The organism is Anaeroglomus insulsum, assembly GCF_050689095.1.
GTDB classification, from domain to species: domain Bacteria; phylum Planctomycetota; class Phycisphaerae; order Sedimentisphaerales; family Anaerohalosphaeraceae; genus Anaeroglomus; species Anaeroglomus insulsum.
Genome location: NZ_JBOGCL010000001.1, coordinates 288,358 through 346,028, shown reverse-complemented (window position 1 = coordinate 346,028; position 57,671 = coordinate 288,358). Strand labels below are relative to the sequence as shown.

46 protein-coding genes and 1 rRNA gene (2 of these 47 only partly in view) are annotated in these 57,671 nt (G+C 54.4%); 21 read left to right on the top strand and 26 right to left on the bottom strand.

The genetic code is table 11. The annotated features are described in order from the left end of the window. Positions 1 to 36: the 5' end (the start) of a 2-C-methyl-D-erythritol 4-phosphate cytidylyltransferase gene (gene ispD, locus ACQ9LF_RS01415; protein WP_462487574.1), read on the bottom strand. Its footprint begins 705 nt before the window's first position; only the first 36 of its 741 coding nucleotides appear in the window; it begins with the start codon at positions 34 to 36; its stop codon lies off the left edge, out of view. Positions 37 to 371: 335 nt separating this feature from the next. Between ispD and ACQ9LF_RS01410 the strand changes: the two genes are divergently transcribed. Together ACQ9LF_RS01410 and ACQ9LF_RS01405 are read left to right on the top strand one after the other, a co-directional pair. Next, positions 372 to 1,712: a response regulator gene (locus ACQ9LF_RS01410; RefSeq protein ID WP_462487573.1), complete on the top strand. Its 1,341-nt coding sequence runs from the start codon at positions 372 to 374 to the stop codon at positions 1,710 to 1,712. 30 nt (positions 1,713 to 1,742) lie between these two features. Further along, positions 1,743 to 3,521, top strand: a complete 1,779-nt coding sequence (locus ACQ9LF_RS01405) for a GspE/PulE family protein (RefSeq protein ID WP_462487572.1) — start codon at positions 1,743 to 1,745, stop codon at positions 3,519 to 3,521. Positions 3,522 to 3,543: 22 nt separating this feature from the next. On the opposite strand, the gene ACQ9LF_RS01400 is transcribed toward ACQ9LF_RS01405, so the two are convergent. From ACQ9LF_RS01400 to ACQ9LF_RS01375, 6 genes are all read right to left on the bottom strand, one after another. Continuing rightward, positions 3,544 to 5,370, bottom strand: coding sequence for a hypothetical protein (locus ACQ9LF_RS01400; RefSeq protein WP_462487571.1), 1,827 nt, complete (start codon positions 5,368 to 5,370; stop codon positions 3,544 to 3,546). A 103-nt stretch (positions 5,371 to 5,473) separates the two neighbouring features. Beyond that, positions 5,474 to 6,253, bottom strand: a complete 780-nt coding sequence (locus ACQ9LF_RS01395; protein WP_462487570.1) for a class I SAM-dependent methyltransferase — start codon at positions 6,251 to 6,253, stop codon at positions 5,474 to 5,476. 1 nt (position 6,254) lies between these two features. Next, positions 6,255 to 7,664, bottom strand: coding sequence for a glycosyltransferase (locus tag ACQ9LF_RS01390; RefSeq protein ID WP_462487569.1), 1,410 nt, complete (start codon positions 7,662 to 7,664; stop codon positions 6,255 to 6,257). Between the two features lies 1 nt (position 7,665). Continuing rightward, positions 7,666 to 8,745: an S-methyl-5-thioribose-1-phosphate isomerase gene (gene mtnA / locus ACQ9LF_RS01385; RefSeq protein ID WP_462487568.1), complete on the bottom strand. Its 1,080-nt coding sequence runs from the start codon at positions 8,743 to 8,745 to the stop codon at positions 7,666 to 7,668. Between the two features lie 202 nt (positions 8,746 to 8,947). Continuing rightward, on the bottom strand, positions 8,948 to 10,204 hold the full coding sequence (locus ACQ9LF_RS01380; protein WP_462487567.1) for a Y-family DNA polymerase: 1,257 nt from the start codon (positions 10,202 to 10,204) through the stop codon (positions 8,948 to 8,950). Further along, positions 10,201 to 10,632, bottom strand: coding sequence for a LexA family protein (locus ACQ9LF_RS01375; RefSeq protein WP_462487566.1), 432 nt, complete (start codon positions 10,630 to 10,632; stop codon positions 10,201 to 10,203). Before ACQ9LF_RS01375 ends, ACQ9LF_RS01380 begins: the two co-directional genes overlap by 4 nt. Before the next feature lie 193 nt (positions 10,633 to 10,825). On the opposite strand from ACQ9LF_RS01375, the gene ACQ9LF_RS01370 reads away from it, so the two are divergent. Next, complete coding sequence (locus ACQ9LF_RS01370; RefSeq protein ID WP_462487565.1) at positions 10,826 to 11,767, top strand: SdiA-regulated domain-containing protein; 942 nt, start codon at positions 10,826 to 10,828, stop codon at positions 11,765 to 11,767. Positions 11,768 to 12,882: 1,115 nt separating this feature from the next. On the opposite strand, the gene ACQ9LF_RS01365 is transcribed toward ACQ9LF_RS01370, so the two are convergent. Beyond that, positions 12,883 to 13,431 carry a DUF2617 family protein gene (locus ACQ9LF_RS01365; RefSeq protein ID WP_462487564.1) on the bottom strand — a complete coding sequence of 183 codons (549 nt, stop codon included), beginning with the start codon at positions 13,429 to 13,431 and terminating at the stop codon, positions 12,883 to 12,885. 251 nt (positions 13,432 to 13,682) lie between these two features. Here ACQ9LF_RS01365 and ACQ9LF_RS01360 point away from each other — a divergent pair, with 251 nt between their 5' ends. From ACQ9LF_RS01360 to ACQ9LF_RS01350, 3 genes are all read left to right on the top strand, one after another. Beyond that, on the top strand, positions 13,683 to 15,887 hold the full coding sequence (locus ACQ9LF_RS01360; RefSeq protein ID WP_462487563.1) for a S46 family peptidase: 2,205 nt from the start codon (positions 13,683 to 13,685) through the stop codon (positions 15,885 to 15,887). A 164-nt stretch (positions 15,888 to 16,051) separates the two neighbouring features. Next, on the top strand, positions 16,052 to 17,320 hold the full coding sequence (locus ACQ9LF_RS01355) for a Gfo/Idh/MocA family oxidoreductase (protein WP_462487562.1): 1,269 nt from the start codon (positions 16,052 to 16,054) through the stop codon (positions 17,318 to 17,320). A 40-nt stretch (positions 17,321 to 17,360) separates the two neighbouring features. After that, the gene (locus ACQ9LF_RS01350; RefSeq protein ID WP_462487561.1) at positions 17,361 to 20,690 is read left to right on the top strand and encodes a 3-keto-alpha-glucoside-1,2-lyase-like domain-containing protein; all 3,330 of its coding nucleotides are present in this window, start codon (positions 17,361 to 17,363) and stop codon (positions 20,688 to 20,690) included. Positions 20,691 to 20,723: 33 nt separating this feature from the next. Here the strand turns inward: ACQ9LF_RS01350 and ACQ9LF_RS01345 are convergent, their stop codons facing one another. Then, positions 20,724 to 21,938, bottom strand: a complete 1,215-nt coding sequence (locus ACQ9LF_RS01345; RefSeq protein WP_462487560.1) for a glycosyl hydrolase family 18 protein — start codon at positions 21,936 to 21,938, stop codon at positions 20,724 to 20,726. Positions 21,939 to 22,148: 210 nt separating this feature from the next. Here ACQ9LF_RS01345 and ACQ9LF_RS01340 point away from each other — a divergent pair, with 210 nt between their 5' ends. The 5 genes from ACQ9LF_RS01340 (at position 22,149) to ACQ9LF_RS01320 (ending at position 28,517) form a co-directional block, all read left to right on the top strand. Beyond that, positions 22,149 to 23,069, top strand: coding sequence for a sugar phosphate nucleotidyltransferase (locus ACQ9LF_RS01340; RefSeq protein ID WP_462487559.1), 921 nt, complete (start codon positions 22,149 to 22,151; stop codon positions 23,067 to 23,069). Positions 23,070 to 23,120: 51 nt separating this feature from the next. After that, positions 23,121 to 24,203, top strand: coding sequence for a phosphotransferase enzyme family protein (locus tag ACQ9LF_RS01335; RefSeq protein ID WP_462487558.1), 1,083 nt, complete (start codon positions 23,121 to 23,123; stop codon positions 24,201 to 24,203). 75 nt (positions 24,204 to 24,278) lie between these two features. Then, positions 24,279 to 26,657 (top strand): glucosamine-6-phosphate deaminase, encoded by a 2,379-nt coding sequence (locus ACQ9LF_RS01330; RefSeq protein WP_462487557.1) that lies wholly within the window; start codon positions 24,279 to 24,281, stop codon positions 26,655 to 26,657. 60 nt (positions 26,658 to 26,717) lie between these two features. After that, positions 26,718 to 27,992 carry a valine--pyruvate transaminase gene (locus ACQ9LF_RS01325; protein WP_462487556.1) on the top strand — a complete coding sequence of 425 codons (1,275 nt, stop codon included), beginning with the start codon at positions 26,718 to 26,720 and terminating at the stop codon, positions 27,990 to 27,992. Beyond that, on the top strand, positions 27,993 to 28,517 hold the full coding sequence (locus ACQ9LF_RS01320) for a class IV adenylate cyclase (protein WP_462487555.1): 525 nt from the start codon (positions 27,993 to 27,995) through the stop codon (positions 28,515 to 28,517). On the opposite strand, the gene ACQ9LF_RS01315 is transcribed toward ACQ9LF_RS01320, so the two are convergent. Continuing rightward, entirely contained in the window at positions 28,507 to 29,028 is a 522-nt protein-coding gene (locus ACQ9LF_RS01315) for an aminoacyl-tRNA deacylase (protein WP_462487554.1), read from the bottom strand. The two genes, ACQ9LF_RS01320 and ACQ9LF_RS01315, sit on opposite strands and share 11 nt — an antisense overlap. 408 nt (positions 29,029 to 29,436) lie before the next feature. Here ACQ9LF_RS01315 and ACQ9LF_RS01310 point away from each other — a divergent pair, with 408 nt between their 5' ends. Then, the gene (locus ACQ9LF_RS01310; protein WP_462487553.1) at positions 29,437 to 30,282 is read left to right on the top strand and encodes an RluA family pseudouridine synthase; all 846 of its coding nucleotides are present in this window, start codon (positions 29,437 to 29,439) and stop codon (positions 30,280 to 30,282) included. A 12-nt stretch (positions 30,283 to 30,294) separates the two neighbouring features. Here ACQ9LF_RS01310 and ACQ9LF_RS01305 read toward each other — a convergent pair whose 3' ends face one another. The 12 genes from ACQ9LF_RS01305 to cmk form a co-directional block, all read right to left on the bottom strand. Further along, entirely contained in the window at positions 30,295 to 31,281 is a 987-nt protein-coding gene (locus tag ACQ9LF_RS01305; protein ID WP_462487552.1) for a M48 family metallopeptidase, read from the bottom strand. 358 nt (positions 31,282 to 31,639) lie between these two features. Then, entirely contained in the window at positions 31,640 to 32,152 is a 513-nt protein-coding gene (locus tag ACQ9LF_RS01300; protein ID WP_462487551.1) for a PilW family protein, read from the bottom strand. Positions 32,153 to 32,167: 15 nt separating this feature from the next. Further along, positions 32,168 to 32,662, bottom strand: coding sequence for a type IV pilus modification PilV family protein (locus tag ACQ9LF_RS01295; protein WP_462487550.1), 495 nt, complete (start codon positions 32,660 to 32,662; stop codon positions 32,168 to 32,170). A gap of 34 nt (positions 32,663 to 32,696) precedes the next feature. After that, a complete protein-coding gene (locus tag ACQ9LF_RS01290) occupies positions 32,697 to 33,839 on the bottom strand; it encodes a type II secretion system F family protein (protein WP_462487549.1) in 1,143 nt (380 codons plus the stop codon). A gap of 48 nt (positions 33,840 to 33,887) precedes the next feature. Continuing rightward, positions 33,888 to 34,994, bottom strand: coding sequence for a type IV pilus twitching motility protein PilT (locus ACQ9LF_RS01285; RefSeq protein ID WP_462487548.1), 1,107 nt, complete (start codon positions 34,992 to 34,994; stop codon positions 33,888 to 33,890). 38 nt (positions 34,995 to 35,032) lie between these two features. Beyond that, positions 35,033 to 36,880: a GspE/PulE family protein gene (locus tag ACQ9LF_RS01280; protein ID WP_462487547.1), complete on the bottom strand. Its 1,848-nt coding sequence runs from the start codon at positions 36,878 to 36,880 to the stop codon at positions 35,033 to 35,035. After that, positions 36,880 to 37,524: a hypothetical protein gene (locus tag ACQ9LF_RS01275; protein ID WP_462487546.1), complete on the bottom strand. Its 645-nt coding sequence runs from the start codon at positions 37,522 to 37,524 to the stop codon at positions 36,880 to 36,882. Before ACQ9LF_RS01275 ends, ACQ9LF_RS01280 begins: the two co-directional genes overlap by 1 nt. 60 nt (positions 37,525 to 37,584) lie before the next feature. Beyond that, the gene (locus tag ACQ9LF_RS01270; RefSeq protein WP_462487545.1) at positions 37,585 to 38,121 is read right to left on the bottom strand and encodes a type IV pilus inner membrane component PilO; all 537 of its coding nucleotides are present in this window, start codon (positions 38,119 to 38,121) and stop codon (positions 37,585 to 37,587) included. Positions 38,122 to 38,163: 42 nt separating this feature from the next. Further along, on the bottom strand, positions 38,164 to 38,910 hold the full coding sequence (locus tag ACQ9LF_RS01265; RefSeq protein ID WP_462487544.1) for a PilN domain-containing protein: 747 nt from the start codon (positions 38,908 to 38,910) through the stop codon (positions 38,164 to 38,166). An 86-nt stretch (positions 38,911 to 38,996) separates the two neighbouring features. Beyond that, on the bottom strand, positions 38,997 to 39,974 hold the full coding sequence (gene pilM / locus ACQ9LF_RS01260) for a pilus assembly protein PilM (protein ID WP_462487543.1): 978 nt from the start codon (positions 39,972 to 39,974) through the stop codon (positions 38,997 to 38,999). Between the two features lie 601 nt (positions 39,975 to 40,575). Next, the gene (locus tag ACQ9LF_RS01255) at positions 40,576 to 41,286 is read right to left on the bottom strand and encodes a lysophospholipid acyltransferase family protein (protein WP_462487542.1); all 711 of its coding nucleotides are present in this window, start codon (positions 41,284 to 41,286) and stop codon (positions 40,576 to 40,578) included. Continuing rightward, positions 41,276 to 41,947, bottom strand: coding sequence for a (d)CMP kinase (cmk, locus tag ACQ9LF_RS01250; RefSeq protein ID WP_462487541.1), 672 nt, complete (start codon positions 41,945 to 41,947; stop codon positions 41,276 to 41,278). Before cmk ends, ACQ9LF_RS01255 begins: the two co-directional genes overlap by 11 nt. 170 nt (positions 41,948 to 42,117) lie before the next feature. Between cmk and ACQ9LF_RS01245 the strand changes: the two genes are divergently transcribed. Together ACQ9LF_RS01245 and ACQ9LF_RS01240 are read left to right on the top strand one after the other, a co-directional pair. Next, complete coding sequence (locus tag ACQ9LF_RS01245; RefSeq protein WP_462487540.1) at positions 42,118 to 42,489, top strand: pyridoxamine 5'-phosphate oxidase family protein; 372 nt, start codon at positions 42,118 to 42,120, stop codon at positions 42,487 to 42,489. Continuing rightward, positions 42,482 to 42,967: a TspO/MBR family protein gene (locus ACQ9LF_RS01240; RefSeq protein WP_462487539.1), complete on the top strand. Its 486-nt coding sequence runs from the start codon at positions 42,482 to 42,484 to the stop codon at positions 42,965 to 42,967. The genes ACQ9LF_RS01245 and ACQ9LF_RS01240 overlap by 8 nt, the downstream gene beginning before the upstream one ends. Here the strand turns inward: ACQ9LF_RS01240 and ACQ9LF_RS01235 are convergent. Continuing rightward, positions 42,961 to 43,917, bottom strand: coding sequence for a sugar phosphate isomerase/epimerase family protein (locus ACQ9LF_RS01235; protein WP_462487538.1), 957 nt, complete (start codon positions 43,915 to 43,917; stop codon positions 42,961 to 42,963). The genes ACQ9LF_RS01240 and ACQ9LF_RS01235 overlap by 7 nt on opposite strands. A gap of 328 nt (positions 43,918 to 44,245) precedes the next feature. On the opposite strand from ACQ9LF_RS01235, the gene ACQ9LF_RS01230 reads away from it, so the two are divergent. The 3 genes from ACQ9LF_RS01230 to ACQ9LF_RS01220 all read left to right on the top strand — a co-directional run bounded on the left by ACQ9LF_RS01230 (position 44,246) and on the right by ACQ9LF_RS01220 (position 46,263). Further along, a complete protein-coding gene (locus ACQ9LF_RS01230; protein ID WP_462487537.1) occupies positions 44,246 to 44,611 on the top strand; it encodes a 6-pyruvoyl trahydropterin synthase family protein in 366 nt (121 codons plus the stop codon). A gap of 93 nt (positions 44,612 to 44,704) precedes the next feature. Further along, positions 44,705 to 45,211, top strand: a complete 507-nt coding sequence (locus tag ACQ9LF_RS01225) for a UvrB/UvrC motif-containing protein (RefSeq protein WP_462487536.1) — start codon at positions 44,705 to 44,707, stop codon at positions 45,209 to 45,211. Further along, a complete protein-coding gene (locus ACQ9LF_RS01220; RefSeq protein ID WP_462487535.1) occupies positions 45,208 to 46,263 on the top strand; it encodes a protein arginine kinase in 1,056 nt (351 codons plus the stop codon). The genes ACQ9LF_RS01225 and ACQ9LF_RS01220 overlap by 4 nt, the downstream gene beginning before the upstream one ends. A 48-nt stretch (positions 46,264 to 46,311) precedes the next feature. Here ACQ9LF_RS01220 and mtaB read toward each other — a convergent pair whose 3' ends face one another. Continuing rightward, a complete protein-coding gene (mtaB, locus tag ACQ9LF_RS01215; RefSeq protein WP_462487534.1) occupies positions 46,312 to 47,637 on the bottom strand; it encodes a tRNA (N(6)-L-threonylcarbamoyladenosine(37)-C(2))-methylthiotransferase MtaB in 1,326 nt (441 codons plus the stop codon). Positions 47,638 to 47,730: 93 nt separating this feature from the next. On the opposite strand from mtaB, the gene pilM (ACQ9LF_RS01210) reads away from it, so the two are divergent. The 3 genes from pilM (ACQ9LF_RS01210) to ACQ9LF_RS01200 all read left to right on the top strand — a co-directional run bounded on the left by pilM (ACQ9LF_RS01210) (position 47,731) and on the right by ACQ9LF_RS01200 (position 53,543). Beyond that, on the top strand, positions 47,731 to 50,100 hold the full coding sequence (gene pilM, locus ACQ9LF_RS01210; protein WP_462487533.1) for a type IV pilus assembly protein PilM: 2,370 nt from the start codon (positions 47,731 to 47,733) through the stop codon (positions 50,098 to 50,100). A gap of 33 nt (positions 50,101 to 50,133) precedes the next feature. After that, positions 50,134 to 51,513, top strand: coding sequence for a hypothetical protein (locus ACQ9LF_RS01205; RefSeq protein WP_462487532.1), 1,380 nt, complete (start codon positions 50,134 to 50,136; stop codon positions 51,511 to 51,513). Positions 51,514 to 51,635: 122 nt separating this feature from the next. Next, positions 51,636 to 53,543 (top strand): hypothetical protein, encoded by a 1,908-nt coding sequence (locus tag ACQ9LF_RS01200; protein ID WP_462487531.1) that lies wholly within the window; start codon positions 51,636 to 51,638, stop codon positions 53,541 to 53,543. A 101-nt stretch (positions 53,544 to 53,644) separates the two neighbouring features. Here ACQ9LF_RS01200 and ACQ9LF_RS01195 read toward each other — a convergent pair whose 3' ends face one another. After that, entirely contained in the window at positions 53,645 to 56,107 is a 2,463-nt protein-coding gene (locus tag ACQ9LF_RS01195) for a beta-mannosidase (RefSeq protein WP_462487530.1), read from the bottom strand. An 84-nt stretch (positions 56,108 to 56,191) separates the two neighbouring features. Further along, positions 56,192 to 56,830 (bottom strand): hypothetical protein, encoded by a 639-nt coding sequence (locus ACQ9LF_RS01190; protein WP_462487529.1) that lies wholly within the window; start codon positions 56,828 to 56,830, stop codon positions 56,192 to 56,194. A 702-nt stretch (positions 56,831 to 57,532) separates the two neighbouring features. Between ACQ9LF_RS01190 and ACQ9LF_RS01185 the strand changes: the two genes are divergently transcribed. Then, positions 57,533 to 57,671, top strand: a 16S ribosomal RNA gene (locus tag ACQ9LF_RS01185) (it continues 1,394 nt past the right edge of the window).

The window sequence follows — 57,671 nt, the reverse complement described above, 5'->3', positions numbered from 1 at the left end:
GGCCGCACATAGAATGACTGAAACGGATTTTGCCATGGCTGGTCCTGTTTATAGTTGGGCTTAAATTCTCAATGATTCATTGCTGTTTTTGTTTCATCAGCCCGAGATATTGTGCCGGATTTGGCGCATCTGTCAAGAGGTGTTCCAGGAGGGGGGCGGTTTTTATGCCCCCAACGTCCGATAATCGAGATTTCGATGCAAATCCTCCCTCGGCAAGTCTGAAAATCTTTAAATCCGCGGCGAAAATACGACCCTGACCGACCTTTTAGTTATTCGCCTGTGTTATCCTGACGAGAACATGCTGTAAGGAACTCTGTCCGGAATCGGGGTCGATTGTGGATGGAACCTGTCGTTAAGATAAGGAATGTGGTATGGAATCGAAAAAACAAAATCAAACCCAATCCAAAGCCGACACCAGCAGTGACCAGCTTCTGCGAGAGCATCGGATCACCCAGGCGGCCCTGGAGGCCAAAAGCCGTCTGATTGACAATATGGCCTATCAGATTCGCACCTTGTCCAATGCGGTCATCGGATTCAGCGATCTGCTCTATTCAGAGGATCTCGAACCCCATCTGAAGGAGTATGTGGCTGAGATTTATCAGGCGGGCAAGGCGCTGTCGGTGCTGGTCAATGATGTTCTGGACCTGGCCAGGCTGGAGGCGGGTAAACTGGTGGTTTCCAAGTCGTTTTGTCTGCTTGCCGGCCGGCTTCAGGAACTCTATCAGCTTATCCAGGGTGCGGCCCGGCAAAAGGGGCTGCAATTTTCGATTACAGCGGACCCGGATGTGCCGGCCAGGATGTTCACGGACGGAGAGCGGCTGGTCAAGTGTCTGTTGAATCTCTGTGCCAATGCGGTCAAATATACACCCAAAGGGTATGTGCGTGTTCATCTCAGCCGCCAGCGGTGTGAGGACCAGGCGTGGCTGCGTTTTGATGTGGAAGATTCCGGAATCGGAATTGCTCCCGAGCGGCTTGCAAGTCTGTTTGATGAAGTGGTTCAGGCAGAGAAAGCCAATCATGATGTGTTAACGAGCATGGATATGGGGATATCCGTGACCGCGTCGCTGCTGGCGACCCGGCGGCTGGTGGAGGCGCTGGGGGGACGTATTGAGGTCACCAGTACACCGGCTGTCGGATCGACCCTTTCATTGCTGCTGCCGGCAGGACTCAATCCGGATGCCGAGCAACGGCTGGATTTATCCAGGGTCGTCTGGGATGCGACCTCATCGGACGCCTCGCCCACCCAGGCGATCCCGGCCAGAACGGCTGCCAAATCGGCGTCCTGTGGAACCGTGCTTCTGGTGGAAGACCAGGAATCCAACCGTACGGTGATGACGCTGCTGCTGGAGACGCTGGGGCTGTCGGTGGTAACGGCCGAAGATGGTGTTGAGGCGGTGGCGGCTGCGACGTCGCAGTCGTTTGATGTGATTTTGATGGATTTGATGCTGCCGCGGATGGACGGATATCAGGCAGCGGACAGGATGCGGCAGCAGAACATTAGCTGTCCGATTATCGCCTTGTCAGCCGGGGTTATGAATGACGGTGATGCCCAGCGTCTTGCCAAGGATTTCGACGGATTTCTGAACAAACCCGTCGACAGCAAAAAGCTCCAGCAGACGCTGCAGCGATATCTGCCGCATCTGGGCGCCCCCAAATCTTCCGGCCAGCCGGCGGCTGCGGACCAGGATGATTTCGTGATTGAATATCATTAATACGGATACTCAAATACAGATTACGCAACGATGTCTCTTGACACTCAAATGACGGCTTCACTGACGGGGTCTCGTGAACATCTTCAATTCGGGACCTGGCTGGTTCAACAGGGCCGGCTCAGTGAAGCGGATTTACAGAAAGCCCTGGACAGCCAGCGTGCAGAACCAGGCCGGCTGGGCGAAGTCCTGACGCGGATGAATCTGATGTCCGAGACGGATGTGATTCGGGCTGTCGGGGAGTTCCTGTCCATTGAATATATCGACCTGGACGATTACACGATCATTGATTCGGATGTCTCCCGCAGAATTCCGGAAAATATCGCCAAGCGGCTGGAACTGATTGCCATCAGTCAGGAGGACGATACGGTTCGTGTCGCCATGGCCGACCCGCTCAATATTGTGGCCATCGATACGGTGACCGTCAAGCTCAAGCGGCAGGTCAAGCCGCTGATTGCGATGCCCCGCAAAATCCGTCAGGCCATCGAATTTGTGTATCACGGCGTAGATGTCGATCAGCAGCAGATGAAAGATATTGTGGATCTGCAGGTGCAGACCGACGACCCGTCCAAACAGTCCCAGGAGGACGCCGAATTTTCCGCCGACGGGATCACTGAGGCCGACGCCCAGGATGCCCCGGTCATCCGGTTTGTCGATTTGATGCTCAGTCATGCCATCAAGAGCCGTGCCAGCGATATTCATATCGAACCCCAGGAAAAATCCATGAATATTCGGATGCGGGTGGATGGCATTTTGTGTGATATGGTTCCGCCCAGCCGCAAGATGCAGCAGGCGGTCATCGCCCGCATCAAAGTCCTGGCCGAGATGGATATCGCCGAACGACGGCTTCCGCAGGATGGACGGTTCCGTATCCGCATGGGCAAGGACCGTTCTGATATTGATGTGCGTGTGTCCGTGCTGCCCACGATTTATGGCGAAAAAGTGGTTCTGCGTATTCTCGACAAAGCCTCGCTGAATCATAGTCTCGATGCGCTGGGGCTGGAACCGGAGATGCTGGCCCGCTTTCGCCGGGTACTGGGGCTTCCGCACGGCATTATCGTCGTCACCGGACCAACCGGAAGCGGCAAAAGCACCACCTTGTATTCGGCTCTGAGCGAACTGAAGGATCCCCGCAAAAATATCACAACCGTGGAAGACCCCGTGGAATATCGTCTGGCCGGCATCAATCAGACTCAGGTCAAGCCCGAAATCAATCTGGACTTTGCCGGGTGTCTGCGTGCGATTCTGCGGCAGGACCCGGATATCATTCTCATCGGTGAAATCCGTGACAAAGAAACGATGGAAATCGCCATCAAGGCGTCCATGACGGGGCATCTGGTGCTCAGCACCTTCCATACCAACGATGCCTGCGGGGCCATCAGTCGGTTTGTGTATATGGGGCTGGAGTCTTATCTGCTGGCTTCGTCGCTGAATCTGATAGTCGCTCAGCGGCTGGTGCGTCGGGTCTGCGAGAAATGCCGCAGACCGGGTACGCTGACGCCGGAGCTTCTCAAGCGGCTGCGTATTAGCCCGGAAATGATGCAGAACGCCCAGTATGTCGAGGGGACAGGCTGCCCGCACTGCAACAATACCGGCTATCGGGGCCGTGTCCCGATCTTCGAATTCCTGCTGATTGACAGCGAGATTCGTCATGCGATCGCGGAAGGCCGTCGTGAGGATGAAATCCGTGCCCTGGCCCGGAAGAAAGGCATGGGCGACCTGATGAGCAGCGGTGTCTCACGCATGCTGGCCGGGCTGACCACAGCCGAAGAAGTCCTGCGGGTTACCTTTGCCGACGACGGTGAACTGTAAACCGTACTGTGCAATCCTGGGTCTATTGAGCCGGTTTAGCCGGCGGCACGGCTGGGGGATACGGATCCAGATTTTCAATTTTGAAGATGTTGATAAAGCGATTCCTGCTGCGCAATTGGGTGATGAATTTGTAAGGCCCTATATCTTTGGTCTGAACCAGCGGTGCAATGACCTTGAGATTGTACAATTCGTAATACGGATCATTCGGGGCCAGCCCCAGGCGTGAATCCCAGGCAATATAAACGACTCCCAGCTTGTGCAGCTGCCGGGCGAAATCAACCAGATCGCTGCCCTTGACACTTCGATAATTGACGATCTTGTGTCTTTTTTCCGGTGCAACATACAAATTGACGACCCCTGACAGGCTGGTCGCCAGCCCTTCGCCTTTCTGGCAGTTGTCCATGTACCAGTCCGCCAGGTACTTAAACTCCGCATCGCGTGAGCCGTCATTGAGCAGCCAGGCGGTGTTCATTTGGCTGGCGACGATGGCCACCATCAACATCGTGCTGAGTGTGATTTCCAGGAGAATCCCCCGGAAACGATGGAAATACAGCGACACCAGGGCCAGCAGGGCCATGGTCAGCATGGCCACAAACGGCATGGAAGCTGCTTTGGGGCAGATCTGCTGGCAGCGTTCCAGAACGGGAACCACACTGAAAAACCACAGCACAGCAAGGATGCTCACCACGACCTGGACGACTGCTGTGGCGATGGAATACCGTCTGGCGGCGACGGCCAGGGTCTGACGGATGCCGTACAGGCAAATCAGCAGGGCGATCCAGAAAATAGGCATGTGAAATCGGGGAATGGGATAGGGATAATAGGCGTGAACCAAAAAATAGGGAATCAGAAAGATGCCCAGCACCAGGACTTTCCAGTTCCGCTGATAGCATGCCCAGCCCGCCCCCAGCAAAAATGTGATGCCGGCGAGCAACTTGCTGGCCCACATCAGTATAGTGCCGGCGTTTTCAGAGGACCCGACCGGCAAGGCCGCCAGCGGATTAAACCCGACACTCCAGATGAGATTCAAATGCAGTGAGATTCCGATTTTGTCATTGCCTAATTTGCTGAAAGCGTTGGCCGCGCCGGTTTTGAAGACATTAAAATAATGCGTGTCTGAGACTTCATATTTGACCGTAGCCGCCACCCAGAGGATCAGGGGGACACTGGCCAGAAAGGACAGTCCCGCCGCCCTGAGGCGGTCCCTCCAGGAGGTCGCAAAAATCATATCGACGACAAAGGCCGCCAGAATCAGGGCGGCGCATTCATAGCGGACCATGGTTCCAATAGACGCAAACAAATAGCTCCACCGGCTTCTCCGAAAGATCAGATACACCGTCAGCAGAATAAAAAACAGCAGGGGGGTCTCGGCCAGCGGCTCAATCATCAGATACAGCACCCAGGGATTGATCAGACACAGCAGGGCCAGCCACTTGCCTGCCCGCCCAGCCAGCTGGCGGGCGATAAGAAAGATCAGGATGCCGTTGAACGGATGCAGAATGCCATTGAGCAGCCAGCTGGCCTTAAGGTCGGCATAATTGCCTGACATCAGGGGGGTCAGGATATTTTGCAGGATGCCGGTAACCGGTCCCCGCTTGAAGGTGTCTGGCAGCTTCAACGACAGAATGGTTTTGCCCACTTCATAAAAACAGGAGAAGTCGGAATTGGGGACGATTTGATGGCCATAGAAGAGAATGGATTGATAGACACCGAATACAAACAGAATCAGGCAGATCCACAGGGTGATGGTTTTGTCTCGGTTTGCATCATCAGCGAGAAGCTCTGAGCTGGCTGCCGACTGCGTACCGGTTCGCCGACGGTCTTTCAATTTGGGCTTTGCGGTATTCATTAATTGATAAAACCCTTTTTCTGGAATTGGATACTCTTCTTTATACGGCAGCAGCGATAGTACAAAAAGCTCGGCTGCCAGGTCAAGCAAATTCTGTTGTGGTTCAGTCGGGGCGCTTTTGAAGGACTATGGTTTCAAACATCCCAATCAGGCTATTCAGGGGACTTAGGCAGTATTCCAGCCCTTGCAAGCATGGATAGGTCCAGTCGAACGTCAGCTGTCGCAGGGTCAATCCGCCGCTGGCCAGATAGCGAAGCGGGGTGTGAAACCGCGTCTGCAGAATCTGCAAGGTTGGAAACTCAGCCTGGAAGATCTGCCGGTCGCGGTGGAACACGATCCAGGGCAAAGCCCCATTGGCCGTGGACAGCGGGCCGTCGGATTGAAATTCCCAGCCGCTTGTCGGGTCAAAGGCCTCATGGTGAAAATGCTGATAAATGAAGCGGCCCCACAGGGTATTGCCCGGCTCAATCATGGCGATACGACCGCCGGGCCGGAGAATCCGCCGGGCTTCACGGAAAAATGCCCGCACGTCAGGAATATGGTGAAGGACATCCACCATCACGATGGCGTCCACGGAGGCATCTTCAAATGGCATCTGGCAGGCCGAGAATACCCGGTCCACCGTCGGCAGCTCCAGCACATCCGAGGTAATGACAGTCGGCATAATGGTCTTGAGGAAGCCGCCGCCGCTGCCCAGCTCGACTACGATTTTATCTGGGGTGTATTCGATCGCAGCCGACAGCTGGCCATAGAAATCCTCATAAATACGCCGCAGGAACCCTTTTTTCAGAATAATCTCCCGGTGCAGCAGGGTCTTCTGTGCATCATTCCAGGTTTCGGTGCCTTGCAGCTCCGGCAGTTTGAGTCGATCCAGCAATCCCATGTTATTGAAGCCATTTGAATTTGGTAAAGGCAAACCAGCTCATCTTCAGCAGCAGCCAGCCATGACGGAAGCGGTCGATGTTGGTGGTGCCGTAGGTTCTGGCCCGGTAGGTAACGGGCACCTCGACGACTTTAAGGTTCTGTTTAACCGAGCCGAAAATCAGATCGAAATCCCCAAACGGGTCAAAGTCGCCGAAAAATGCCCGGTTGGCTGCCAGGATGTCGTAGTTGGCACGGCTGATCATCTTGGTGCCGCACAGCGTGTCACGGAATCGCTGATTAAGCAGCCAGGAAAACAGCAGCCCAAAAAATTTGTTGGCCAGCAGGTTCAAAAAACGCATCGCCTGTTTTTCCATCGGATACACCAGACGCGAACCATTGATGAATTCGCCTTTGCCCTCAGCCAGGGCGTGGAAGAATTTAGGTAAATCCTCCGGCGGGGCAGTCAGGTCGGCATCCTGAATCACCAGCACATCGCCGCTGGCGGCGGCAAAGCCCTTGCGCACCGCGTCGCCTTTGCCGCGGCCCTGTCCCTGATGAATCAGCTTGATGAGTTTGTCCGGGTGGAGGCGAATTTGATTTTCAATTTCCGCCGCGGTACCGTCGGTGCTGTTGCCGTCGACAAAAATGATTTCGGTAAAACGGCCCATGGACGGAATGCGGGCAACGGCGTCGGCAATATTGCCGCGTTCGTTGCGGCAGGGAACGATGACGGACACGCTCAGCTGACGGGGATCCTGAGCCTGCGGCCGGGGCCGGGCTATGATCAGATTCATCAGGTTCAGTGCCCGAAACCCGGGAACCAGCGAAAGGATGCGGTTGAACAATGACGAAATCAGCGGGATATATTTGGGCATAAGCATGAAACTATCGCCGCGGATCAAGTCAAAATCGCTCAGGTACAGCAGGTTGGCAATATCCTCCGGCGGCAGCCAGTTCTGGTAGCTGTTGGGGCGGCGCATTCCAATAGCCGAGCCTAACCGCAGCAGGCTTTCCCACAGGTAGCTGTAATAGGTGATGATGATGCGCGTCCCCGGATGTGTCAGCGGTCGAAGTCGCTCAAAGACCTGCTGGATGTCCTGCCAGACGCCGATGGAATTGCAGATGAGGATATAATCAAAGGTTTCACTGAGCTGGATGTCCTGCGGGTCCTGGAGATGAAACTGCAGATGCGCAAAACGCTGGCGAGCCCGTGCGATGGCCTCCGGGTCGGTGTCGATACCGACGCCATAAGAGGGCTTGACTGCGGCCAGCAGATCGCCGCTTTCACAGCCGACATGCAGGACGCGGCTGTTGGGACGGACATTGTATTGGTACAGCTTTTCGAGCCATTTATAATAGTAGGCGTTTTTGCGTCTCCAGATGTCGCAGGAGGATTCAGCACTGGTAGGTGAGGTGGTATTCATTGGCATATTACGGATGCTCCTGTCTGAGGCATTGGCGGATGGTGTCTGTGCCGGGGTGCTCAATGACGCCTTGTTCGGTAATGATGGCAGTAATGTCGGCATGGTCGGTCACATCGAAAGCGGGATTGTACACGCCGATTTGCTCTGGGGCCATACGGTTGCCCGCCACGTGTGTCACTTCATCGTCGCGGCGATGTTCTATCGGGATACCGGTGCCGTCGGGGATGGACAAGTCAAAGGTACTCGATGGCGCAGCGACATAGAAGGGCACGCTGAAGTGTCTGGCCAGGATGCTCAGGGCCAGTGTGCCGATTTTGTTGGCGGTATCGCCATTGGCGGCAATACGGTCGGCACCAACGAAAATGGCGTCGATTGTTCGGGATTTCATCAGCGATGCGGCCATGTTGTCGCATTGCAGCACGGCGTCGATGCCGGATTGGGCCAGTTCCCAGGCGGTCAGCCTTGCTCCCTGTAAAAGCGGACGGGTTTCGTCTATATATACGCGGATTTTTTTCCCCTGAGCATGGGCGGCGTAGATGGGGGCCAGGGCGGTGCCGATACCCGCAGTGGCCAAAGCTCCCGCGTTGCAATGGGTCAGGATGGTCGCACGGTCGGAGATGAATTGCTGACCGTGCTTGCCGATGGCCTCACACATCCGGCGGTCTTCGGTCTCGATAGTTTTAGCCTCGGCCAGCAGGGCTTCTTTGAGCTGGCCGGTAGTGCATCCTGGATTGTCGGCCTGGACCTGTCTGACAGTGCGGGTCATACGGTTCAGTGCCCAGAACAGGTTCACTGCGGTCGGGCGGCTCTGGGCGAGGTAATCGGCGGTTTTCAGGATTGTTTTAAGGGTTTCTGCAGCAGGAGTCGTATCGGGGAGTTCGCGGCAGGCCAGACAAATTCCATACCCGGCGGCCACTCCAATAGCGGGGGCACCCCGGACGGCCAGCGTGATAATCGCCTCGAAAAGCTGTTCGGGGGTCCGGCAGGCGAGGTATTCCATCCGGCCGGGCAGCTTCCGCTGGTCGAGCAGTTCGAGGACGCCGTCTGTGGCTCCGACCCATCGCAGAGTGTCAAACGCTTTTACCATAATCGACTATAAGTATATATAAACACGACATTTCCAGTCTGACTCACCGTCCATTACTTTCGGCATATTGGGTATGTATTTTATACCCAACGGGTCAATTTAAAGCATTTTATTTTGAAAATGAATATTGTCAATTGGAATTGACGAGAATATCTGTGAACTTAGATAAATATTTTGACAAATAACACCAAAAACGCAAGGCTTACGACACCACCGGCAGCTGATCCCAGCGGGTGGTGAATTTGGGGGACAGGTGTTTGAACTGGGTGTGCCAGGGTTTGTCGATACCTTCGGCGGCCCAGCGGACGGTGCAGTCGCCCCGGCGGTTGATGGCATCGAGGGTCCGCATCAGGCGGCCGGCCCTGGCCCGGTCGGCCGTATCGAACAGGGTCTGCTGGACGTGTTCCTGCGGGGTCAGCTCGTGCAGCAGGACGCCGGCCCGCTTATAATCGAATCCCTCCCGATATATCCGCTCGATCGACACCGTTGCCGCCTGGACTAATTCGGCACTGTCAAAGGTGGCGGTGGGAAAGACGGTCGTGTGGACATTATAATAGCGGTGTTCGATGAACCGACTGGTGGCGACCGAGACCGACATCATCCCGGCGGCGAGACCTTCCTGGCGGAGTTTTTCCCCGGCTCGAGCGGCATAGGTGGCCGCTGCCTCCATAAGATCGTCGATGGCTGTGACCGACCTGCCGAACATGCGGGAGACGGTGATGGTTTTTTTGTCCTGCGGATTTTCTTCCAGCGGGTAACAGCTTATCGCCCGCAGTTCATAGACGGTCCGAACCACCTGAACCCCGAATTGTCCCCGTATCCAGCCAATGTCGGCTCGGGATAAATCCAGCGCATTTATGATTCCGGCGGCATTCAATTTGCGGCCGATGCGCAGGCCCACCCCCCAGACATCCTGCACGGCCACCCGCTGCAGAGCCTGACTCAGAAAGGGGGAATCCGCCAGATTCAGCACGCCGGCGGCCTTGGGAGATTTTTTGGCGATTTTATTGGCTAATTTGGCCAGCGTCTTGGTGGGGGCGATGCCGATCGATACGGGGATTCCCGTCCACTGCCGGACGGTGTGCTGGATTTGTCTGCCGTAGTCGTCCGGCGGCTGGTCTATCCCGGACAGGTCCAGAAAGGCCTCGTCGATCGAATACACCTCCATTGCAGGAGTAAAATTCGCCAGCGTCTGCATAACCCGGCCGGACATGTCGGCGTAGAGGGTGTAATTGGAGGAAAACACCTCGACCTGATGGCGGTTCAGGATATCCCGCACCTCAAAGGCCGCCTTCCCCATGCCAATACCGAGGGCCTTGACCTCGTTGGAACGCGAGATGATGCATCCATCGTTGTTAGACAAGACCACCACCGGCCTGTGTTCCAGGCCCGGATTAAAGACCCGTTCGCAGGAAACATAAAAATTGTTGCAATCGACTAAGGCAAACAGCGTCGTCATAAGGGATGAATCACATTGGTAACCACGCCCCAGACCTGGAATTCCACATCGGTACTGATTTCCTGGACGGCGTAGTCGGTGTTTTCGGGTTCCAGACAGATTTTCTTGCGGTGCATCCGGATGCGTTTGACGGTCAGCGAGCCGTTAACGACGGCGATAACGATATTTTTATCCCTGGGCTCCAGCGAACGGTCCACAATCAGCAGATCGCCGCTGTGAATACCTGCCCCGACCATCGATTCGCCGCTGACCCGAACAAAAAACGTGGCAGGCGGATTTTTTATCAGGTATTTATTTAAATCCAGACGGCCTTCCTCGTAATCAGCGGCAGGCGAAGGAAACCCCGCAGACACCCGGGCCTCATAATAAGGCTGACTGAGTGAAGTCGATAAATCCGGCCGATAAATGCTTATGGTCTTGATTTTCATACATACATAATACCATACAAAAACCTAACAAGCAAGCGGGCAAATACGATGTTCCCCGTCTATCCCGCGAAAGCAGACTTTCTGGGTTGACATATTTAATAGGCTTTGATATAATTTTCCTGGATTTAATGAAATTCTAACATGGGGGGATATTGTGGTGTTTTTAGACCCAAGAATTCCAGTACTCTGTGCAATGATAGCCCTTACCGCTTCAGGCTGGTCGGCCCTGCCGTTTCCCTCGGAAGCTCAGCCGGCCGTATCCATCGGCGGAAAACTGCCTGGCAGCCATGAAACCAGCGGCATCGTCTGGCACGCCGGCCTGCAGAAGTTCTTTTTGGTCAGCGACGCCGGCACCGTGACCTCCATGACCGCCAAAGGTACCAAGCTGACCCACTGGTCCATCGATGCCGACCTTGAAGCCGTGACCGTAACGCATCCCAACAGCGACTTCATCTATTTGGGCATTGAAGACCCGGACAGCATCTGGGAATTCAACATCACCACCGGCCTGGTTACGCGGATATTCGACCTGACCTCATGGATGACCAGCCCTGCCAACTCCGGCCTTGAGGCCCTGACTTTCGTCCCCGACCCCGCCGACCCCGAAGGCGGCCTGTTCTACGCCGGCCTTCAGGAAGACGCCAGCATATTCGTCTTCCGCCTGCCGATTCAGTCCAGCACCACCAGCACCGCCGTAACCTGGGTCCGCACCATTCCGCCCCTCAACGGTGTTGCCAACATCTCCGATCTGACCTATGTTCCCAGCCAGAATGCCATCTATGCCATCTATGATAAAGATGACATCCTGCGGGCGATGGAAACCGATGGCACCCTTATCGGCGAATGGACTTTGCCTGGCAAAGACCAGGAAGGCGTCGCCCTCAAAGGCAGCGAATTGTACATCACCGAAGACTATGGCAGCGATGGCGGCGACGTCCTTCGTTATGCGCCGTTTAAGGTCATCCCCCAGCCCGACCTTGACGCGGATGGAAAAGTCAACCTGACCGATCTGGCCATCCTGTCCGCCGCATGGACCAGCAACAGCCAATCCGCAGCCGACACCAACGCCGATGGCGTCATCGACACCATAGACCTCGCCATCTTCTCCGCCGCCTGGCTCCAGGGAACCTACTGATTTTTGAAATGTCCTCTTCGGCCCACGTAACTGCCCTGTCTGTCACCCATCTGTATCGGCATTTTCAATTACACGGCCGTCTCGTCCAACCTTACGCAGCAAAATGGCGGATGCAATGGATTCGTCTGCCAGACCATCGGATGATCTGCTATGTATTTTCGGATTTTTCGCAGCGGCCTGTCCCCGTGAAGAATATGTTCATATACTGCCCCTGAATGAAGTTGTCCGCCAAAATGAATTTTTAGAGGAACCCTTAAGTATAATAATTGCGTTGCCATCATTTGCCATCAAACCCCGGCCACCTGTTTTGCTTGACACCGTCGATATAATGTTTGGTCGTCAGGGTTTTAAATCGAAGAACCACATCCCCCAACGACATCACCATAGGGGCAGCCCTCCGTGACTGCCCTTCGTTACTCATTTCGACAATGGCTAATTGAAAAATGCCGCAAACGCGTTCGGGTCTTAATGAATACAAAACAATCCCGATTGGTTGCGTATCATGAAAACAAGCAAATCAGTCCGCAGCATCATCTCCCGCTCTTTTTTGGCACAGGGAAACCGTCGTTACCTCATTGGGGTTTCGCTCTTCCATTGCTAATATGCCTGCTGGTCAGAATAATCCTTCTGATAATGCTGCCTTCGACCAAAAATAATATGAATTCCCCACTCAATACGCGATAACAAAATCCCCCAGTTTCCATTCCTGTATTCTTGTATTCTTGTGTTCTTGAGTTCTTGTGTTCTTATATTCTTAGGTCCTTTTTCTCCACATCGCACAAATTACGCTAACACAATCTTGCTATTGGTCTAAAAAATAAAAAATTTTTTCTCTTTATCCGGCCGGGGTTTATAAAAACTCACGCCCTGGGCGATTTCGATTTTTCGAACAAAAACTGCAAATCCGCCCCTTAGGGTAGAGGGCGAGAGAAAACGCCAGAGACAAAGGAACTGACACGGGCAAGTCAGGGCGCACGGGCATCCTGCCCGTGAAACATATAGAAAAGGAGAACAGATAGGAAATGATAAAACCAAATACCTCACCACAGGACGGCCACACACAAGACCACCCCGAAGTCTCCGGGTCCGTCGAAGGTATCCGGCTTGAATCAACCTTATGTATGCAGGTCAAACAGCGATTGTGTCTTGATAATCGTCACCTGATCCGGAAACGCATGAAACGCATGGATGTGCAGTTCGTGACGACGTGCTTCAAAGTCAATATAGCTAAACGGCTCCAGCCCGCCAGTTGCGTACTCCGGAAATGCGATAAACATCCCCCGATTCCGCGAGAACCGCTGCAAATCCGTATGGCTCTGGCGGTACAGGTTGGCGCTCATCTTTTCAATCTGAAAATCGGTCATGTAGTTCAGACCCCGGCTCAAGGAGCATTTGTGGGTCCGTTGTCCCCGGAATTGGAATCGCTCGATCAGACCACGTTTGGGCAGCAGCATGCTGTTGGGGCTGATCAGTTCCGTCAGGCACATATCGCCGGCAAACACGCTGACCACGTGCGAGCATCCCGTGGCCCACAACATCATTTCGTAATGTTCGGTTTTGAGATGTCTGCGACCGAAAATCGTGAACAGTTCAGGATGCAACGGCCGCTGAAACAGCGAAAACGTCAGCTCACTGACAGCTACATTGGTATTAGGCGACTCCATAGTTCTCCAGTACTTAGCAATGACCAATATTTCTCGCCTGATTATAACAAATACGTCATTTCAAAATCAAGGCCTCTAATAATACTGAAAACAGGGCAGGGGGTTCTTATCGGACGGAAATTCCGTAAAGATAAGAAAGAAAATAACTAAAGAAATTTAATTTTTTTTGTAAAAAATTCAATTTTCGGTACTCTGTTCAAATGCGGTTGAGTGAACCTTGGAAATTCGGAATTTTACTGCCAGGAGGTTTTATGCAAAAGTTCATCGGGTGTATGATGTTATCGGTCCTGTTTGCCGCCGGCTGCCAGATGCGATCCGGCCGGCAATCCGCCTACTGCAACCCCGGCGGCATGTGGATGCCCCACCAGATCAGCGGGCATTTCGATACCCTGCGGGCATTGGGTGTGGAGCAGCCCGAACAGTTTACCGACCTGACCGGCCATCCACTGGGTGCCATTGTCTGGCTGGGCGGCTGCTCAGCATCGTTCGTCTCGCCCGATGGTTTGATTATTACCAATCACCATTGTGCGACGTCCACACTGCAATGCAATTCAACCTCCGAGTGCAATCGTCTTGAACAGGGATTTCTGGCCCGTACCAAAGAAGAAGAACTTCCTGGTGAAATTGGCAAGAAGGTCTGGCTTATCCATGATATTCAGGATGTTACCGGACGTGTGCTGGAGGGACTGGACGACATAGCCGACCCGATGACGCGAACCAACACCATTGAGGATCGCATCAAGGCCATCATTGCCGAACATGAGAAATCCGATGAGGGGATTCGCTGCTCGGTGCGGTCGTTTTATGAACAGCAGCAGTATTATTTGATTACTCAGTTTGAAATACGCGATGTGCGTCTGGTCTATGCCCCCCACAGCGGCATTGGCTGGTACGGTGGCGACATTGACAACTGGCACTGGCCCCGGCATACCGGCGATTATACATTTCTGCGGGCGTATGTTGGCCCGGATGGCAACCCGGCCCCTTATTCCAAAGACAATGTGCCTTATCGGCCCAAACACTATTTAAAGATTGCCTCCGAACCGCTGTGCGAAGGGGATTTTGTGATGGTGGCGGGCTTTCCCGGCAGAACCCAGCGGTGGAAGACAGCCGAGGAGCTGGCGTTTGCCTGCAGCGTGCAGCAGCCGCAGCAGATTGCGACGATGAAGGACGTAGCTGACCTGTATCGGCAGCTGGGTCAGCAGAGCAAAGAGATCGAAATCAAGATTACCCCGTCGCTGCGTGGTGTGATGAATCACCTGCAGCTGCTGGAGATGACGCAGGATAATTTTATGGAATACGGACTGGTCCGGGTCAAACAGCAGTCACAGGCCAGACTGGTGCAGTGGATCCACAGTGACCCGCAGCGGCAGCAGCGGTGGGGCAATGTGTTTGAACAGATCAACCAGATTAACGCACCACGTCAGCGGACCTGGTACCGCGATTATCTGATCGGCAATATTGCCGGATCCGTCCAGATGATTCGAGCGGCGCATACGATTGTCCGGATGGCCGAGGAACGGCCCAAGGCCGACGACGAGCGTGACCCGGAATTCCAGCAGCGCAACTGGGACCGCCTTGCCGATGGCCTGCGGCAGATTCAGGTCAGCTATGATCCGGTGATCGATAAGGCGGTTCTGAGCTTTTACCTGTCCAAAGTCCGCGGCCTGTCCGCCGAGGACCAGGCCCCCGTGCTGGCGGCGTTTGGCGAGGAGGTCAACTGGGATACCGCAGGGATGCAGTTTATGATTGAGTCACTGTATCGGGATGTGAAGCTGGCGGATGCGGAGTATCGCGTCAAGCTGCTGAACACCGCGACACTGGAGGAATTGCAGGCAATGCCGGACCCGATTATGCAGCTTGCCCTGCGATTGCGGCCGCTGACCAAACAGATGGACGATGACGGCAAGATTTACGAAGGTCAGATGCTGCTGGCTCGCAAGGGGTATGTCGAGGCGATGAATGCCTTTGCGGGCAGTCCGGTTGCCCCGGATGCCAACGGCACGCTGCGGATTACCTATGGGACGGTCAAGGGCTATCGGCCGGCGTGGTATGCACCAGCCTATCGACCGTTTACAACGGTTGGGGAAATGCTCAAAAAGCATACCGGCCAGCCGCCGTTTGATGTGCCGGACGCTCTGATCGAGGCGGCCAAACAGCGGCAGGGCAGCCGGTTTGAGTCGTGGTCGCTCAGGGATATTCCGGTGAATTTCCTGAGCGATCTGGATATTACCGGCGGCAACTCCGGCTCAGCAACGCTCAACCGCAAAGGCGAACTGGTGGGGCTGGTCTTTGACGGCAACTCCGAGGCGCTGGCCAGCAACTGGATCTTTATGCCCGACATTACCCGCGCCATTCATGTGGACATTCGCTATATCCTGTGGATTATGCAGGATGTGGACCATGCGGACAATCTCCTGCAGGAACTGGGCGTCAAGCCGGGCAGCCGTCTTTGATGGAGGACTGAGACGATGCCGTTGTCAGGGATACAGAGCGGTCGTGAGGTTGGAACGTTCACCCTCAAGACCCTGTCGGGTTGCTGGTCGAAACCCATATTGAAACCCAGGCGAGCCTTGTGTCATCATTAAAACAAAGATGCACTCAATTTAAGGACTGATATATGCAAAAACCGAAACTGACACGACGGGATTTTTTACGGGCGGGAGCAGGCGTCATTGCGGGATTTACGATTGTGCCGCGGCATGTGCTGGGTGGGCCGGGGGTGGTGGCACCCAATGACCAGTTGACCAAGGCGGTTATTGGTGTCGGCGGCATGGGGCAGGGCCATCTGAATTATCCGGGTGCCAGGCTGCTGGCGATCTGTGATGTGGACCGCGGACATCTCCAAAGTACGCTGGCTAAGGTCGGGCCGGATGTCAAGGGCTATCACGACTTTCGCGAGGTTCTGGAGCGGGAGGATATAGATATCATTCACGTCGTAACCCCGCCGCACTGGCACGGCCTGATTTCGGTCGCAGCTGCCCAGGCGGGCAAGGACATCTGGTGCGAAAAACCCATGACCCGCACCATTGGCGAGGGTAAAAAGGTTGTCGAGGCGGTTCAGAAATACGGGCGCATCTTCCGGCTCAATACCTGGTTTCGGTTCGATAGTGAATTTTATGGTTTCGGGTCCACGGTCAAGCCGATTAAAAAGCTCGTTCAGAGCGGCATGCTCGGCTGGCCGCTGAAAGTGACGGTCAACGGGTCCACGGGCTTTAACTGGAAGGGGTATTGGTCGGGCAAGACCGACCTTGTGCCGCAGCCGGTACCGGCAGAGCTGGATTATGATTTCTGGCTGGGGCCTGCGCCGTTTAAGCCCTATCACCCGCATCGCGTGCACGGGAGTTTTCGCGGGTACTGGGATTATGACGGCGGTGGACTGGGGGATATGGGGCAGCATTATCTGGACCCGGTACAGTACCTGCTGGGCAAAGACGACACCAGTCCTGTGGAGATTGAGGCTGACGCGCCGCCGCAGCATCCGGATGCAGTAGGGCCATGGCGGCGGATTCGACTGAAATACGCGGATGGATGCGAAATCATTCTGGATGGTGAGGACCGCGACAAGAATAGTCCTTATATCGAAGGTCCTGAGGGCAAGCTGTATCGGGGCTTTGAGTCGGATATTCCCAATCTCCGCCAGAAGCTGGCGCAGTTTCCGGAGCCGGAGCCGCAGGTGACGGATTTTGCCGATGCGGTTCGCCATCGCAAACCCTTTGCCCTCAATGAACGGAACGGCCATCGGAGCTGTACGCTGGTGAATTTAGGCAAGATTGCTTTGCAGGTCCAGCGACCGCTGCGATTTGATCCGGTCAAGCAGGAATTTATTGACGATCCGCAGGCCAATCGTCTGATTGATCAGCCGATGCGCGGCCCGTGGCGTATGTAATGCGGCATCCAATTATTGACCTCTCTATCAGGAGACTCCGATGAGTTTATATCGTGTGTATGTGTTATCTGTAGTGCTGGCTCTTGGCGGAGCGGCTGGGGCGGCACAGTCGTCAGTGGCCGAGCTTTTGACGTCCAGTCCGGGCCAGACGTTTGAGCAGGATAAGGCGTTATGTGAGACCCTTTTGAAGCAGGGGCCAGAGGCGATCAGGGCCTTATGCGATTTGGTGCAGCCTTCGGGCGATGATGGACGCGTGCGGACGGTTCTGATGGACCTGGCGGTGACTGTGGGCAAGGGTGCCCCCCAGCAGCGCCAGATGTTCAGCCAGACACTCTGTGAAGCTCTGAAGTCGGATGCGGACAAAGAAATCAAGGCATTGTATATTCAACTGCTCCAGTATGCCGGCGGTGATGAGGCCGTGGGGACGTTGGCGGGGTATCTGAATGATGCTCGGCTGAGCAGTCCTGCGGCGACTGCGTTGACCCAGATTGGGACGGAGGCGGCCTGCAATGCGCTGCTGGAGTCTCTGGGCAGACAGGATACGGTGGCCAAAACGGATGTCATCCTTGGCCTGGGATCATTGCGGGTCCAGAAAGCGTCCGGGGCGATTACGGCCTTGCTGGATCATCAGGCCCTGCGGGGCAGTGCCCGCTGGGCGCTGGCCAATATCGGAGATGAAGCCGCGGCCGGGCCGATTGCGTCGGACTGGAAAAAAGCCACTGGCTATGCCAAATCCGTGGCCGGCGACGATTATCTGCTGCTGGCTGAACGACTGGCAGAAAAGGGGCAGAAGGATAAGGCACTTGCGATTTGCAAACAGTTCGGGGCGGAGGCTCCGATTCATCAACAGATAAAGGTTCTGGCTATTTTGGCTTCCGTGCAGGGTGAGCAGGCGATGAACGACTTGCTGGCCGCTGCCGACAGCGACAATGTTGCGCTTCAGGCCGCAGCGGTTCGGATGGGCGGGGCGATACCGGGGGCGAAGGTAACGACCCAATGGGTCGATAAGCTCCAGAAGGCCAAGCCGGTGCTTGCTGCACGGATTCTGGGGATGCTGGGAGAACGCGGCGATCAATCCGCCTGGGAGGCTGTGGTGAAGGCCTTTGGCCATGCGGATGGGCAGGTGGTGATTGCGGCGATGGAGGCCGCGGCGAAACTCAGGCCGGGGGAGGCTGTTGAGCCGATCCTGGCAGTCCTGAGGCAGAATGCCCAGCCGGAGATTATCATGGCCGGACGAGATATCCTGATGCGGCTGCCAGGTGATCCACCACTGCTGGCGGCGGCAGATGCGTTGAAGACGATGCCGCAGGGGGCACGGATCGCCCTGATGGAGGGGCTGGCCGGACGGGCGGCAATGTGCTGCAGTGCGGCCCTGCTGGCCCAGGCTCAGGATGCGGACGGCTCCATCCGGCTGGCGGCGATGAAGGCATTGAGCGATGTGGCCGGGGCGGGGGATATGCCTGCGGTGATTAAGCTGATGCTGGACAGTACCAATGAACAGGAACGAACGGCTTTGTCGCGGGCTGTGGTGCAGGCGGCTTTGCGCGAAGCGGATAAGGAAAAACAGGCCCAGCCGCTGCTGGAGGTGCTGCCTACCGTGTCGGGTGCCAATCAGGTTATTGTCCTGCGTTGCATGGGTCGGATTGGCGGGGCGAAGGCGTTGACTGCAGTACTGGATGCGGTTAAAAGCGATGATGCCGAAATCAAGGATGCCGGGATACGGGCGCTGGCCGACTGGCCGGATGCGTCGGCCCTGGATGGCCTGATGGGCATTGTCAAAACGGGAGAATTGAAGCATCAGGTGATTGCTTTACGCAGCGGATTAAAACTGCTGCAGACCAGTGGTCTTTCAGATGCGGATAAGCTCAAACGGGTTAAAGAGGCTCTGGCTGCGGTGAGCCGTCCGGAAGAAAAGCGGCTGGTGCTGGGGGCGGTCGGACAGATCAAATCGTCGGCAGCGTTGCAGTTGGCGGCGTCGTATCTGGATGACGCATCGCTACAGTCGGATGCGGCGGTCAGTGTGGCGAGGATTGCCCTGCCTGCTGAAGGTCAGGAACGCGGGCTGGAAGGCTATGAGACGGCCAAGGTGCTGAAAAAGGCCGTTGACCTGATTAAAAATGAGGAATTAAAGCAGCAGGCTCAGGCCTATCTGGACACGCTGCCCAAAACGGCCAGTGTCAAACGGCCTGTGCCGGAGGGATTCACCGCTCTGTTTAACGGCAAAGATTTGACCGGATGGAAAGGGGTTTTACTGCCGCCGAATGATAATCCTGTCAAGCGGGCGGCATTGACGCCCGAGCAGCGTGCTGAATGCCAGGCCAAAGCCGATGAGAGTATGAAGGCCCACTGGTCGGTGGAGGAGGGTGTTCTGGTCTTTGACGGTCAAGGGTTTAGTCTTTCGACCGCCGAAGAGTATGAGAATTTCGAGATGTACGTGGATTGGAAGATCGATTCGCACGGCGACAGCGGGATTTATCTGCGTGGTTCGCCGCAGGTGCAAATCTGGGACCCGGCTGACTGGCCCGAAGGCTCCGGGGGGCTGTACAACAATCAGAAAAATCCGTCCAAGCCGCTGGTCAAGGCTGACAATCCGATCGGGGAGTGGAATACGTTTTTCATTCGCATGGTTGGTGAACGTGTGACGGTATATCTCAACGGCAAGCTGGTGGTTGATAATGTTGTCATGGAAAATTACTGGGATCGCAGCCGGCCGATATTCCCGAGCGGGCCGATTGAACTGCAGTGCCATGGCCATCGCATCTGCTTCGATAATATTTTCGTCCGTCGTCTGCCGGCGGTACAGGACGAGGGCTGGGTTACGCTGTTTAACGGTACGGACCTGAGCGGCTGGATTGGGGATGTCCAGGGGTATGTCGTCGAAGGCGGTGCGATGGTGTGTCGGGGTGGAAAAAACATTTTCACTGCAGAGGAATATGCCGATTTTCATCTGAAATTTGATTTCTGCCTGACGCCGGGGGCCAATAATGGATTGGGCATTCGTGCCCCCAAAGACGGCGATGCGGCCTATGGCGGGATGGAGATTCAGATTCTGGACGACAGCTCCGAACAGTACGCCTCGCTGAAGCCCTATCAGTATCATGGCTCGATTTATGGCGTGGTGCCGGCCAAACGGGGGCATCTTAAGCCCGTGGGCCAGTGGAACAGCGAAGAGGTGATTGCCAAAGGCCGTCATATTACCGTGATTCTCAATGGGGTTACCATTGTGGATGCCGATATTACGGAGGCGATTGAAAAAGGCACCATCGACGGCAACGCCCATCCGGGCCTTGCCAACGAACGCGGTCATATCGGTTTCCTTGGCCACGGCTCGCAGGTGTCGTTCAAAAATATCCGAATCAAAACGCTGTAAACGGTCGGATACGATAGACTCTGATGCAGGCCGTTATCGCGAATAGCCGCGGATTATGGCCTCGACGTGGTCGATCAACGGGTGTTGGGCGTAGCGCTGTCCGGGTGCGGGGGGGACGAGGTCGCAGTGGAATTCCCACCAGAACACGCCGCGATAGCCGCGCTGCGAAATCCACCTCATTTTATGGTCAAGGCTGACCGTATTATCGATGCTGACAAAGCTGCGTTTGTCGGGGCTGAAGTAATAGGGGGCGAGGGCCTGGTTGTCGAATATTTCCGTCCAGCCTGCGGCCAACAGTGCCGCCAACTGATTATGGTAGATGGAGCGGCCGATGTTTCGCAGGGGGACTGAACTGTTCTGGCCGGGCTGGATACCCTGATAATAATAGCCGTAATTGGCCAGTCCGATGCAGACTTTGCCGGGCGGAAACACTGCCCAGTTATTCATCAATTCCTTAATCCGGTTGAGCGGGGTGTTATGGCCCGGGGTGGTGCCCCAGGTGCCGCCGCCGATGTCGTAGGTCATAATATTGATCCAATCCACAGTGCGGCTCAGGCGTGCGGCCATATCCGCAGAGTATTTTTTTCCGGCCATCAATGCCGTCGCCAGGTAGTAATATCGTGATGTCGAGCGGCTCAGCTCGTTCAGCGTCTGGCGGATATCGGCCATCAGGGCGGCGTGAAGGGGGATGTCAAACTCAGATTCCCAGTCGATTTCAATGCCGTCAAAGCCGTATTTCTTGACAAAAGCCGTCATCACCCTGGCAAAACAGGCCCGCCGGTGGGGATTCCGGGCTAAGGGCAGAAACTCACCATCCTGTATGGACAGCAGCGTCTTGACGCCGCTTTTCTGGGCACGACCAAGCAGCTGGGGGGCCATTGCCAAGCCGGTCTGTCCAGCCGGATAGGTGTGAGTTGTGACCAGTTTCTGGATGGCCTCCGACGAGGATAAGTCGAAATCCGTAGGTTTCCAGTCGGGCCCAGCGATAAGATACAGGATATTGAAGCGGTCAAGTCGAGACTGTCGAAGCTGGTTGATATCTCCGATCCGCCGGCCATGGACATAACAGCCATGAATGAATGACATCGCCGGCGGGTTGGCCGACACGGGCGGCTCTTGCACGACTGGCGGTACCGTTGGTGTGCCGGTTTGGCCGGGCTGCTGGACTGTGGGGGGGTGCGTGGGAGGTACGCAGGAACTGAGCAATACCACTATTGCGGCCATGCATAATACAATGTGTCGAGACATCCGTGTCAATCCTTGTTTGAGGAGTATCCTTTTTGCGGGATTTTATGGGCAAAAGCAGTGAAAGTAAAGTATTCCTGTGAAAAATCATTTTTGGGGTCAAAATAGGGTGTTGCGGGGTATTATAGGAGAGAGCGGTTTTCTGTTGCCTGTGCGGATTGAGCGAGTACAATAACGGCCGTATGATTACTTTTTCAGAGGATAACTAATACAATGCATAAAAAAGACAACACGACTCTTTTGATCCTGGCCGCAGGCATGGGCAGCCGTTTTGGCGGGATTAAACAGATTGAACCCGTTGGCCCCAATGGCGAGATTATTCTGGATTATTCGCTCTATGATGCCATCCGGGCAGGCTTTAGCAAGATCGTCTTTGTGATTCGCAAGTCGATTGAGGACAGTTTTCGGCAGAAAATCAACCCGAAGGCGGCAGAACGGATTCAAATCGAGTTTGCCTATCAGGAACTTGACAGTTGTTTGGGTGGGTATTCTGTTCCGGAAGGCCGGCAAAAGCCCTGGGGGACAGGGCATGCGGTGCTGGTGGCTCGCAGCAAGATTGCCGAGCCGTTTGCCGCGATCAATGCTGACGACTATTACGGCCCATCGGCCTTTGAGATGATGAATAAGCATCTGACGGGACTGGCTCAGGGTCGTGTGCAGGACTATGCGATGGTGGGTTATGCGCTGGGCAATACCTTGTCGGATTTCGGAACGGTCAGCCGCGGCGTTTGTGAGATCGACTCGGCGGGTTATCTGAAACGGATCGTGGAGCGTACGAAGCTGGAAAAACGGCCCGGGGGAGCTGAATTTGTGGACGAAAACGGGACCCGCCATTTTCTGACGAATGATACGGTGGTGTCGATGAATTTCTGGGGATTTAGTCCGGATATTTTTGGGTATCTGGATAGCGAATTTCGTGATTTTCTGTCCCAAAAAGCGACGGACGTGAAGGCCGAATATTATCTGCCGTTTGCGGTGGGAGGGCTGATTACCAGCGGAGTGAAAAAATGCCGCGTGCTGGCAGCGCGTGAAAGCTGGTTTGGGATTACCTACAAAGAGGACCTGCCAACCTCGCAAAACGGGATTCGGGCCAAAATCCGTGAAGGTGTGTATCCCGAGCAACTCTGGGGATAACTGTGTATCCGCGGGGGCGGTTGTGACGTCCTATGATAAGGAGAACAGCCTATGCGAGAATTATTGGATATTGCGCAGCGTTTTCAGATAGAGGGTCAGGCGGTCGCGGCTGAGCCGCTGGGCAACGGTCATCTGCATAAAACCTATCTGGTGACGGCGCAGGCGGGCACCGCGGATGTGCATTATGTGCTTCAGGAGATCAACACGCGGGTATTTAAGGATGTCGATGCTCTGATGGACAATATTCATCGGGTGACGCGTCATCTGGCGGGGAAATTGCCGCCGGCGGAGGTCCGTCGGCGAACGATGGCGTTTATCCGCACCCGGGACGGGGAGCTGTACCTGAAAGCGGAGCAGGGCCGATGCTGGCGGCTGTGCTGGTTTGTGCAGGGCAGTTATACCGTTGAAGTGCCCAGGAACACGCAGCAGATTTATCAATCGGCCCGTGCGTTCGGCAGTTTTCTGAATCATCTGGCCGATCTGGACGGGCCGCCGCTGAAGGACACCATTCCGGATTTTCACCATGGCGTCAAACGCTATCAGCGTCTGACAGAAGCGATTCAAAAAGACCCGGTCGGACGGGTCAAAGAGGCCCGGCCGGAAGCGGAGCTGATCGTCAAGCATGCGGCTATTTTTGAGACCATGGCTGCATGGATTCGCAGCGGGGTCTTGCCGCTGCGAACCACCCACAATGATACCAAGGTCAACAATGTTTTGTTTGACAAGGCCACCGATGAGGCGATTTGTGTGATTGATCTGGATACGGTGATGCCGGGTGTGGCGGCGTATGATTTCGGCGATCAGGTTCGAACCACCGTCAGCGAGTCGGAAGAAGACCAGACCGATTTGTCGGGGATTGCCGTGCAGATGGATCGTTTTGAAGCGATAGCCCGAGGGTATCTGGACGGTACGGCGGGCCTGTTGACGGAGATTGAAATACAAAGCCTGATGACGGGAGCCAAGATGTTCCCGCTGCTGATGGCCACCCGTTTTCTGACGGATTTTCTGGAGGGAGACTGGTATTTCTCGACGCATCGGTCGGGGCATAATCTGGATCGCTGCCGAACGCAACTGGCGTTATTTGAGTCGATATGCAGGAACGAGAAACAGATGGCTGCTGTGCTCGGACAGTAATCCGCTGGTGCGGGATTGCTGTTTGGAGGGTCGTTTCTGAGAACACAAGGTGTATTGAATACAGGACACAATGACATGGTTCAGGATGTGGTTGATCAAAGCGGGGGTGATTATGGTCTGTCTAAAACGGAACAAATCGCTCTGAAGAGTTCAAAATATGCGGCTATTTATCCGCCCACCGAGAAGATTCCGACGATTGTTGTGGACTGTTTTCCGGCGCTGGGCAAGCTGGCGGCAGTTCGTTTTCTGGAATGGGTCCAGGATCATCCGGGGGGTGTGATTTCGCTGCCGACGGGGAAAACGCCGGAGCATTTCATCAAATGGGTTCAGTATTTTCTGAAGCACTGGGACCTTGCTGCGGTTCAGGCTGAGCTGGAGCGGGTGGGGGTGGATCCGGCCCGTCGTCCTGATATGCGGAGTCTGCATTTTGTCCAGATCGACGAATTTTACCCGATGGAATCGTCGCGGCATAACAGCTTTTATTATTATGTCAATACCTTTTATATTCAGGGGTTCGGTCTGGATCCGGCCAAGGCGCTGCTGATGGATGCGTCGCGGCTGGGACTGGCTGAGGATGAAACCCTGTCGGAGGTCTGGCCCGATGGTCAGGTTGATTTGACGCTGCGGTATCGTCATCCCCGCAACGATCTGGAGCAGAAACAGAAAGCGGTGCTGGAGCGGATTGATGGCTGGTGCATGGAATACGAACGCCGGATTCAGGCGCTGGGGGGGATCGGATTTTTCCTGGGGGGGATCGGTCCGGATGGCCATATTGGTTTTAATATCAGCGGCTCGGATCATTACTCCACGACGCGTCTGTGTCCGATCAACTATGAAACGCAGGCCGCCGCGTCCACCGATCTGGGCGGTATTGAAATTGCTCGCAAGAGCCTGGTGATCACCATCGGGCTGCGTACCATCACGCAGAATCCGGACTGTGTTGCCCTGATTCTGGCGGCTGGGGAGGCGAAGGCCGGCGTGACCGCGGCGGCGATCCAGTCGTCGCCCGATGTGCATATTCCGGCGACGGCCCTGCACGTCTTGCCCTATGCCCGGTTTTATATCACCCAGGGTGCGGCCAAACACCTGATTGAGCGTCAGCTGGTCCGTCTGAAGGCAGCCCCTGTGATTGAGCCGGTGGATAGTGCCAAGATTTTAATTGATCTGGCCGTCGAAAAGCACAAGACCCTGACGGAGCTGACGGAAGCGGATTGTCAGGGTCACCCGAGCGGACGACTGCTGCTGAGCCGTCTGACGGAACCGCTGAAGACCCTGACAGGCCGGATCCGTGAGACCCTGATTGCCAATATTGCAGCGGGTATGGACGTCCAGGACAACAGACGGTTTCTGCATACGGAACCGCATCACGATGACGTGATGCTGGGCTATTTTGCGTCGGTGGTTCGGCATTTTCGCAAGGCCGGGAACACGCATTACTTTATGACTCTGACCAGCGGTTTTACTTCGGTGACGAATGATTTCATGAAAAAACAGCTGGCCAATCTGCGCCGCTGTGTGGAATGGCCGTCTTTTCGCCGGCTGATGACGACGGGTTATTTTCTGCCCAATGATGGTGTGGATCGCAACCGCGACGTCTGGCAGTATCTGGACGGTGTGGCCGCCCGGAGTGAACCCTATAAGATGGAAGGCTGTGCCCGGCGTCTACTGCGCAACCTTGTCGAGATTTACGGTCCGGAGGTGCTGGTTTCTCTGGACAGCCGGCTTGGCAAACTGGAGGCTTATTTCGATGCGGCCTATCCGGGCAAGAAAGATACGCCGGAGATCCAGCGGCTCAAGGGGATGTGCCGTGAATGGGAAGCCGAATGCCTGTGGGGCTATTACGGCTGGAAATGCGACAATGTCCGCCATCTGCGTCTGGGGTTTTATACGGGGGATATTTTTACCCGTGAGCCGCAGATGGATCAGGATGTGCTGCCGATTGTCAAGGCCTTTGAAGACATCCAGCCCGATGTGGTGACGGTGGCATTTGATCCGGAAGGAAGCGGCCCCGATACGCATTATAAAGTACTCCAGGCGATTTCCGAGGCTCTGCGGATTTATGAACGTCAAACCGGCCGCAAGGACATCACCGTGTGGGGGTATCGCAACGTCTGGTACCGGTTTGAACCGTCGGAGGCGAATTGTTATGTGCCGGTCAGTCTGTGCATGCTGAATGTGATGCATGAGGCGTTTCAGAATGCCTTTTTGAGTCAGAAGGATGCCTCGTTCCCCAGCTATGAACACGATGGGCCCTTCTCGGAACTGGCCCAGAAAATTCAGGTCAGCCAGTATCAAACCATCAAGACCTGTCTGGGCCGTGAGTGGTTTTATGACCACCCCAGCGCTCTGATCCGAGCGACACGGGGATTTGTTTTTCTGCGTCAAATGCAGACGGAGGAATTTTATCAGTCCTGCAGAGAATTGAAACAGTCGGTGGAAAGCCATTCCTTTTGACCGGCGGAGGGGTTGGGCACATCAGATGCATTTGAGTTTAATCCGAGGCGCAGTGAGCAGATGAGGCCATTTGAGTATTCCAGCTTTGGTCAAAAAGCACGGACCCTGTCGGGGATTGGGGAATTGATGGAGGATTTGGGGCAGGCGATGAGTGTGCGTCCGGATTTGCTGATGCTCGGCGGCGGCAACCCGGCCCATATTCCGGAAATGGAAAAGGTGTTTCGTGACGCCATGGAAGATATCCTGCGAACGCCGGGGGTGTATGAGCGATGCGTTGGGGATTATGACGGTCCGGGCGGCAATCCGGCGTTTCTGGCCGCGGTGGCTGAGCTGCTGAAAACCCAGTATGGCTGGCCCGTTGGGCCGGACCATATCGCCCTGACGCATGGGAGTCAGTCGGCCTTCTATATCCTGTTCTCGCTGTTTGCCGGTCGATTTTCCGATGGTTCGTTCCGTAAAATCCTGCTGCCGCTGGCTCCGGAATATATTGGTTATGCCGATATCGGCTTTGCCCCGGGACAAAGCCTGTTTACGTCGGTTCGTCCCCGGATGGAATTGCTGGATCATCGACAGTTCAAGTATCATATCGACTTCGATGCGCTGAAGATTGGGCCGGACATTGGGGCCGTGTGTGTGTCGCGTCCGACGAATCCCACGGGCAATGTCTTAACCGATGATGAAATTGCCCGGCTGCGAACGATGACGCGTGCGGCGGGTGTGCCGCTGATTATCGATAATGCCTATGGACTGCCGTTTCCGGGGATATTGTTCGAGCCGGCAACCCTGAGCTGGGATGAGGATGTCATTCTCTGTATGAGCCTGTCCAAGCTGGGACTGCCTGCGGTACGCACGGGTATCGTGGTTGCCAGGCCGGACGTAATTCGGGCCATCCGTGAAACCACGGCGGTGATGAGTCTGGCCCCCGGCAGTATCGGGCCGGCCCTGGCATTGACTCTTATTCAGAGCCGACGGATTATCGAATTGAGCCAAAACGTTATCCGTCCGTTTTATTATCGGCGAATGCAGACTGCTGTGGGGCTGCTGCGGGAGAGCCTGGACGGGATGGATTACTGCATCCATAAACCCGAGGGGGCAATATTCCTGTGGCTGTGGTTTAAGGATTTGCCGGTCTCCAGTGGTGAACTGTATCGGCGGCTCAAGCGTCGCGGGGTACTGGTCCTGTCCGGCCATTATTTCTTTCCCGGTCTGGAGCATGATGACTGGTCCCATAAGCAGCAGTGCATCCGGATGACCTATTCGCAGAACGAGTCGGTCGTGCAGCGGGGTATCGAAATCCTTGCCGATGAAATCAAGGCGATTTATGCGGGGGCGTAAATGGCACATCTGAATGTCGAAATCAAGGCCCGCTGCAGTGAGCCTGAGTCTGTCCGGCGGGTTCTCCGGCAGCATCAGGCGCGTCTGGCAGGTATCGATACGCAAATCGATACGTATTTTAATGTCCCTGAGGGTCGGCTAAAACTGCGGCAAGGGACTATCGAAAATGCCCTGATTTATTATCGCCGCCCCGACCAGACCGGTCCCAAACCGTCGGATGTCTGGCTTTATCCGTGTCCTGAGGGTCAGGCCGTCAAGGAGCTGCTGACGGCGGCACTGGGGGTGAGGGTGGAAGTTGTCAAGCGGCGGGAGATCTATTTTGTCGAGAACGTCAAGTTTCATATCGATCAGGTCGAAGGGCTTGGAAGTTTCGTCGAGATTGAGGCGATTGATTCTGACCTGTCCATCGGGACTGAAAGACTCCGGGCGCAATGTCAGCGGTTCATGGCGTTGTTTGGCATCCGTACCGAAGATCTGCTGGAAGGGTCCTACAGCGATATGCTGGAGCGGTCCGTTAATAAATAAACCCATCCGGCCAGAACGGGTTCAAGACCGGCCAGTCGCTGGCGGGCGGCCACTCATCCGGCAGGCTGAAACTCAGAATCTCCGGCTCAGTCAGGCGGATGTATTCTTCCATGTCCATCCAGACGCTCTTGCGGTGCGAGCCGGCCAGAAAGACGACTTCTTTGTCTTTGGTCAGTGACTTATCCAGCAGGACCGGCAAATCATACGGCTGGCCCAGGGGTGCCTCGGCCCCCAGTTCGGTATCCCGGAACACCGCTTTGAGCTGCTGTTCGTCGGCCAGCTTGACTTCTTTGGCTTTGAGATGATGCTGGAGGGCATATAAATCCACGATACGATCCGCCGGTAAGACACACAAATACAGTTTTTGGTCGGCTTCGATTACCACGGGCTTTGCTACCTGCCGGGGGCTGACGTGTTCGACGCGTGCCAACTGACGTGCCGAATAAACCGGTTTGTGTTCCGTGACCCGATAGGGGGTGCGACGAATATTCAGATATTCCAGGACGCTCATAATCGTACTCCTTTATAAAAGTGGCCGAATTCAGGGCCGGTGGAGGGGTTATAGGGTCTGCAACCTGTTTGCAATGGGATAAAACAGGGGCTTGAAACAGCGGTTTGATGGGGATAATAATGCCATGGAAAAGCCTGAATCTGGGCGATTAAGCTTATGATGTTCGTATCCGGTGTTATGCTCTGGTGTTGCCGGCCTATCGTTTTTGTGACTAAGATAGTGCGCATGTTCCACCTCTTTATATTATTATACGTAAAATGCTCTGTCCGTTTCAAGCAATTTGTCCGGAAGGGATCTGAAGAGGACAGGTTTTTCATTAAACCGGATTCAAAAAAGGGTTTCCCGACTTACGCGATGGACATTTTCGCAATCCGGTGTATAATGCCCTGAGAGAGTGCAGGAGTATTTATGGCTCAAAACGAGATAAAGATTATTCACGAGGATGCGGATAAGCTATTGATCAATAAGCCCGCCGGGGTTTCTGTGACTGCAGACCGCAGTGGTGCGGCGGATATTCGGCAACTTTTGTCGCGTCAGGCCGGCAGGGACCTGAATTTGCGTCTGGTTCACCGTCTGGATAAAGACACCTCCGGCGTGATGCTGCTGGCCAAGACCCTGGCGGCGCAGAGTTTTTACAGCCGCTGTTTTGCCAAGCATCAGGCCCGGAAGGTCTATGTTGCGATCATTCGTGGACAACTGCCGCGAGAGCAAGGATTTATCACTGCCCCGATTTGCAAAAGCGATAAGATTCAAACGGTTCGGATCGATTCCTGGCGAGGAAAAAAGGCCAAAACGTATTATCGGGTGCTGCTTCCGATGGGTTCGCTGACCCTGATTGCAGCGATGCCGATTACCGGGCGGACCCATCAAATCCGTATCCATCTTGCTCATAAGGGATTTCCTCTGGCCATTGACCCGCTCTATGCAGACAGTGCTCCCCTGTATCTATCATCATTCAAATCTAACTATAAATTGTCCAAATATCAGGAAGAACCGCCGCTCATTGACCGTCTGACCCTGCATGCCTATCAATTAATGATTCCGGGCGGACCGGAGAAGCCGATGGAGACGTTTGTTGCTTCGCTGGATAAGAAATTTGCTGCGACGGTCAAAATGCTTGCCAAATATACTGCCTGTTGCCCTCAGAAACCGGATATTCCGGAGTCAGTACGAGCAATTATTCAGGGGTTGGCCATTCCCCTGGATTTTAGCGACAAAGGGATTGACCTGCGCGAGGATGAGGACCTGGTTTGATTCAGGAGCAGCTTAGTTGCCTTTTGCAGGACCGAAGATGATTTCTTTCCAGCTTCCTGTGGCTTGGGGAGTCTGGGGTTTTGGGGTGGTGATCTCTGAAGCGGCGGTGGATTGGGCTGTTGTCCTGGGTGAAGTTGAGTTTGCGGCCGCTGCTGCCGGCGTGGGCTGGGCTGCCTTGCTTGGGTTCACTTTGTAATACGACATCGCTTCGGGCATGTAGTTTTTGAGGTTGTTGATGCGGGTCTGGTCGGCGGGGTGGGTGCTTAGCAGTTCCGGGGGTTTTTGGGCTGCGTTGCCCTGGTTTGCCATGCGTTCCCAGAAGCTCACGGCAGCCTGGGGGTCGTAACCGGCCATAGCCATAAAAATCAATCCCAGCCGGTCGGCTTCATTTTCCTGCAGGCGGCTGTAAGGGAGTAAATAGCCCACATTGGCGCCGATGCCGTAGGACTTCATAAACAATTCCTGCGTTGCGGCCGGACGGGAGGCAAGGGCTTCGCTCAGGGCGATGCCGCCCATCTCAATCAGAAGCCCCTGGCTCATTCGTTCTCCGCCGTGCCGGGCGATTGCATGGGCGATTTCATGGCCCATTACCACGGCCAGGCCTGTCTCATCCTGGGTCACAGGCAGGATGCCTGTGTACACGACGACTTTGCCGCCGGGCATACACCAGGCATTGATTTCGTCGCTTTCGACGAGGTTGAATTCCCAGTTGTAGCCTTTGACCCGATCCGCCATCCCGTTGGCATTGCAGTAGGTTTCGACGGCACTGGCGATCCGCGTGCCGACTTTTTGAACCAGAGAGGTCTGCTGGGCGTTGGTGCTTTTCTTATTTTCCGATAAGAATTGACTGTATTCGGTGGCAGCCATGCTGTTGAGTGTCGCATCCGGAACAATATTGAACTGTTTTCGTCCCGTAATCGCGACATCGGAGCATGAGATAGAAAAACTGGATATAAAAGCCATTATTATTATAATAATGACGTTATTTAGCGTTTTCATACAGCATCCTTTCCGTGATGGCTCCTGCTATATCATACGACCCAATCCTGTTGTTGGTTTCAGAGAATACCCTTCCAACATAGCTGGCAGGGGCCGTGAAGTCCAGAGAAAAATGGAGACGCGAATGGCTGCGGCCAGGGGGGGTAATCCTGACATCCAGGGTCAGGAGTGATCAGGCCGACGCGATGAGGGGTTAAGGGTTCCTCTAAAAATTCATTTTGGCGGACAAACGACTCTTTTTGTTGCCGGCGGTGTCAGACAAAAGCCGCTTTATTATCCAAATCAAGCTAATTTGTCTTCCTTGCCGGCGAACAAAAATCTTCTGTTTACCGCTCAAAAGCAATTTTTAGAGCCACCCTTAATTCAAATTTCTGCGAACGACAGCAGCGGCGGCCAGGGTCTGGCTGACTCTGGCGTGGTCGTCTTCCACGGACAGCAGGATGCGCACATTGCGGACGGCTGCGGGATTGCTGGGGACCAGGGCCCGGTTGAATGTGACGCCAGTGACATTGCGGCACAGGGCATAGCTGTTGCCGCTGGTATTATCGTCCAGATACAGTATTTTCTCATCGGGACTATAGCGGTAGGTAATATTGCGTCCGTCCGAGGCAATCAGACTGCATCGGGTATTGTCGGGGTCTCCGCCGGCACCGATGACCGCCACACCCTGGGCGGTTCTCAGTTCGGTGGTAATCCGCAGGAGGGCGGCCCGGGCCGTATTCATGGTCTTGGAAATGCCTTCATTGACCTGGAAATTTGTTACCGATGCGTCAAACGCTACGGCCACTGCCGTCATCAGCATTGCCAGGATGACCAGTGCCATCAGCATTTCAACGATGGTGAAACCTGTTTTTGGATGCGTTGTATTCATGGGACAGCCTCTGGGTTAATAGCGAGCACGAATCCAGCTTGCTGAACTGATGGTTTGCCCGTTTTTGGTGATGGTTACGGTTACGCGGTACAAGTCCGTACTATGATTGGCAACCGCCTGGGTCAGATTGGCGGGGCTGACATTCTGCACGGTAACCTGCTGTGTAAAGGCCGAAAATTCCGGCATGGCGGTGCGGCTGACATCAATCGGCGGACTGAAGGATTTGTTATGGAAATCGTCCAGGTCATCATAATTGCCGACGGCGATCTCCCCGCTTTCGGTGCCAAAGGTTGCCGTTCCGCTGGTGGGGTCCACGGCTGGCAGCGGGGCGGTCAGTTCGCGGATTTCCTCGATGAGAAATTCCGCTGTGCTCAAATCCACGCCTGCGGCGTTATACTGGGTGAAGGCTCCGCTGGAGGCGGCCAGTCCCGCCACGGCCAGTCCGATCAGCATGACTGCCAGCAGGGCTTCCAGCAGCGTAAATCCGGTTTTGTATTGCCTTGTATTCATGGTTTACCCTTTCGATGACGAACCAGTGTCCGGCCTATTTGCCTGAGGCCACACTGGACATCTTGAAGATGGGCAGAATAATACTCATTGCAATAAATCCGACCAGGACACCCATGACGACAATCATCAGCGGTTCAATCATGCTGGTGACGGTTTTGATGGTGGTCTTGAGTTCGCGGGCGTAGAACTCGGAAATATCTTTGAGGACTTCGCCCATGGTGCCGGATTCTTCCCCCGACTGAATCATCTGTACGACGTTGCCGGGCATCAGATTATAGGAGCCCAGGCTGGCGGCGATTTTTTTGCCCTGCCGCACGGCTTCATGGACCCCTTTCCACATGGTTTCATAGAGGACATTGCCGGTGATGTGGGCGGTAATCGAAATCGTATCCAGGATTGGCACGCCGGCATTGGTCAATACGCCCATGGTGTGCATGCTTCGGGTGATATAGAGGCTGCGGCAGAGCGTTTTGAGCAGGGGGATACGCAGCTTGGTGCGATCCCACCAGGCTTTTCCGATATTGGTTCGTGAGGTAAAATACCAGAAAGCCAAAATGCATCCGCCGATCGCGGGAAACACGATAAACCAGTAATTTCGCATGCCGCTGCTGGCGGCCATAATGAGCTTGGTGGGGGCGGGCAGGAGGTGTTCCTTGCCGGCAAAGACCACCAGAAACCGCGGCAGCACAAAGGTCAGCAGGAAGGTTACGCAGGTGATCGCCATGACACCAATGATAATGGGATACACCATGGCACTGATGACCTGGCTTCGCGTGTCGGCTTCCTGGTCCAGATATTCGACGAGCTGCTGGAGCATGGAACTGAGTGAACCGGAGATTTCGGCGGCGGCCACCATATTGATATAGAGGTTGCTGAAGACCTCGGGGTGCTGGCTGAGTGCCTGTGAAAAACTTTCGCCGGCCTCAATCCGGTTTTTCAGGTCCATAACAATGACGCGAAATTTGCGTTTCTGGATCTGGGTGCCGATGGATTCGAGGGCGTCCTGCAGACTGATGCCGGCTCGTACCATCACCGCCAGCTGATTGGTAAAGTTCAGAATATCTTTTTTGCTGGGACCAAACTCCAGACTGAAACCGCCCGATTTGTCGGGTTTGCCGGGGCTCTGAGGGGCCGCTGCGGCGGTGTTTTTCGGTGGATTTTTAACGGCTGTTGTCATTGTGTTTCTCCGTTGTGAATCGCTGTGACGGGAATCGTCCCGGTCTGGTTATTCTGCCGTGGCCGCGGCGATTGCCGCATTGGGAACCTGGCCGGGTTTGGGGGGCAGAAGGCGTTCCATCTTGCCGGGATTGCTGGAGCGCAGGATGGCCTCATCACGGTCGATGAATCCGGCCAGATACATCTGCTGGATACTGTAATCCATGGTTTGCATTCCCAGTCGTCGCGAGGTTTCGATGATATTGGGTATTTCATAAATACGGTTTTCACGGATGCAGTTGCGTACTGCCGAGGTGCACAGCATGATTTCCACACAGGGCACCATGCCCGGTTTATCCACCCGTTTAAACAGGGTCTGAGAGATTACGGCCTGCAGGGTATTGGACAGCATGGCCCGAATCTGGTTTTGCTGGCTGGCCGGATAAATATCAATAATACGTTCCACGGTTTGGGAGGCGTTGATGGTGTGCAGGGTGGACAGGACCAGGTGGCCGGTTTCTGCGGCGGTGATGGTCGAACTGGTGGTTTCCAGGTCTCGCATTTCGCCGACGAGGATGACGTCAGGGTCCTGACGCAAGGCGTGCTTGAGGCCGGAGGCAAACGTTGTGCAGTCGGCTCCCACTTCGCGCTGTTCAATCATGCAGGATTTGTTTTCGAGCAGATATTCGATGGGGTCTTCCATGGTGATGATGCGTTTGCGGTACCTGGAGTTGATGACATTAATCATCGCCGCCAGCGAGGTACTTTTTCCTGAGCCGGTGTGTCCGGTTACCAGAATCAGTCCGCGGGGCAGGTCGGTCAGTTCCTTGACAATGGGCGGCAGATGCAGGTCGTCAATGTTGGGAATCTTGCTGGAAATGGCACGGAAGGAAATGGCGATGGTTTCCTTTTGCCAGTGGGCATTGACACGGAAACGGCTGCCGTCGGCCAGCATGGTCGAAAAGTCCAGGTCGCGTTTTTCATCAAAGACTTTCAGTTTGTCGGGACCGACCATATCCAGCACCATTTGTCTGGCCATCTCCTGGGTGACTTCGGGAAGCTCCATCACAATCAGCTCGGTGTTGATGCGCATGATAGGCGGCATATCCACGTTGATATGGACGTCTGAGGCTCCCCGCTGAATGGCGATTGCCAACATGTCTTTGACATCAAACATAATCGTTTCCTGTCTGTATGCTGTGGAATTTACATGGGTTAACTTCTGACGACATCATCGCCGATTTCGCCGGACACTTCGGTGGCCCGCAGGATTTCGTCGATGGTCGTAATGCCTTTTCGGACCTTTTCCAGGCCGTCATCAAACAGCGTCGGCCAGCCGGACGCCAGAAAGGCCCGTCGCATGCTGTTGACCGAGGCATCCTGATTGATGATTTCCCGGAATTTTTCGTCGACTACCAGCAGCTCAAAAATACCAGCACGTCCGGCATAGCCGCTGTTTCGGCACTGGTCGCACCCCTTGCCATGGAACAACTGGGAGGGTTCGATTTTGGCCCTGTCCAGGTACTTTCGGAGGTTTTCCGGCGCCGTATAGGGTTCTTTGCAATGGCTGCAGATTCGCCGCACCAGACGCTGAGCCAGGATGCCGTTGAGGGATGCGGCAATCAGGTACGGTTCGATGCCGATATTGACTAATCGCGAGACGCTGCTGGGGGCATCGTTGGTGTGAAGAGTGGACAGGACCAGATGCCCCGTCAGGGCTGCCTGGACGGCGATGCGTGCGGTCTCGCCGTCGCGGATTTCGCCGATCATGATGATATCCGGGTCCTGCCGCAGCAGACTTCGCAGGGCGGCGGAGAAGGTCATGCCGGTTTTTTCGTTGACCTGAACCTGATTGGTATATTCGAGATTGTATTCCACGGGGTCTTCGACGGTCGAGACGTTCATGGTCTGACTGTCGATCTGGGCCAGCGCCGAATACAGGGTGGTGCTTTTGCCCGAGCCGGTGGGGCCTGTGACCAGCAGAATCCCGTGCGGCAGGTTGATCTGTTCGAGGAATGCCTCCAGGACGCGGGGTTCCATTCCGCTTTTGTCCAGGCCCAGCATAATGCTCTTGCTGTCCAGCAGACGCACGACGACTTTTTCGCCATGGCTGCAGGGCAGCACGGAGACACGCAGGTCGACGTTGCGTCCTCCCATAATCACGGCAATCTTGCCGTCCTGAGGGATGCGCCGCTCGGAAATGTCCAGATTGGCCATAATTTTCAGACGCGAGACAATGGCCGGATGCATTTTGGCAGGAGCCTGCTGGGAATCAAACAGGACCCCGTCGATACGGTAGCGAATTTTGGTGTATTTTTCCTTGGGTTCGATATGAATGTCGCTGGCACCTTCGCGCAGGGCGTTGGTCAGCAGGTAATTGACAAACTTGATGACGGGGGATTCGCCGGCACTTTTTTCCAGGTCTTCGGCACTGCCTTCGTCGATATCCTGGACGACTTCGATATCTCCCATGTCGCCCATGATTTCGTCGACGTTGTAATTGAATTTGGATTCGTCGAATTTATCGCAGACAGCCAGGATGTCTTCCGAGCTGCAGACGACGACATCCACCGGCATTCCGACGTGGCGTTTGACATCATCGATGCCGAATACATTGGAGGGGTCGCTGGTTCCGACCACCAGAACGCCGTCCCGAACGGCAAACGGCAGCACGAGATTGGTGCGGATATAATTCAGATCCAGCTTGTCAAACGCCGCCTTGTCCACATCGTTGGGGCTGATTTTCTGGAACTCAAAGCCGTACAGACGAGCTTTGGCCCGAAGCACATCCTCTTTGCTGATACCCAGCTTCTGGAGATGTTTTTCGAGGTCAACGTGCCCGCGCTGCTGTTCGGTTCGCAGGCTTTCCAGCTGCTCGGCACTGAGAATCTGTTCTTCGGCCAGAACATCCGCAATATCCCGCACATGGGTTTTGATGGTGGATGCGGGGGAATACAGATTGCGCAGGCCCGGAGCCAGTTCGGTCTGCCCGGCCTGCAAGTCCATCACCGCGGCGAGGTCTTCGCCCCGCCGGTCCTGTTTTTTTCCGAATAGCCTTCGCATTAATTCATCTTCAATTCCACGCGTGCTCCATCGCGTTCCAGGGTTACGGATTGTTTGCCGATCTCGGCTACCTTGAAGCCATTGATTTCATCGCCGGCGTACAGTACCTTGTCGTTAATCATACAGCAGGCCCCGCGGGGGGAAGCGGTGATGCTCCACAGCTCCAGGCCGGCGGCCTGTTTGCGGGCCTGTTCCATCAGGATCTGCATCTGCGTGCGGTTGTCCAGATTGATTTCCCCGGCGGTCATTTCCCGTGTAAAGGGATTTTTTTTGAGGTCCTTGACATCAATCTGTCCGACTTCGGAGAGGTGATTGAGCCGGCCGGTTACGTTTTTCATTTCCTTGTTGACTTCGTTTTGCATCCCCGAAAGCTGGGCGATGGCCGACTCGATTTCCAGCTGTTCATCTTTCTGCTGGGCTGCTGCGGCCTGGGAAGGTGTTGCCTTTTTGACCATCAGCAGTACGCTGAGTCCGCCGACGGCAAACAGGGCGATCAGCAGGATGGTGCTTTGTTTGAGTTTTTTGCTGTGTCCGGAAACCGTCAGGTAATCTTCCTGCCGCGTTACGGAGCCTTCGGTGCCTTCTGCCGGGTTCATCTCTGCGGATGCCGGGAGGGTCTGGCCGTCTTTAAGAAACGAAAGCATAATCGGTCCTTTCAACGTTTCATACGTGCCGTTTGCGATTTCAGTCGCTTGCAGCCGAGGTTAATTCTTGGAATCCATAAAGAAAATGCTCATCACAAACGTGGCTTCTGTCTGGCCTTCAAACTGGGACTTTTTCTTGAGGGTCAGTTCGCGAATCTTGGTGATGCGGTCCAGCCGCTCCAGTTCCAGCATGAATGCATAATAGGAATTGAAATCGCCGTGCAGCTCCATTTTGAGGGGCTGCTCGATATATCCGTTTTTATTGGTTGGTTTGAGGGTACTGATGGTTTTGGGGGTCAGTCCGTTCTTCTGGGCAATGAGGGTTACGTTTTCCAGCACGGTGTGAATCTCGCTTTTGGGAGGCAGTTTGCTTTCAAAGACCTGGATTGCTTCTTCCACCCGCTTGAGCTGGGCGTGCAGGTCGCTGGCGGTATTCTTGGCCCGCTCCAGTTCCATCAGCTTGGCCTGTTTCTGTTCCACCATTGTGCGTTCCTGAGCCAGTGCCGCATTGGCCGGCTTGATCATATAGGCCCAGGAGATATACGCCATCGCGATAATCAGGGCAAAAAAGATGATATGTCGAATTCCACTGGTCATGGGTCTGATCCTTTATATTAAATACCTGTCCGGTCGAGGGGTTTATATCATTTCATCCCGTTTCTTGCGAATCTGGGCAATGTCTTCCTTGGTCAAGGTCAGGTTGGGTTTGAGCGAGGAGCGAAGTCGGAACTGGCGGAATTTGACACCGTCGATGTCCTGTTCTTTGGATTGAACCAGTTCCACATTATCCAGCAGAATCGATCCGCTGAGGTTGGCGATAAAGGAGGCCACCTCAATGTCGCTGGGGGCGATGCCTTCGATTTCAAGATTGGTCTGGAGTACCGTTTTGGTTTCGGGCGCTGCCGCTTTCTGGTTCTTGGCTGCAGCGGCCTGATACTGGGTGGTTTTGGCGGCAGTCTTGGACGCTGTCGCTGCTGCAGTGGGAGCCGGTTTGGCTGTGGGGGCCGCCAGGACCTTGTTTTCCTTTTCGACTAACTGCATTTCCAGCAGCGAGACGCCCGAGGGTAAATTGTTGGTCAGGCATGCCAGGATGACGCTGCGGGGAACCGGCTCCAGCAGTTCAGCGGTCATAACCATGCTTTTCATCATGGTCTTGCCCTTGGTCTTGAGTTCTTCCAGCTGGGCAATCTGCTCCCTGGCTTCCATCATCTTGGCATTGACGGCCGCCAGTTCCCGTCCGACGACGCTTTGCCGCATCTTGATCACCGAAAACGTGACGCCGATGCCTCCCAGAAGTGCCGCCAACAGGGTCAGATACATCAGGTTTGCCCGGCTGGATTGCCGCTGCTGAATATAATCGTTCGGTACAAAATTAATCGTTGCCATAGGTTTTACCTCGTACGCATAGTTGCGTTATATATAGGAACCATCCAATCTCCACGAACAGCCACGTGATACGGATTGTCCGGTACTCAATTTTTGCCCGCTCCTTCCAGACTCAGCCCGAATGCCGTGGCCCAGTCCACATTGACATTTCGCCGATCCACCATGCAGTCCGAATCCGGGTTGACATCAATGGCCGACAGGACATCGCCGACCTGTGCAGGAATCTGCATTTTCTGGGCCAGATCCGCCATTTTGTCACAGATGCTTTTATCCACATTGCGTCCTGCCAGCAACAGCAGTCGTTCAATCGGAACCTTGCCGGCAATGGTTTCGAAATACCGGCAGCATGCGTCGATTTCAGCAATCAGCCGCTGCACCATCTGTCCCTGGCTGAGGTGGATGTAACCGGTTGGAATGACCCGGGCAAACAGCAGATCGCCGCCGCGGCCAATGACCACGTTGCAATGCCGTGTCCCGATATCCATCAGAATCACCGTGCGGTCCTGTTCATTCTTGCGCCGACAGAAAAACCGCCGATAGCTGTTGATCAGGGCGATTGGCCAGACGCTCATCCCGCCGATTTCCAGTCCCGCCTTTTCATAGATCGCCAGATGACGATTGACTTTTTCACGCTGGGCAGCCATCACAATCACATCCACTTCGCCCCCTTTGGCCTGGCCTGTCTCTGCCGGCACCGAGACGATGATTGCTTCGGTGGGGGCAAAGGGCAGTTTTTTCTGCATTCGCGATGCGACGGCCTCGTCCAGCTTGTCCATCACGCCACGCGGGACCTTGATCTGGTCGATGAACAGGTCATCCGATGGCAGGGCGGTGATAATGCTTTTGCCCTTGAATCCTCCCGTTTTGAGCAGGTCGCGAATTGCGTCAATGGCCCATCGCTGCCAGGCGGGACTTTGCGGCTCAATATCCTGAGGCCGCGCAGCAATCGCGGCCGCATGCAAATACGGCCCGCGTCCATTGAATCCGATTTGTGCCATGCGTAAAAAGCTGCTGCCTAAATCCACACCAATCGGACAAATATGTCTTCCGAACCAGTTAAACATAGCAATCCATTTTATTGTCTTACGTTAAGTACCTCTGCCCGGCGGCACGTGAGCGGATTGCTCTTTGTGTCGCACGGTTTGGTTTTATACCTTGTCCCTGTTCTGTTCGTCAGGATATCCGCCTGACATAACCAAACTTGGCGGGTCTTGTTCCGACACGCTGAAATTCCGGTACCTATAAAATCTAAGAAACAAAATTTCGCCCGCCAACCCGGCCTGGAGTTTATCCGGGGCCAATCGAAGGTCTTATAACAACCAAGCTATTCCGTATGAAAACCGATTCTTTGCAGGTGGCAGTGACTATGAGCAGTCTGGATGTGCAAGCCGGCCCAGCGATGAAAAGCCAGACTTGCATAAAATCTGTCTGCCCCCGATTCCCGAAAAAGAGACTCCGTTCTGTCAGCAGGGTCCGATAATGGCTGTTTGCCGGCTCTTTCCAAACCCGACAAAAGCAGGTTTTTTTATACCAGGCGTATGATTAATGTTGGATAAAGGGCTATGTATCTCTGAAATGGGTGGGTTTTCAGACACAACACGGCGGGTGTGAGAAGGGATTACACCGTGGCCGGGGACGTCTGGGGATGAGGATTTTGTTTATGAGTCAGGGATTCGAGAGCTGGTTTTCACCCGGAAACGGCTGGGAATAATCAAACGGTTGTTTGCCGGCTTTGGTGCGAAGCTCGGCCTGGATTTGACGGAAGATAGATGTCAGTTCCGCAGCGAATTCATCATCGGATTTTGCTTTGATATGCTCCGGACTGATGGGGTCGCCAAACTGCACGCGGACTTTGCCGAATTTGGGAAACTTTTGCGTCCTGGGCCAGGCCTCGAACATCCCGTCAATAACCATCGGCACTATGGTTGCTCCGGTTCGTCGGCTGATCAGCCCGAAGCCCGGCTTGATTGTCCCGATTCTGCCATCATGGGTACGTGTTCCTTCCGGAAACAGGCACACCGCCTTATTCTGCTTGAGCACCTCAATAATCGCTTTCATTGCCGCAATATCGGCTTGCCCGCGTTTAATGGGAATGATATAAAACGATCTGATGATTCGCCCCCAGAATTTAATATCCAGCAGGGTATCCCGGGGCACAAAATAAAACGGCCGCCAAATCCAGTTCTGGCAGAACATGGGGTCAAAGAAGCTCTGATGATTGCTCAATATCAGCACCGGTCCTGTTCGCGGTACCTTCTGGCTGCCATAGACCTTCAGTCGATAGCATGCTGCCATCAGGCAGACAGAAAAATAATGACAGAATTTATGCCAGACTTTTTTAAAAACACTGTCTTTCAATTCGATCTTATCGGCCATCGATGATTTTCCTTGCGATTTGTTCCATCTGGCTGACCACCTGGTCAACGGTTAATGTTGTCGTGTCAATGGTAATGCTGTCCGGCGCTGGCTTGAGCGGTCCGACCTCCCGATTCTCATCGGAGGCGTCCCGGATTTGCTGCTGCCTGAATACCTCTTCCAGCGTGATTGTCTGGCCTGCGGCGATCAGTTCCTGATGCCGCCGCAGTGCCCGCTGGCGGGGGTCTGCTGTCAGAAAAAATTTGACTGCGGCATGGGGAAATGCGACGGTGCCCTGGTCGCGTCCTTCGGTCACAATCCGCTGGCAGCTTGCGGCAAAGTCCCGCTGCATCTGCACCAGCTTTTCCCGCAGCGGTTTTGCCGAGGCAATAAACTTGACCTGTTCGGTAATCTTCGGATCGCGGATCTGGGCGGTTTTGTCCTGGCCGTCGATCCACACCCGCATCCGGTCTGCTTCGGGTCGGAACTCAAACCGGCAGACCTCAACCAGCTTGCAGACTGCCTCTGTGTCGGCCGGGGATATCCCCCGTTCCACTGCCGCCAGCGTTACCGCCCGGTACATCGCCCCGGTGTCCAGAAACACTGCCCCCAGCCTTCGGGCAATCGCCCGTGCAACAGTGCTCTTGCCCACGCCGGCCGGGCCGTCAATCGTGATTATCATGCTATTGGACATTGTTCCATTCAAGATAAAGGTTTAGGTTAATGCGGCATATCATACGCTTGCGCGTCGGTTTTGTAAATGGAAGCCTGAACTTTTATTCCCGAAAAACAGTAGTGTATGACAGAAAAATGGATACACTGAATACGACTTCTTACGCAAGGAGATAACTTATGGATTTGGCAGCTTACTTTAGAGACCACGAAGGCACTGGCGTCCTGGCTACAGCCGATGCCCAGGGTGTGGTCGATATGGCCTTGTATGCGACCCCGCATGTGGTCGATGAGAATACGATTGCGTTTATTATGCGACCTCGCCGGAGCCGGAAGAACCTCGACACCAACCCCACTGCGGCCTATATGTTTATCGAAAACAGCCCCGGCTATCAGGGCAAACGCCTCTATTTGCGGATGCTCAAAGAGGAAAAGGACCCCGACAAAGTCAACGCTTTGCGACGCAGCCATCATGGCGGTGATGAGGCTGCGGCAACCCTGGTCTATTTCACTGTTGAACACATCCGCCCGCTGGTAGGGGACCATGAATAGCGGGGCCAAGACCATCTTGTCCGTTGTGGTCTGGGTGCTCCTGTGCATGGCCGGTGGTGGTTTGAGCGGCTATGTCTCGGGCACCGGTACCAGCCAGTGGTATCAATCGCTGAGCAAGCCTTCCTTTATGCCTCCATCCTGGGCTTTCGGAGTGGTTTGGCCGATTTTATATCTGTTGATGGGGATTGGGGCGGGCTTGATATGGAGCAAGGGTGTCCAGAATCAGGGCGTACGCAACGCCATTGTGTTGTTTTCGATCCAGTTATTTCTGAACCTGCTCTGGTCTCCTCTGTTTTTCGGTCTGCACCGGATTGGCTGGGCCCTGGTCGAGATTATTGTGCTATGGGCTGCCATCGCACTGACTGTGCGGGCCTTCTGGAAGGTCCAGCCCATCGCATCGCTGCTGCTGTGGCCCTATCTGCTGTGGGTCAGTTTTGCAACTGTATTAAATGCCTCACTTTACAGCTTAAATCACTGACGCCTGCCAAAGGCATCCCGCAACACCTTGAGGCTTTTGGGCAAGGCGGTTTTCCAGTCTTCTTTGCCTTCAAACTCGAGGCTGATGTACCCGCGATAATTGACCTTGCGGAAAATCTCGGCAATCCGCGGATAATCCAGCTCCAGGGTGTACCAGAGTCCGCCGCCATAGTAGGTTTTCGCCTGAATGAAGACCGTATCTGGAGCAATCATTTCCAGTTTATCGTAAGGATCCTCCAGGAAATTGCCCGTATCGGCCAGTGTTTTAAGCCACGGCGAATTGATGGCCTTGCTGATTCGCAGCAGGCCCTCCGGCGTCCGTCCCAGTCCCCAATGGTTTTCCAGTCCGAGGATGACGCCGCACTTTTCCGCTGTTGGCAGGCATTTTTCAAGGCTTTCGATTACCCACGGGAACGCATCTTCGTCGGTATAGCCTTCCATTGCCGGCTCGATACCCCGCTTGGCCATAAATTCATCAAAATCGCTGACGGTTCCCCAGCGTCCGGTATTGACTCGCATACACGGGATGCCCAGCTTGTATGCCAGCTCAATGCACTCGATGGTATGGTCAATATTCTTTTGGCGTTTGTCCTTGTCCGGCGAGACAAACCCTTGATGTGTGCTCAGGTTGCACAAATCCACGCCGTTGACCAGAGCCGTGCGTTTGAGCGTTTGCAGGTAGGAATTGGAGTTATCTTCCATCTGGATTTGCAGTACATCCACGCCGTCAAACCCCAGCTCTGCCGCCGCCTGGATGCAGGCTTCGATAGGCATTTTGTTGTCCGGCATAAACCGCCAGAACGAATACGTCGATACGGCAATGGGATTAAAGCCGCCAGTCCTGACCGGCTTGAGTGCAGAGGGCTTGGTGGCCGCATCTGCCCCCGTTTGCGTTCCAATGGCTGCCAATCCCGTCGCTATCGTTGTCTTGATAAAATCGCGTCGTTTCATATCGACACTCCTGATTATGGATTATTTTATTTTCTCCTCACAATAGTTTTAATTCCCGCCTTGTCAAGTGAATCCCGTTGCATCCGGGTATTTGTATTCATTTTCATTCGTATTCCAGTCTGTGCGTATTCAATCTTTGCGGCTGTCGGGTTTGTGGGGCGTGACTCAGTGCTACGCAGGTTGGTGATTTGTTTGCACCTTGTAATTTCATTTAGGCGATTGTATAATAGATTCAACAAAGATGAATATATCCCTGAGCAGATGGCAAAAAGCGGCTGTCCCTGGCTGTTAGAGCGGCGGGACATGTCATGCAAAATCAGTGAGATGAATGTACACGGTAATTGTGGAACAAGAGTTTCAGGCGGAACATCAGTTGATGATGCCGGAGGGGGTGCGGGAGCCGCTGCATGGCCATCTGTGGAAGGTGGCGGCGGCGGTGGCGGCGGAACATCTGGATGCGTCAGGTCTGGCAATTGATTTCTGCGTGGTATCGCGGCATCTGGAGGGCATTCTGAGGCCACTAAGAGGGCAGATTCTGGAGCGATGTGAACCGTTCGGGGGCATAAATGCCTCGGCGGAGCGGGTGGCCCAGTATGTGTTTGGCCGGATGTCGGGATTGATTATGCCGCCAGCCCAGTTAATTTGGGTTGAAGTGACAGAAGCGGCTGGATGTCGGGTGCGGTATGAACCCTAAATAGCCGTTGAGGTCGCTGTGAAATAGGCCGATATAACAGGATAGAGATTGTCGGTCTGAAATTCAATCATACTTGAATAAGAAATTGTATATATGTTATGTCAGATATGTAAAGAAAATACGGCTACGATTCATTTGACTGAGATTACCCATGGGCAACGCTCCGAGACGCATTTGTGTCAGCGTTGTGCCCAACAGCAGGGGCTCGGTGTTCAGACGCAGGTCCCCTTGAATGAACTCCTGAGCAGTTTGCTTCAGGCGGCCAAAACCGCGACGGATTCTCAGGAAAAAACCGTTCACCTTGGACATCCGGACAAAGCTTGTCCGGTATGCGGAATGACGTTGCGTCGATTCAGTGAGACCAGTCTGTTGGGATGTCCTGAGGATTATACCTGTTTTCAGAAGGAGCTGGGGCCGCTGATCGAGCGGACTCATGCAGGCCATGCCCAGCATTGCGGCAAGGTGCCTGCGCATGCAGGGCAACAGATAAAAAAAGAGGTGGAATTGCTGCATCTCCGCCGGCAGCTTGAACAGGCGGTCAAGGCTGAAGATTACGAAACCGCCGCGCGGTTGCGCGACCAAATCAGGCAGATCCAATGAAACCGGCACAGCTTGCCAATCAGTCCAGTTCGTGGTTTGGGGCCGAGGGTCCGGGGTGGGATATTGTCATTTCATCGCGTGTTCGGCTGGCTCGAAATCTGGCGGATTATGAATTTCTGCCGTGTCTGACGCCGGCTCGCCAGCAGGAAATCCTCGACAGGCTCAGCGGGGCGATTTTGTCGTTGTCGCTGGGGGATGAGGTGTGTTTTATGGATGTGGACCGTGCGGCGACCCTGGAGCGGCAGCTGCTGACAGAGCGGCATTTGATCAGCCGTCAGCATGCCGCGGGCAAGGGGCCACGCGGGGTGGTGATTTCCGCAAAAGAATCGTTTACGGCGATGATTAACGAGGAAGACCATCTTCGGATGCAGGTGTATGCTGCGGGATTTAATCTGTGGGACTGCTGGAAGCGGATTAACGCCATTGATGATATGATTGAGCAGAAGGTGCGGTATGCCTACAGCGAACGGTGGGGGTACCTGACGGCATGCCCGACGAATGTGGGGACGGGGATTCGTGTGTCGGTGATGCTGCATCTGCCGGCGCTGAAGATGACCGGGCAGATTGAGAAATTCATCACTGCGGCCAAGGATGCGGATTTGGCGGTCCGAGGATTGTTCGGGGAAGGGACCGATGCGCTGGGGGATTTTTATCAACTCTCCAACCAGGTGACGCTGGGGGTGCGGGAAGAGGATGTCGTGCGAGAGCTGTCAGAAGCCATTGTGCCGCGGATTGTGGACTATGAGAAGGCGGCCCGGCAGGTGCTGTTGGAGCAGAAGCCGCATACGCTGGACGATAAAATTCAGCGGGCACTGGGAGTGCTCAAAAGTGCCTGCCTGATCAGTACGCAGGAGGCCCTGTACCTGCTGTCGAGTGTGCGGCTGGGGGGCAACCTCGGGCGGGTGCCGAATCTGTCGCTGGCGACGATTAATGAGTTGTTTCTGCTGACGCAGCCGGCCCATCTGCAGCTGCGGGCCGGAAAGATGCTCGATGCCGACCAGCGGGACGCCCTGCGTGCCCAGATTATCCGCCAGAAGCTGGCAAATAATTAAGGGTTCCTCTTATAGTTTTACATTTCAAAGGCTGCCCAGTGATATTACTCAGACCGTTGCTGTAACGATGTCGCCGCGGCGGAGGGTGTGGGCGTTTGGGTGTTTGGACAGGTCGACCATGAAATAGCGTTCGCATCGGCCGCGAGGGGGACGGAGGGTTTCGACCAGAACGCTGACGGATTGGCCGACGAATTGGCGGCGGAATTGTTCCTGTAGTTGTGTATCCAGTTTGTGTAATTCATCCGTGCGTGCTTTGATGACGGCCGGTTTGACTCGGCCGGGCATTTTAGCTGCAGGGGTGCCTTTGCGCGGGCTGAAGGGGAAAATGTGGATTTTGGAAAATCCGACTTTTTGGGCGGTTTGCATGGTTTCGGCGAAATCGTCATCGGTTTCCCCGGGGAAGCCGACAATGATGTCGGTGGTGATGGCGGGGCGGTCGAGGACGGCGTTAACCTTGCTGATAACACTGAAAAAGTCGTCGCGGGTGTATTGGCGACACATTTTTCTGAGAATTGCCGGGCTGCCGGACTGCAAGGGCAGGTGAAGATGGGGCATAATGTTGGGATTTTTGGCGAAGACCTCCAGCAGGCGGTCGGTGACATCGGCCGGTTCAAGGGAACTGAGGCGGATGCGTGCCAGGCCAGGAATGGCGGCCAGTTGATCGAGCAAATTGGCCAGATAATCGCGTTTTTCGGGGTCCCAATGCTTGCGTCGGGTTGTATTCTGGCCGTAGGCTCCAAGGAATATACCGGATAAGACGATTTCCTTATGGCCGGCCTGAACAAGGTTCTGAGCCTCGATCAGGACGGTTTTTTCATCCTTGTTGCAAACCTGGGTGCGGATTTTGGGTATAATACAGTAGGAACAGTAGGCATCACATCCATCCTGGATTTTCAAAAACGCCCGACATTGTCCAGTATAGCTCTTCAATAGTTCCAAATGGTCGTGTTGTGCATCAGGCGATGAGTTTTTATCCTTGATTTTATCTGGACTTAGTGGTTTACTTAGGCCTTGCAGTCCCGATTCGGATGTAAGATTAAAGAGGTCTCGCACGGCCAGGGCGATTTGATCCTTGTTGGGTACCAGACGGACGTCGCCGGCGGAGAGGTTTTTAAGTTCATCGGAGTCCGCAGCGGCCAGGCATCCGGTCAGGATGAGTTTGGCATTGGGATAGAGGCCATGCAGACGGCGAAGGGATTGCCGGCTTTTGGCGGAGGCAGTCCCGGTAACACAGCAGCTGTTGACGACGACCAGGTCGATGGGTTGGCCGGGGGGGGCGCAGGTAAACCCGATATCCTGCAGAAGCTGGCGAATCTGCTGGCTTTCGTATTGGTTGACTTTGCAACCGAGTGTCTGGATGGTAAAAAACTTCATAGAGCGCGGTATTTTACGTATATAACCGGCCTGAGAGCAAGAGTTTTTCCGGGCCGAGGATGGAATCATAACTTTTTTCCAGGAGAAGCGATAATGGCTTCATCTGTACGTGGTGTGTGGGCGATCGATATTGGAACCTGTTCCTTGAAGGCTCTGCGTGTGCAGCCGAGTGATGATGGGATTGAGGTGGTGGGTTTTGACCATGTCGAGCACAGCAAAATCCTGTCTGGATCGGATATCAGTCCCAAAGAAAAACACGACATCATCGCGGCGACGCTGCGGCAATTCCTGTCGCAGAATGAAGTTGGGAAGGCTCCGGTAGCGATTTCGATTGCCGGTCAAAACAGCTTTGCTCGCTTTATCAAACTCCCCCCTGTAGAACCCAAGAAAATACCAGAGATTGTCCAGTTTGAGGCTGTCCAGCAAATTCCCTTCGATATCAATGAAGTGGAATGGGATTGGCAGAAAATGGATGCGGCCAACAGCCCGGATGCAGAAGTGGGTATTTTTGCGATCAAGAATGAATTGATTTCCGAGATTATGGACCACTTTACGCGGGAGAATCTGAATGTAACGTGTGTTCAGATTTCACCGATGGCCTTATTTAATTATCTGCTGTACGACCGGGATGATGTGGGGGGAAATGGTCAAAAGGCGACGGTAATTCTGGATATGGGGGCAGAGAATTCGACGCTGGTGATCTGCACCAAAGACAGTGTCTGGCAGCGCAGTATCCGGATTGGGGGCAATACGTTTACCCATGCGATTGCCGAGGCGTTCAAGCTGGACTTTGAAAAGGCCGAGAAGCTCAAACGGACTGCTCCGATGAGCAAATATATGCGTCAGATCTATACGGCGATGAAGCCGGTGTATACGGAACTGAGCGGGGAATTGCAGCGGAGCCTGGGTTTTTATGGCAGCAGTGGAGTGGGTCGTGATAAAGGGTTTTCTCAGATTATCGCTTTGGGCGGCGGGATGAAGCTGCAGGGGCTGACCAAGTATTTGCAACAGTCGCTGGGATTGACGGTGGTCAAGCCGGAATCGTTTGAGAAGCTGAAAATATCGTCTGAGGTGTCCTCGGCCAAACTTCATGAAAACATCTGTGATTTTGGGGTGGTCTATGGATTAGGGGTTCAGATGCTGGGGCAGGGGAAAATTATGGCCAATCTGCTGCCCCGCCGAATTGCCCGCGCGATAGCATGGAATCGCAAGGCCCGTATGTTTACGGTTGCTGCGGCGGTTTTAGCCCTGATTTCTCTGCTGGGACTGTGGCGGGCATATTATGACCTGACACAATATAATGCCAATGCTCCGATTCGAAACGAAGTGTCGCAGGTGCTGTCGCGGGCCCAGGCGGCGATTGAAAAGGTTCAGGATGCCCAGAATCAAAAGTCGCCGTTGAACGATCGGATCCAGAAACAAAAAGATCTGTTCAATTACCGAGATATTTTGCCGACTCTGAATGAACAGTTAATTACGTGCCTGCCCAATGCGTTGAACACGCCTGATCAAGCGTCATTATTTGAGGCGTTGGCGCGAGGGGATGTTCAGGCCATTCGTGCCATTCCGCGTCCGCAGCGCAAGCAGGTCTTTATCACGCGTGTGATGATTCAATATGCTGCGGATTTATCTACTGCAGCATTTCCGGAACCGGGACGGACCCAGACGCTCAGTCCGACGATGATGATGCCTGGAATCATGCCTGGAATGATGCCGGAGATGCCCGCGACTCCGGGGATGGATGGCGGCTTGAATCCGGCGGCGACGGGTGTTCCTGCTGAAGCTGTCAAGTCGGGTTTTGTGGTGTTAATTGAAGGGTATAGTCCTTATGGACGAGTGATGGATTTGCTGGATCCGCCCGGTGTGGCTGCAGAACCGAGCCGGTGGGGCATCATTACCCGGTTTGAGAATCTTGGTAAATTTATCAAGGGGTCTCCCTTTGAGCTGTTCAATAAGAATGACACAACACATTTCAAGGTGGAATGGGGTACGGTGGAAGCGACGGGGACTGGGGCCGTTGGCGGCGTTCAGCGGAGTCAGCCTGCAGGGATTGGGATTTTGACGGAAGTGCGTCGGATCCCGATTCCGGAAACGCCGACTCCGGGGGCCGTGCCGGGGCCGTTGGGCGGCGGCATGATGCCTATGGAAATGGGAATGATGGGGGTGGGTGGAGCCGGTACCCCGGGTATGGATCGGGTCAGTGTGGAAAAGGTGCTGATCGATCCGATGACCGGGGAGGAAATCAGCAAGGTGTATGATCTTGTTACCGAACAGGACATCGCATCCAATCCCAATTGGACCGATAAGGACCTGGGGCGTATCAAATATGATTTCGGCAACCCCAAATTCATCGAGCGTGATTCGTGGTTCCGGATCAAGGCAAAGTTTATCTGGAAAGATGCACCGAAAGTGGCACAGCCTAGTAATGTAACGGGTATGCCAGGCTTGGGGATGGGCAGCTGAATTCAAAGGGTATAATTTTTTCGAGTGCGAACTATGGCAAAGAACTTGAATATCGATTTAAAAAACATCGACCTCAAACAGCTGGTTGGATCATTAAAGATGATCAATCTGGCGTCGGTTAAAAAATATTCCGCGTTGTTTCCGTCGATAGGACTGCTTGTGGCGACGCTGGTGATCCTGATTGTCACTCTGCTGGTTGGGGGGGCGGTGAGCAGGAAGATGCAGGACAGTGTTGGCGTTGCCAGTCGGATTCGATCGGTTGTCGATACGGTTCCCAGTGAGGCTCAGGCTCAGGAAGAAATGCAATATCTGGAAAAATTCGTTCAGGATGCCGACCAGGTTGACAGCCTGATGACCCAGGCCTCCCAGCGGGAACTGATATGCTATAATCCGGTGATTTTCCCTGAGCCGACGGATAAGTCCGCCCAGGTCTATCATGTGTATGGCCGGGATTACCGTGCCGCGATTGAATCGCTGATGACTCGCATCAAGGCCAAAGATGCCCCCAGTGAAGCCGAGATTCGCAGCCAAACCGGTGCCAGCGTCGGGGTGGTGGGCGGCGGGCTGATGGGCGGAGGTATTGCGGCGCCGGGGGCGGGGGGATCCACGACTGCGATGGTGGATGCGGTGTGTCTGAAGCGAGCCGAAGAAATATCGGTTTATGCGAATCCGAACAGTTTGGCCTGGTATGGCTATTGGGAGAAATTTGTTTATAAATCCGTCGATGAATCGCTGCAAAACTGCTGGTCTTCGCAGGTTGCGTATTGGATTTATGAGGATATCATTGCGACCATTGAGTCGCTTAATGCCAATTCTACCAAAGTGTCGACATCGCCGGTCAAGCGGCTGCTTGGGATTCAGTTCAATGGTCCGGTTCAGGTGAGCACTCCACAGTCGATGGGATTTGGCATGATGGGTATGGAACCGATGGGGGGGATGCCGGGGTATGCCGGCGGTGTGGCGATGCTGGATGCACCGGTCTATGTGAAAACCGTCAGTCCCTTTATGCCGGTTGCCTGGACAGGGCGCGTCTGCAATGACCAGATTGATGTGGTGCACTTTGCGGTTGCCGTGATTGTGGATTCCTCGGCGACGGCACCGTTTATGAAGGAACTGTGTACTGTCAAGCCTCATACCTTCCGGGAAGGATTTCTGGAGAAGGGAAAACAGCAGGCAGCAACTCACAATCAGATTACCATTCTGCAGTTTGAAATGTCGCCGGTTTTGAAGGACGATGCGGTTCATGCATTTTACCGGTATGGAAAAAATGCGGTGGTTCGTCTGGACCTGGTTTGTGAGTATGTGTTCAGCCGCACCGGGTATGATGCAATCAAACCGGCCCCGGTCAAAAAGGCGCTGGGGCAGGAGACTGCGGCAACGACGTCGCCGGATGGAATGACGAGTCCCCAATGATGCCCGATGGCGTGAGGATGTAAAACAGACGTAGCGGGGCCCTGCTGCGGAAGTGATCCGATGGCAGGGCGAAAAGGCCAAGGATTCAAGAGACCTGAGATTTTCGATTAGGATAAGCGGATATGAGTAAGAAAAAAGGAACCTTTCTGGACCAGTATCTGGATAAAGTGATTTTGGGCCTGGCAGGGCTTGCCGGCGTATACCTGTTGTGGGCCTTTGTGCTGAGCAATCCCTATGGCAAGACGGTGGGGGGGCGTAAATACCGTCCGGCTGAAATCGACCGGTCGAATCAGCAGCAAGCGCAGGTGATTCTGGAGAAACTGCAGGAGCCGGCCAAAGCCAATCCCTATCTTCAGAATAAAACAGCCGAGTTTTCGCAGCTGCTGAACTGTACGATTTCGAAGGTGTCCGTGGCGGCCAACTGGCCTGTCTCAGGCCCGATGGGTGACGAGCAAAGCCCTGAAGATCGCATGTATGCTATTCCTGTGATCCCGGCGATGGAGAAGATCATGGTGGACTCGACTCGCGGGGCGGTGCGGATGCCCAGCGAAGAAGTGACGCCGGAGCGGCCTTATGCGATGGTCGCAGCTCAGCCGGCGGATCTGGATGTCGTTACCATTTCAGCTCATATTAATCTGCAGTCGTTGTCCAATAATTTTCAGCAGAGCTTTAATGGACCGCGTCTGATGCCCAAGTGGAAGGATCCCACGTATGCTGAGCCGGTTTTTGCACGGATTGAAATGCAGCGTCGGATTCAAAACCCGGACGGGTCCTGGGGGGAGTGGGAACTCGTTCCGTTTACCCGCATTGATCCCTATCAGAAGATGTACAAAGATCTGCCGCTGACGACCGAGCAGATGACGTTTGGGGACGTGACCCTGTTTTTGAATCAGTATAAAAATACAGCGGTTGTCAAGAATCTCCTTCAGCCCGAGTCGTATCAATTTTTCAATTCTACATTCAAATGGCTGCCGCCGGAGTATTCTCTGGAAGCCCGCAAGATCAAGGAGGAAGCGGAGCAGCAAAAGCAGCGTGAAGAGCGGGATCGCCGTGCGGCTGAACGCGAGCGGAGCCGGAATGTCAACCGTCCTGCTCCAGGGGGAATGGGAGGTATGGGAGGGATGCCTCAGATGATGCCTCAGCCTCAGCCCCAGCCTGGACGGCGTGGCGGACGCACCAATGAACCGGGCATGATGGGGCTGGATCCGATGATGGGGATGGAAGGGGGTATGCAGCCGCAGCGGCCAGTCAGGCCGGTTCGGACACAGCAGGATGTGGAAAAAGAGTTCGCTGCGGCGTTGCTTAGCGACAGAACCAAAATCAGTACCCTCAAAGATGTGCTGGTCTGGATTCATGATGATTCCACTCGCCCCGGAGCGACCTATCAGTATCGGGTCCGTTACGGGGTGTTTAATCCCATTGCCGGAAAGAACTGGTTTGCCCCCGACAGCAAGCAGTACCAGAATCAAGTGGTGTTATGGAGTCCGTATGCGGAATTGCCGGAGCCGGTGAAGGTGCCCAAGATGCAGCACGTGTTCCCGATGGACGTTCTGGCGAATAATTCTGGCGTCAAGGTTGAAATTTATAAATATTATATGGGACAATGGTGGACAGAAACTTTTGAAGTGCAGCCCGGTCAGATGATCGGCAAGGCCATGGAAGTCAAGCCTAAAACCACAGGTGTCCTGGGCGGAGGATTGGGCGGGATGGAGCCTGGGATGATGGGCGGGATGGAGGGTGCTGGTCCGCTGCTTGTGGATTTTGCGACGGGTACGATGCTGGTGGATATTGTCAGCACGCAAGACTGGCTGGGCACGAACTACCGCCCGCGAAGCTATCCCAGGATGCTTTATATCGATGGATCGAATCAGATGTTTTCGATGGCCGCACGCAGACAATTCTGGTCCAAAGAGCTTGCCGCCGAGTATAATGTTGTCAAACAGGAGATGGCACAAACGACTGGCCCGATGGATACGATGATGATGGGGCCCATGGGGCTGCCCAGAGAAGGCGGGGGACTAATGTTTTAAACAGACAGTCCTCGTGCTGGGTATTGTCATTGCGGTGCCAGAACGAAGGGTTTAAGCAAGTTCTGTATTCAACGCCGCCCGACAAACAGGGCGGCGTTTTTTTATGCTCTGCAGGAAGACCGCAGGATAAAGGGGTGTCGCGTATCGGGAGCCTGATTGGGGAAGTGGGCCCGGATCTGATAGCGGCGTCCCGGCAGCATGTCAAAAAAATTGTCGCTGAGGACTGCCGCCGGATCCAGAATGATTTGAAGGTCCTTGACAAACCAGCGGCTTTGCAGCGTGTATTGCAGGCTCCGGTGATCCACAGGTTCGACGGTGATATCCACATCCAGGGGACGAAACTGGGCGTATTTATCCGGCGTAAACAGATAGGTATTTTCGCTGAGCAGGATGTCCTGCTGATAGACCGCCATATGCAGAATGGATTTTTCCGGGCAACTGGGATTCAGCAAGTCCCGGGACAACGAAACGGATGCGGTGCTATGTGGCCCGACGGAGACCGGAGACTGGCTTTGATCGAGGATGCTGCCTTTGATATCCAACAGCTGAAATTGCGTCTGAACAATCAGGGAGCAAGAGGTGTCATTGATGACAAAGGCGTTACGATTGGAATCGGCAGGCCCCAGGCAGATTAAAACCGGGGCCCAGAACCGCCGGGCATAAAAATACAGGGCCTTGGGATGGCCCAGAAAATCCAGCATGGAAAATCCCGCCGCGGGCCAGAACTCATTGCCCGACCAGAGGAGGATTCCACGATTGACGGTGTTATTGGCCCGCAGGGTTTCGACCATCTGTTTGGCATATCTTGCCTGAACAATCTGGGTCTGGTAAATCTGTTCGGCAAGATTTCGGGGGGGAGCAAAGTAATCGCTGGCAAAGCGGGCCAGCCGCTGCATCCCGTCGGTATGATAATTCAGTTTTTCCACGCCTGGGCCGGCAAGGACTTGCTCTTCCTCCGGACAGGCCATACGGAGAGTCTCCTGCGACGGCATGGACTGGAAGCCGGTCTCAACCACAAACGGCGGCAGCGGTTCCTGCATCCATGAATCCATGGGTTTGTATTCATTCCAGCTTTGCCATCGATCGGTAACCGCGACGGCTTTGCCGGGTCGGTGCGGTTCGGGGGCCGAGGGGAGATAGTCGCAGTCGGGATTCAGCTCGGCCAGCAGTTCAGGCAGCAGTTGAGTAAACAGTTCTTTGGCTGGGGATTTTTTATGTCTGCTGATTTTGTCGGACTGACCTGGGCTGTCAATGTGACTGTTGCCGCACCAGACCGCCAGACAGGGATGATTACGCAGCCGCAGGATGACCGCCTGGGCTTCACGGCGGATTTGCTCCTGAAAACCTTCGTAGTCCGGATAGCGGGCCGAAGCAAACATGAAATCCTGCCAGACCAGAATTCCCATTCGATCGCATAGAGTCAATAAGTGCTCATCTCCATAAGCTCCGCCGCCCCAGATGCGAATCATATTAATATGGGTCTCTGCCAGGGTATCCATCAGCCGGGTGGTTTTGGCGCAGTGTGACTTGTCGGCATACAGTCCGACTGGCAGCCAGACGATGCCTTTGATGTAGATGGGCTGCTGATTGATTTCAATGCCGAAACCCGCGGATTGCGAGTCTTTTGTTCGGAGGATACGGATCATGCGTATGCCGAAGGGCTGTTGTCGGCAGTCGAGTGTCTGGTCGGCAGCGACCAGGTCGGCTTGCAGGGTATATAAGTCCGGGCTGCCATACCCCCGCGGCCACCACAGTCGGGGATTGGGAATGCGGATCACCGCGGCATGGGTATCATTGGTCCCCAAGTCGATCAGGTGCGTCTGGGGCTGGTCTGCGCCGGTGATGGTCAGCCGGCATTGAAGCGGGGTTGCGATAGCTGAAAATCGACGCACCGAAACGGCAATTCGGATGTCGGCAAATCGCGGATTGCAGTCGATGGTGCGAACATGGATATCTGCCAGGTCCGCGGCAGGAATCCGTTCAAGGCGGACAGGGCCTGTAATGCCGCAGTCCAGCAGTGCCGGCCCCATTGCAGAACCGAAATGACACTGCGGCTTTCGAATAAAGACACGGATGGGATTGCAGAAGGAAGGCTCATTGGGCGAGCCATATTTGCTGATGAGCTGCTGAGCGTACTCCTGGGGCGGGCAGAATTTAATCAGCAGAGTATTGCGGCCCGGACGAATCGCAGTGCCGACATCCAGGCGATGTGCAATAAAAGCATTCTCTGTGCCGCCAATTTTTCTTTCATTGAGCCAAATCTGGGTCAGGGTGTCCAGTCCCTCGAAAACCAGCTCAATCTGGTCTGTCGGGAGGATTTGGGAGCCCATATCGAAGACGGTGCGGAATAGCCAGGCCTGCCGGGTGACCCAGCCGAAGGCCTCTGGGCAGGCATAGACATCCTCCATCCGCAGGATCCCGGCCTCAGCAAGGCTCAACAAAATGGATTCCGGATGCGATGTCGTCAGCCATCGTCCTTCATCGAGATCGGCCATTTTGCGGGCAGTCTCGGGGTACTCCCTGAATTCCCAGGGCCCGTTTATGTCTATGCATGTTTTTATCATTTATCGCATCCTGTTGTTTGCCTGTATTGTAGTCAGAGTCTGCAAAGAATCCAGACGGCATTACCAAAAAGTGCCAAAGCGATTTTATTGGGGCGATGCGGTGGACGCCTTGGAGGTCAACGGATACTGGGCCGACCAGGTCTGATCGGTGGTGATGGTGAGGGTGCCGACGACCGTGTTGTCGGTATGCAGCCAGCCAAGGAGATAGGCCGTTCCCTGTTCGGATTGGATGGTGTTGTCCGGCAGGTGTGTCGTCTGGGTATATGGACCTTTGGCGATAAAGAACAAACGGGTTTTGTCAATGTTGCCCTGGGCATCGGAATATTCTTTGGACGGGACGATATTGCCGTTCAGGTGCGAATTGATGGTGATTGTTTTTTTGTTGGATTCATACTGTGCAGCCCAGTCGGCGGCAACGCGGCAGTCTTTCCCGAAAGACACGCTGACCTGGCCTCGCGGGGCATCGTTGCGGTGTACGCGAGCATGGATGAGGAGGGGTTCAAGTAATTCCGGTTGGCCTTTTCGGGGCGATGGGACATTCTTGTCCGGGGCGATCAGGAGGTCGTCCAGCTGCCAGGGATGGTCTTCGATGGCGGCAGGGCGTTCCACATAGGATCTGGAGGGACCAAAAATGGTTTTAAGATCCATAAAATACAGCATCATCGCGATGGCGACGACAATTAAAAGCCCAAGAATCGCGGCAAATCCTTTTTTAGGATGCATGGTTTTGCTCCCGGCACAATCAGTTTTAGTCTGCAACATAACGTTTCGCCGGTTTCATCATACCGCCAAATCCAAAAAAATGAATCTTTTCTTTGTGGAATTGTGGTGTCCAAATAGAACCAACCAGGCATAAAGCAGACACGAAAACGCCAGTTGGATATTTTTTTGGTGCACATAAATCTATATCTAGCAAATAGTTATAAGATATGTGAAAATTTTATTTGAAAATGCCTTGACAAGGGGCGATTCGATGGATAAACTCCCCCTTCTCTTTGGAACCCGAGGGGGTACGGAGAGCTGAAAAAAATTGTAAAAAATTTAAAAAAGCCTGTTGACGGGCAACAATTTTTAGCTATGATGTACTCTCTCAGGCGGGCAAGAAAAAGACTTCCTTAAGAAGTCAGACTTGGCCGCTTATTATTTCGGCAAAGGTAACCAGTCGACGAAGTTGATAGGGTTTGTCCTGAGTCGAAAAAGGCTCTTTGAAAAGTAAACAGTTAATGCCATATTAAAGCAGCGAGAACGTGGGTTCTAAGGGTTCACGACAAGGCCCTTAAGAATCTTAAAAACCAATTCAGGTGTAAAAATCTCATGCCGGGACGCCAGGTCTCGGTTCACCAATTGAGTTCTCGTTGCGTGAGCGAGTTTGAGTTGGTGATTGCGAAAAAGATTGCCGTCCGCAAGGACGGAAGTCAAGGATACAAATTGAAGAGTTTGATCCTGGCTCAGAATGAACGCTGGCGGCGTGGCTAAGACATGCAAGTCGAACGATACGGTCAATTGGGTAACCGAGAGATCGTATAGTGGCGAAAGGGTGCGGAATAGATAGGTAACGTACCCC

What these genes read in the sequence shown, in the direction of transcription:
- ACQ9LF_RS01405 (WP_462487572.1), top strand. Translation starts at nt 1,743, where the DNA reads ATGTCTCTTGACACTCAAATGACGGCTTCACTGACGGGGTCTCGTGAA.
- ACQ9LF_RS01355 (WP_462487562.1), top strand. Translation starts at nt 16,052, where the DNA reads ATGCAAAAACCGAAACTGACACGACGGGATTTTTTACGGGCGGGAGCA.
- pilM (WP_462487533.1), top strand. Translation starts at nt 47,731, where the DNA reads ATGGCTTCATCTGTACGTGGTGTGTGGGCGATCGATATTGGAACCTGT.
- ACQ9LF_RS01310 (WP_462487553.1), top strand. Translation starts at nt 29,437, where the DNA reads ATGGCTCAAAACGAGATAAAGATTATTCACGAGGATGCGGATAAGCTA.
- mtnA (WP_462487568.1), bottom strand. Translation starts at nt 8,745, where the DNA reads ATGGTAAAAGCGTTTGACACTCTGCGATGGGTCGGAGCCACAGACGGC.
- ACQ9LF_RS01370 (WP_462487565.1), top strand. Translation starts at nt 10,826, where the DNA reads ATGATAGCCCTTACCGCTTCAGGCTGGTCGGCCCTGCCGTTTCCCTCG.
- ACQ9LF_RS01270 (WP_462487545.1), bottom strand. Translation starts at nt 38,121, where the DNA reads ATGACCAGTGGAATTCGACATATCATCTTTTTTGCCCTGATTATCGCG.
- pilM (WP_462487543.1), bottom strand. Translation starts at nt 39,974, where the DNA reads ATGTTTAACTGGTTCGGAAGACATATTTGTCCGATTGGTGTGGATTTA.
- ACQ9LF_RS01285 (WP_462487548.1), bottom strand. Translation starts at nt 34,994, where the DNA reads ATGTTTGATGTCAAAGACATGTTGGCAATCGCCATTCAGCGGGGAGCC.
- ACQ9LF_RS01330 (WP_462487557.1), top strand. Translation starts at nt 24,279, where the DNA reads ATGGTTCAGGATGTGGTTGATCAAAGCGGGGGTGATTATGGTCTGTCT.
- mtaB (WP_462487534.1), bottom strand. Translation starts at nt 47,637, where the DNA reads ATGAAGTTTTTTACCATCCAGACACTCGGTTGCAAAGTCAACCAATAC.
- ACQ9LF_RS01350 (WP_462487561.1), top strand. Translation starts at nt 17,361, where the DNA reads ATGAGTTTATATCGTGTGTATGTGTTATCTGTAGTGCTGGCTCTTGGC.
- ACQ9LF_RS01305 (WP_462487552.1), bottom strand. Translation starts at nt 31,281, where the DNA reads ATGAAAACGCTAAATAACGTCATTATTATAATAATAATGGCTTTTATA.
- cmk (WP_462487541.1), bottom strand. Translation starts at nt 41,947, where the DNA reads ATGATAATCACGATTGACGGCCCGGCCGGCGTGGGCAAGAGCACTGTT.
- ACQ9LF_RS01325 (WP_462487556.1), top strand. Translation starts at nt 26,718, where the DNA reads ATGAGGCCATTTGAGTATTCCAGCTTTGGTCAAAAAGCACGGACCCTG.
- ACQ9LF_RS01395 (WP_462487570.1), bottom strand. Translation starts at nt 6,253, where the DNA reads ATGGGATTGCTGGATCGACTCAAACTGCCGGAGCTGCAAGGCACCGAA.
- ACQ9LF_RS01235 (WP_462487538.1), bottom strand. Translation starts at nt 43,917, where the DNA reads ATGAAACGACGCGATTTTATCAAGACAACGATAGCGACGGGATTGGCA.
- ACQ9LF_RS01205 (WP_462487532.1), top strand. Translation starts at nt 50,134, where the DNA reads ATGGCAAAGAACTTGAATATCGATTTAAAAAACATCGACCTCAAACAG.
- ACQ9LF_RS01190 (WP_462487529.1), bottom strand. Translation starts at nt 56,830, where the DNA reads ATGCATCCTAAAAAAGGATTTGCCGCGATTCTTGGGCTTTTAATTGTC.
- ACQ9LF_RS01230 (WP_462487537.1), top strand. Translation starts at nt 44,246, where the DNA reads ATGTACACGGTAATTGTGGAACAAGAGTTTCAGGCGGAACATCAGTTG.
- ACQ9LF_RS01195 (WP_462487530.1), bottom strand. Translation starts at nt 56,107, where the DNA reads ATGATAAAAACATGCATAGACATAAACGGGCCCTGGGAATTCAGGGAG.
- ACQ9LF_RS01380 (WP_462487567.1), bottom strand. Translation starts at nt 10,204, where the DNA reads ATGACGACGCTGTTTGCCTTAGTCGATTGCAACAATTTTTATGTTTCC.
- ACQ9LF_RS01315 (WP_462487554.1), bottom strand. Translation starts at nt 29,028, where the DNA reads ATGAGCGTCCTGGAATATCTGAATATTCGTCGCACCCCCTATCGGGTC.
- ACQ9LF_RS01390 (WP_462487569.1), bottom strand. Translation starts at nt 7,664, where the DNA reads ATGCCAATGAATACCACCTCACCTACCAGTGCTGAATCCTCCTGCGAC.
- ACQ9LF_RS01345 (WP_462487560.1), bottom strand. Translation starts at nt 21,938, where the DNA reads ATGTCTCGACACATTGTATTATGCATGGCCGCAATAGTGGTATTGCTC.
- ACQ9LF_RS01375 (WP_462487566.1), bottom strand. Translation starts at nt 10,632, where the DNA reads ATGAAAATCAAGACCATAAGCATTTATCGGCCGGATTTATCGACTTCA.
- ACQ9LF_RS01340 (WP_462487559.1), top strand. Translation starts at nt 22,149, where the DNA reads ATGCATAAAAAAGACAACACGACTCTTTTGATCCTGGCCGCAGGCATG.
- ACQ9LF_RS01360 (WP_462487563.1), top strand. Translation starts at nt 13,683, where the DNA reads ATGCAAAAGTTCATCGGGTGTATGATGTTATCGGTCCTGTTTGCCGCC.
- ACQ9LF_RS01400 (WP_462487571.1), bottom strand. Translation starts at nt 5,370, where the DNA reads ATGAATACCGCAAAGCCCAAATTGAAAGACCGTCGGCGAACCGGTACG.
- ACQ9LF_RS01295 (WP_462487550.1), bottom strand. Translation starts at nt 32,662, where the DNA reads ATGAATACAAGGCAATACAAAACCGGATTTACGCTGCTGGAAGCCCTG.
- ACQ9LF_RS01225 (WP_462487536.1), top strand. Translation starts at nt 44,705, where the DNA reads ATGTTATGTCAGATATGTAAAGAAAATACGGCTACGATTCATTTGACT.
- ACQ9LF_RS01300 (WP_462487551.1), bottom strand. Translation starts at nt 32,152, where the DNA reads ATGAATACAACGCATCCAAAAACAGGTTTCACCATCGTTGAAATGCTG.
- ACQ9LF_RS01240 (WP_462487539.1), top strand. Translation starts at nt 42,482, where the DNA reads ATGAATAGCGGGGCCAAGACCATCTTGTCCGTTGTGGTCTGGGTGCTC.
- ACQ9LF_RS01410 (WP_462487573.1), top strand. Translation starts at nt 372, where the DNA reads ATGGAATCGAAAAAACAAAATCAAACCCAATCCAAAGCCGACACCAGC.
- ACQ9LF_RS01200 (WP_462487531.1), top strand. Translation starts at nt 51,636, where the DNA reads ATGAGTAAGAAAAAAGGAACCTTTCTGGACCAGTATCTGGATAAAGTG.
- ACQ9LF_RS01255 (WP_462487542.1), bottom strand. Translation starts at nt 41,286, where the DNA reads ATGGCCGATAAGATCGAATTGAAAGACAGTGTTTTTAAAAAAGTCTGG.
- ACQ9LF_RS01280 (WP_462487547.1), bottom strand. Translation starts at nt 36,880, where the DNA reads ATGCGAAGGCTATTCGGAAAAAAACAGGACCGGCGGGGCGAAGACCTC.
- ACQ9LF_RS01335 (WP_462487558.1), top strand. Translation starts at nt 23,121, where the DNA reads ATGCGAGAATTATTGGATATTGCGCAGCGTTTTCAGATAGAGGGTCAG.
- ACQ9LF_RS01245 (WP_462487540.1), top strand. Translation starts at nt 42,118, where the DNA reads ATGGATTTGGCAGCTTACTTTAGAGACCACGAAGGCACTGGCGTCCTG.
- ACQ9LF_RS01220 (WP_462487535.1), top strand. Translation starts at nt 45,208, where the DNA reads ATGAAACCGGCACAGCTTGCCAATCAGTCCAGTTCGTGGTTTGGGGCC.
- ACQ9LF_RS01265 (WP_462487544.1), bottom strand. Translation starts at nt 38,910, where the DNA reads ATGGCAACGATTAATTTTGTACCGAACGATTATATTCAGCAGCGGCAA.
- ACQ9LF_RS01365 (WP_462487564.1), bottom strand. Translation starts at nt 13,431, where the DNA reads ATGGAGTCGCCTAATACCAATGTAGCTGTCAGTGAGCTGACGTTTTCG.
- ACQ9LF_RS01290 (WP_462487549.1), bottom strand. Translation starts at nt 33,839, where the DNA reads ATGACAACAGCCGTTAAAAATCCACCGAAAAACACCGCCGCAGCGGCC.
- ACQ9LF_RS01275 (WP_462487546.1), bottom strand. Translation starts at nt 37,524, where the DNA reads ATGCTTTCGTTTCTTAAAGACGGCCAGACCCTCCCGGCATCCGCAGAG.
- ACQ9LF_RS01320 (WP_462487555.1), top strand. Translation starts at nt 27,993, where the DNA reads ATGGCACATCTGAATGTCGAAATCAAGGCCCGCTGCAGTGAGCCTGAG.